The sequence below is a fragment of the Microbacterium sp. genome (genome assembly GCF_031180975.1).
Classification (GTDB): Bacteria; Actinomycetota; Actinomycetes; order Actinomycetales; family Microbacteriaceae; genus Microbacterium.
The window spans coordinates 167,209-223,201 of the sequence record NZ_JAPSLI010000004.1 but is presented as its reverse complement, the minus strand read 5'-3'; the positions used below and the strand labels follow the sequence as shown (position 1 = coordinate 223,201).

At 69.8% G+C, this 55,993-nt stretch carries 51 protein-coding genes and 2 tRNA genes (2 of these 53 running past the window's edge); 38 read left to right on the top strand and 15 right to left on the bottom strand.

Annotation, left to right across the window (positions count from 1 at the left end):
• From rpsK to rplQ, 3 genes are all read left to right on the top strand, one after another.
• Positions 1-118: the 3' portion of a 30S ribosomal protein S11 gene (gene rpsK, locus RIF65_RS07585; protein WP_071644012.1), read on the top strand. Its footprint begins 281 nt before the window's first position; the window shows 118 of its 399 coding nt (coding positions 282-399); the start codon falls outside the window, past its left edge; it ends in the stop codon at positions 116-118.
• A 144-nt stretch (positions 119-262) separates the two neighbouring features.
• Positions 263-1,252: a DNA-directed RNA polymerase subunit alpha gene (locus tag RIF65_RS07580; RefSeq protein ID WP_309065506.1), complete on the top strand. Its 990-nt coding sequence runs from the start codon at positions 263-265 to the stop codon at positions 1,250-1,252.
• A gap of 35 nt (positions 1,253-1,287) precedes the next feature.
• The gene (gene rplQ / locus RIF65_RS07575; protein WP_309065505.1) at positions 1,288-1,905 is read left to right on the top strand and encodes a 50S ribosomal protein L17; all 618 of its coding nucleotides are present in this window, start codon (positions 1,288-1,290) and stop codon (positions 1,903-1,905) included.
• A 125-nt stretch (positions 1,906-2,030) separates the two neighbouring features.
• On the opposite strand, the gene RIF65_RS07570 is transcribed toward rplQ, so the two are convergent.
• Complete coding sequence (locus RIF65_RS07570) at positions 2,031-3,272, bottom strand: PAS domain-containing protein (RefSeq protein ID WP_309065504.1); 1,242 nt, start codon at positions 3,270-3,272, stop codon at positions 2,031-2,033.
• Positions 3,273-3,390: 118 nt separating this feature from the next.
• On the opposite strand from RIF65_RS07570, the gene RIF65_RS07565 reads away from it, so the two are divergent.
• From RIF65_RS07565 to RIF65_RS07550, 4 genes are read left to right on the top strand one after another with little or no spacing between them, the layout of a single operon-like run.
• Positions 3,391-4,416, top strand: a complete 1,026-nt coding sequence (locus tag RIF65_RS07565; protein WP_309065503.1) for a Bug family tripartite tricarboxylate transporter substrate binding protein — start codon at positions 3,391-3,393, stop codon at positions 4,414-4,416.
• A 4-nt stretch (positions 4,417-4,420) separates the two neighbouring features.
• Positions 4,421-4,969, top strand: coding sequence for a tripartite tricarboxylate transporter TctB family protein (locus RIF65_RS07560; RefSeq protein ID WP_309065502.1), 549 nt, complete (start codon positions 4,421-4,423; stop codon positions 4,967-4,969).
• Positions 4,969-6,516, top strand: a complete 1,548-nt coding sequence (locus RIF65_RS07555; RefSeq protein WP_309065501.1) for a tripartite tricarboxylate transporter permease — start codon at positions 4,969-4,971, stop codon at positions 6,514-6,516. The genes RIF65_RS07560 and RIF65_RS07555 overlap by 1 nt, the downstream gene beginning before the upstream one ends.
• A gap of 52 nt (positions 6,517-6,568) precedes the next feature.
• The gene (locus tag RIF65_RS07550) at positions 6,569-7,363 is read left to right on the top strand and encodes a sulfite exporter TauE/SafE family protein (RefSeq protein ID WP_309065500.1); all 795 of its coding nucleotides are present in this window, start codon (positions 6,569-6,571) and stop codon (positions 7,361-7,363) included.
• A 121-nt stretch (positions 7,364-7,484) separates the two neighbouring features.
• Here the strand turns inward: RIF65_RS07550 and RIF65_RS07545 are convergent, their stop codons facing one another.
• Positions 7,485-11,273, bottom strand: a complete 3,789-nt coding sequence (locus tag RIF65_RS07545; RefSeq protein ID WP_309065499.1) for an NPCBM/NEW2 domain-containing protein — start codon at positions 11,271-11,273, stop codon at positions 7,485-7,487.
• Positions 11,274-11,415: 142 nt separating this feature from the next.
• Here RIF65_RS07545 and RIF65_RS07540 point away from each other — a divergent pair, with 142 nt between their 5' ends.
• Genes RIF65_RS07540 through RIF65_RS07530 form a run of 3 tightly spaced genes read left to right on the top strand, consistent with a single transcriptional unit; the run spans position 11,416 to position 13,404 of the window.
• The gene (locus RIF65_RS07540; protein ID WP_309065498.1) at positions 11,416-11,862 is read left to right on the top strand and encodes an FAS1-like dehydratase domain-containing protein; all 447 of its coding nucleotides are present in this window, start codon (positions 11,416-11,418) and stop codon (positions 11,860-11,862) included.
• Positions 11,862-12,266 carry a MaoC/PaaZ C-terminal domain-containing protein gene (locus RIF65_RS07535; RefSeq protein WP_309065497.1) on the top strand — a complete coding sequence of 135 codons (405 nt, stop codon included), beginning with the start codon at positions 11,862-11,864 and terminating at the stop codon, positions 12,264-12,266. Before RIF65_RS07540 ends, RIF65_RS07535 begins: the two co-directional genes overlap by 1 nt.
• Position 12,267: 1 nt before the next feature.
• Complete coding sequence (locus tag RIF65_RS07530) at positions 12,268-13,404, top strand: UDP-N-acetylmuramate dehydrogenase (protein WP_309065496.1); 1,137 nt, start codon at positions 12,268-12,270, stop codon at positions 13,402-13,404.
• A gap of 135 nt (positions 13,405-13,539) precedes the next feature.
• Here RIF65_RS07530 and RIF65_RS07525 read toward each other — a convergent pair whose 3' ends face one another.
• The 5 genes from RIF65_RS07525 to aceA all read right to left on the bottom strand — a co-directional run bounded on the left by RIF65_RS07525 (position 13,540) and on the right by aceA (position 18,957).
• Complete coding sequence (locus tag RIF65_RS07525; RefSeq protein ID WP_309065495.1) at positions 13,540-14,742, bottom strand: pyridoxal phosphate-dependent aminotransferase; 1,203 nt, start codon at positions 14,740-14,742, stop codon at positions 13,540-13,542.
• Positions 14,743-14,846: 104 nt separating this feature from the next.
• Positions 14,847-15,290, bottom strand: a complete 444-nt coding sequence (locus RIF65_RS07520; protein ID WP_309065494.1) for a hypothetical protein — start codon at positions 15,288-15,290, stop codon at positions 14,847-14,849.
• 67 nt (positions 15,291-15,357) lie between these two features.
• Positions 15,358-15,822 (bottom strand): ribonuclease E activity regulator RraA, encoded by a 465-nt coding sequence (gene rraA / locus RIF65_RS07515; RefSeq protein ID WP_309065493.1) that lies wholly within the window; start codon positions 15,820-15,822, stop codon positions 15,358-15,360.
• 46 nt (positions 15,823-15,868) lie between these two features.
• Positions 15,869-17,509: a malate synthase A gene (gene aceB / locus RIF65_RS07510; protein WP_375142137.1), complete on the bottom strand. Its 1,641-nt coding sequence runs from the start codon at positions 17,507-17,509 to the stop codon at positions 15,869-15,871.
• A 134-nt stretch (positions 17,510-17,643) separates the two neighbouring features.
• Complete coding sequence (gene aceA, locus RIF65_RS07505) at positions 17,644-18,957, bottom strand: isocitrate lyase (protein ID WP_309065492.1); 1,314 nt, start codon at positions 18,955-18,957, stop codon at positions 17,644-17,646.
• A 141-nt stretch (positions 18,958-19,098) separates the two neighbouring features.
• Between aceA and RIF65_RS07500 the strand changes: the two genes are divergently transcribed.
• Entirely contained in the window at positions 19,099-20,562 is a 1,464-nt protein-coding gene (locus RIF65_RS07500; protein ID WP_309065491.1) for a helix-turn-helix domain-containing protein, read from the top strand.
• Between the two features lie 120 nt (positions 20,563-20,682).
• Here the strand turns inward: RIF65_RS07500 and RIF65_RS07495 are convergent, their stop codons facing one another.
• A complete protein-coding gene (locus RIF65_RS07495) occupies positions 20,683-22,200 on the bottom strand; it encodes a PucR family transcriptional regulator (protein ID WP_309065490.1) in 1,518 nt (505 codons plus the stop codon).
• A gap of 109 nt (positions 22,201-22,309) precedes the next feature.
• Between RIF65_RS07495 and gabT the strand changes: the two genes are divergently transcribed.
• From gabT to RIF65_RS07465, 6 genes are all read left to right on the top strand, one after another.
• Positions 22,310-23,668, top strand: a complete 1,359-nt coding sequence (gene gabT / locus RIF65_RS07490) for a 4-aminobutyrate--2-oxoglutarate transaminase (protein ID WP_309065489.1) — start codon at positions 22,310-22,312, stop codon at positions 23,666-23,668.
• 86 nt (positions 23,669-23,754) lie between these two features.
• Positions 23,755-25,146, top strand: coding sequence for a flavin monoamine oxidase family protein (locus RIF65_RS07485; protein ID WP_309065488.1), 1,392 nt, complete (start codon positions 23,755-23,757; stop codon positions 25,144-25,146).
• Positions 25,143-26,027: a universal stress protein gene (locus tag RIF65_RS07480; protein WP_309065487.1), complete on the top strand. Its 885-nt coding sequence runs from the start codon at positions 25,143-25,145 to the stop codon at positions 26,025-26,027. Before RIF65_RS07485 ends, RIF65_RS07480 begins: the two co-directional genes overlap by 4 nt.
• 8 nt (positions 26,028-26,035) lie before the next feature.
• Positions 26,036-27,577: an APC family permease gene (locus tag RIF65_RS07475; protein ID WP_309065486.1), complete on the top strand. Its 1,542-nt coding sequence runs from the start codon at positions 26,036-26,038 to the stop codon at positions 27,575-27,577.
• A gap of 28 nt (positions 27,578-27,605) precedes the next feature.
• Positions 27,606-29,078 carry an NAD-dependent succinate-semialdehyde dehydrogenase gene (locus tag RIF65_RS07470; protein ID WP_309065485.1) on the top strand — a complete coding sequence of 491 codons (1,473 nt, stop codon included), beginning with the start codon at positions 27,606-27,608 and terminating at the stop codon, positions 29,076-29,078.
• A gap of 19 nt (positions 29,079-29,097) precedes the next feature.
• Positions 29,098-30,462 (top strand): NAD-dependent succinate-semialdehyde dehydrogenase, encoded by a 1,365-nt coding sequence (locus tag RIF65_RS07465; protein ID WP_309065484.1) that lies wholly within the window; start codon positions 29,098-29,100, stop codon positions 30,460-30,462.
• A gap of 52 nt (positions 30,463-30,514) precedes the next feature.
• On the opposite strand, the gene RIF65_RS07460 is transcribed toward RIF65_RS07465, so the two are convergent.
• Entirely contained in the window at positions 30,515-31,153 is a 639-nt protein-coding gene (locus RIF65_RS07460) for a hypothetical protein (protein WP_309065483.1), read from the bottom strand.
• Between the two features lie 142 nt (positions 31,154-31,295).
• Here RIF65_RS07460 and RIF65_RS07455 point away from each other — a divergent pair.
• The 8 genes from RIF65_RS07455 (at position 31,296) to RIF65_RS07420 (ending at position 36,704) form a co-directional block, all read left to right on the top strand.
• Positions 31,296-31,368 (top strand) — tRNA-Trp (locus tag RIF65_RS07455).
• 40 nt (positions 31,369-31,408) lie between these two features.
• A complete protein-coding gene (secE, locus tag RIF65_RS07450) occupies positions 31,409-31,678 on the top strand; it encodes a preprotein translocase subunit SecE (protein WP_309065482.1) in 270 nt (89 codons plus the stop codon).
• A gap of 42 nt (positions 31,679-31,720) precedes the next feature.
• Positions 31,721-32,740: a transcription termination/antitermination protein NusG gene (nusG, locus tag RIF65_RS07445; protein WP_309065481.1), complete on the top strand. Its 1,020-nt coding sequence runs from the start codon at positions 31,721-31,723 to the stop codon at positions 32,738-32,740.
• Positions 32,741-33,136: 396 nt separating this feature from the next.
• Positions 33,137-33,568: a 50S ribosomal protein L11 gene (gene rplK / locus RIF65_RS07440; RefSeq protein ID WP_309065480.1), complete on the top strand. Its 432-nt coding sequence runs from the start codon at positions 33,137-33,139 to the stop codon at positions 33,566-33,568.
• A 13-nt stretch (positions 33,569-33,581) separates the two neighbouring features.
• The gene (gene rplA / locus RIF65_RS07435; protein WP_309065479.1) at positions 33,582-34,271 is read left to right on the top strand and encodes a 50S ribosomal protein L1; all 690 of its coding nucleotides are present in this window, start codon (positions 33,582-33,584) and stop codon (positions 34,269-34,271) included.
• Positions 34,272-34,453: 182 nt separating this feature from the next.
• Positions 34,454-35,266, top strand: a complete 813-nt coding sequence (locus RIF65_RS07430; RefSeq protein WP_309065478.1) for an amino acid ABC transporter substrate-binding protein — start codon at positions 34,454-34,456, stop codon at positions 35,264-35,266.
• A 3-nt stretch (positions 35,267-35,269) separates the two neighbouring features.
• Positions 35,270-35,932, top strand: a complete 663-nt coding sequence (locus RIF65_RS07425; protein WP_309065477.1) for an amino acid ABC transporter permease — start codon at positions 35,270-35,272, stop codon at positions 35,930-35,932.
• Positions 35,919-36,704 (top strand): amino acid ABC transporter ATP-binding protein, encoded by a 786-nt coding sequence (locus RIF65_RS07420; protein ID WP_309065476.1) that lies wholly within the window; start codon positions 35,919-35,921, stop codon positions 36,702-36,704. Before RIF65_RS07425 ends, RIF65_RS07420 begins: the two co-directional genes overlap by 14 nt.
• Before the next feature lie 33 nt (positions 36,705-36,737).
• Here the strand turns inward: RIF65_RS07420 and RIF65_RS07415 are convergent, their stop codons facing one another.
• The gene (locus RIF65_RS07415) at positions 36,738-37,409 is read right to left on the bottom strand and encodes a LysE/ArgO family amino acid transporter (RefSeq protein ID WP_309065475.1); all 672 of its coding nucleotides are present in this window, start codon (positions 37,407-37,409) and stop codon (positions 36,738-36,740) included.
• Positions 37,410-37,480: 71 nt separating this feature from the next.
• Between RIF65_RS07415 and RIF65_RS07410 the strand changes: the two genes are divergently transcribed.
• On the top strand, positions 37,481-38,401 hold the full coding sequence (locus RIF65_RS07410) for an ArgP/LysG family DNA-binding transcriptional regulator (RefSeq protein WP_309065474.1): 921 nt from the start codon (positions 37,481-37,483) through the stop codon (positions 38,399-38,401).
• Between the two features lie 7 nt (positions 38,402-38,408).
• Here the strand turns inward: RIF65_RS07410 and RIF65_RS07405 are convergent, their stop codons facing one another.
• On the bottom strand, positions 38,409-38,879 hold the full coding sequence (locus RIF65_RS07405) for a MarR family winged helix-turn-helix transcriptional regulator (RefSeq protein WP_309065473.1): 471 nt from the start codon (positions 38,877-38,879) through the stop codon (positions 38,409-38,411).
• Positions 38,872-40,554: an MDR family MFS transporter gene (locus tag RIF65_RS07400; protein ID WP_375142136.1), complete on the bottom strand. Its 1,683-nt coding sequence runs from the start codon at positions 40,552-40,554 to the stop codon at positions 38,872-38,874. The genes RIF65_RS07405 and RIF65_RS07400 overlap by 8 nt, the downstream gene beginning before the upstream one ends.
• Positions 40,555-40,767: 213 nt before the next feature.
• On the opposite strand from RIF65_RS07400, the gene RIF65_RS07395 reads away from it, so the two are divergent.
• The 4 genes from RIF65_RS07395 (at position 40,768) to rplL (ending at position 44,026) form a co-directional block, all read left to right on the top strand.
• The gene (locus tag RIF65_RS07395; RefSeq protein WP_309065471.1) at positions 40,768-41,445 is read left to right on the top strand and encodes a YqaJ viral recombinase family protein; all 678 of its coding nucleotides are present in this window, start codon (positions 40,768-40,770) and stop codon (positions 41,443-41,445) included.
• 254 nt (positions 41,446-41,699) lie between these two features.
• Positions 41,700-42,719 carry a hypothetical protein gene (locus tag RIF65_RS07390; protein WP_309065470.1) on the top strand — a complete coding sequence of 340 codons (1,020 nt, stop codon included), beginning with the start codon at positions 41,700-41,702 and terminating at the stop codon, positions 42,717-42,719.
• Between the two features lie 383 nt (positions 42,720-43,102).
• The gene (gene rplJ / locus RIF65_RS07385) at positions 43,103-43,591 is read left to right on the top strand and encodes a 50S ribosomal protein L10 (RefSeq protein ID WP_309082502.1); all 489 of its coding nucleotides are present in this window, start codon (positions 43,103-43,105) and stop codon (positions 43,589-43,591) included.
• A gap of 51 nt (positions 43,592-43,642) precedes the next feature.
• Positions 43,643-44,026: a 50S ribosomal protein L7/L12 gene (gene rplL, locus RIF65_RS07380; protein ID WP_309082501.1), complete on the top strand. Its 384-nt coding sequence runs from the start codon at positions 43,643-43,645 to the stop codon at positions 44,024-44,026.
• A gap of 176 nt (positions 44,027-44,202) precedes the next feature.
• On the opposite strand, the gene RIF65_RS07375 is transcribed toward rplL, so the two are convergent.
• Positions 44,203-45,261 carry a LacI family DNA-binding transcriptional regulator gene (locus RIF65_RS07375; protein ID WP_309065467.1) on the bottom strand — a complete coding sequence of 353 codons (1,059 nt, stop codon included), beginning with the start codon at positions 45,259-45,261 and terminating at the stop codon, positions 44,203-44,205.
• 255 nt (positions 45,262-45,516) lie between these two features.
• Between RIF65_RS07375 and RIF65_RS07370 the strand changes: the two genes are divergently transcribed.
• The 7 genes from RIF65_RS07370 to RIF65_RS07340 all read left to right on the top strand — a co-directional run bounded on the left by RIF65_RS07370 (position 45,517) and on the right by RIF65_RS07340 (position 54,915).
• A complete protein-coding gene (locus tag RIF65_RS07370) occupies positions 45,517-46,848 on the top strand; it encodes an ABC transporter substrate-binding protein (protein WP_309065466.1) in 1,332 nt (443 codons plus the stop codon).
• Positions 46,849-46,989: 141 nt separating this feature from the next.
• Positions 46,990-48,327 (top strand): sugar ABC transporter permease, encoded by a 1,338-nt coding sequence (locus tag RIF65_RS07365; protein ID WP_309065465.1) that lies wholly within the window; start codon positions 46,990-46,992, stop codon positions 48,325-48,327.
• Positions 48,327-49,295 (top strand): carbohydrate ABC transporter permease, encoded by a 969-nt coding sequence (locus RIF65_RS07360; RefSeq protein WP_309065464.1) that lies wholly within the window; start codon positions 48,327-48,329, stop codon positions 49,293-49,295. Before RIF65_RS07365 ends, RIF65_RS07360 begins: the two co-directional genes overlap by 1 nt.
• 102 nt (positions 49,296-49,397) lie before the next feature.
• Positions 49,398-50,786: a cystathionine beta-synthase gene (locus RIF65_RS07355; RefSeq protein ID WP_309065463.1), complete on the top strand. Its 1,389-nt coding sequence runs from the start codon at positions 49,398-49,400 to the stop codon at positions 50,784-50,786.
• An 89-nt stretch (positions 50,787-50,875) separates the two neighbouring features.
• The gene (locus RIF65_RS07350) at positions 50,876-52,030 is read left to right on the top strand and encodes a cystathionine gamma-synthase (RefSeq protein ID WP_309065462.1); all 1,155 of its coding nucleotides are present in this window, start codon (positions 50,876-50,878) and stop codon (positions 52,028-52,030) included.
• Positions 52,031-52,093: 63 nt separating this feature from the next.
• Positions 52,094-53,536, top strand: a complete 1,443-nt coding sequence (locus tag RIF65_RS07345) for a multidrug effflux MFS transporter (RefSeq protein ID WP_375142135.1) — start codon at positions 52,094-52,096, stop codon at positions 53,534-53,536.
• Positions 53,537-53,592: 56 nt separating this feature from the next.
• A complete protein-coding gene (locus RIF65_RS07340; RefSeq protein ID WP_309065461.1) occupies positions 53,593-54,915 on the top strand; it encodes a GNAT family N-acetyltransferase in 1,323 nt (440 codons plus the stop codon).
• A 90-nt stretch (positions 54,916-55,005) separates the two neighbouring features.
• On the opposite strand, the gene RIF65_RS07335 is transcribed toward RIF65_RS07340, so the two are convergent.
• Positions 55,006-55,093, bottom strand: a tRNA-Ser gene (locus tag RIF65_RS07335).
• Between the two features lie 75 nt (positions 55,094-55,168).
• A complete protein-coding gene (locus RIF65_RS07330; protein ID WP_309065460.1) occupies positions 55,169-55,630 on the bottom strand; it encodes an Lrp/AsnC family transcriptional regulator in 462 nt (153 codons plus the stop codon).
• Positions 55,631-55,857: 227 nt separating this feature from the next.
• On the opposite strand from RIF65_RS07330, the gene RIF65_RS07325 reads away from it, so the two are divergent.
• Positions 55,858-55,993 carry the beginning of a transketolase-like TK C-terminal-containing protein gene (locus RIF65_RS07325; RefSeq protein ID WP_309065459.1) on the top strand. It continues 2,198 nt past the right edge of the window, so 136 of the gene's 2,334 nt are visible here — the first part of the coding sequence; it begins with the start codon at positions 55,858-55,860; its stop codon lies beyond the right edge, outside the window.

Genomic DNA, 55,993 nt, shown 5'->3' with positions numbered 1-55,993 from the left:
GGGCCGCGAGACCGCGATCCGCTCGCTTCAGGCCGCCGGCCTCGAGGTCGGCTCGATCCAGGACGTAACGCCGCAGGCGCACAACGGATGCCGTCCGCCGAAGCGCCGCCGCGTCTGATCGCGTGAGGACGCCGGCGTCCCAGGGCCCTTCGACTCGCTCAGGGACCCAGGACGCCGGCGCCCTCGCCCGCAGATTTTCACAACTCAAGACCTCACCCCACCACATGTCATATAGCGGGCATGTGATCGAAAGGAACACATAGTGCTCATCGCACAGCGTCCCACTCTCACCGAGGAAAAGATCTCCGAGAACCGTAGCCGGTTCGTCATCGAGCCGCTGGAGCCCGGATTCGGATACACGATCGGTAACGCGCTGCGCCGCAGCCTGCTGTCGTCGATCCCCGGCGCCGCGGTCACGACGATCCGCATCGACGGCGTGCTGCACGAGTTCAGCACGATCCCCGGTGTGAAGGAAGACGTCACCGAGATCATCCTCAACATCAAGCAGCTGGTCGTCTCCAGCGAGCGCGACGAGCCCATCACCGCGTACCTTCGCAAGACGGGCGCCGGCGAGGTCACCGCGGCCGACATCTCCGCTCCGGCGGGCGTCGAGGTGCACAACCCCGACCTGGTCATCGCGACGCTCAACGACACCGCTCGTTTCGAGCTCGAGCTGACCATCGAGCGTGGCCGCGGCTACGTGTCCGCCGCTCAGAACCGCAACGAGTACGCCGAGGCGGGTCAGATCCCGATCGACTCGATCTACTCGCCGGTCCTGAAGGTCAGCTACCGCGTCGACGCCACCCGTGCCGGTGAGCGCACCGACTTCGACAAGCTCGTCCTCGACGTCGAGACCAAGTCGGCGATCAGCCCGCGCGACGCCGTCGCGTCGGCCGCCAAGACCCTCACCGAGCTGTTCGGCCTCGCCCGCGAGCTGAACGTCGAGGCCGAGGGCATCGAGATCGGCCCGGCGCCGGTCGAGGCCGCCCTCTCCAGCGAGCTCTCCATGCCGATCGAGGACCTCGATCTGTCGGTCCGCTCGTACAACTGCCTCAAGCGTGAGGGGATCAACACCGTCGCGGAGCTGGTCGCCCTCTCCGAGACGCAGCTGATGAACATCCGCAATTTCGGACAGAAGTCGGTCGACGAGGTGCGCGACAAGCTCGTCTCGCTCGGTCTGTCGCTGAAGGACTCGGTGCCGGGTTTCGACGGCGCCCACTTCTACGGCGGCAGCGAAGACGAATCCTTCTGAAACCCGACCTCTTTCTGACCAGGAGTTAGACGATTATGCCCAAGCCCACCAAGGGACCCCGCCTCGGAGGCGGCCCCGCCCACGAGCGCCTTCTTCTCGCGAACCTCGCAGCGGCGCTGTTCACGCACAAGTCGATCAAGACGACCGAGACCAAGGCCAAGCGCCTGCGTCCGCTCGCCGAGCGTCTCATCACCCTCGCGAAGCGCGGCGACCTGCACGCTCGTCGTCGGGCGCTGACCGTGCTGCGCACCAACAAGGACGCCGCACACGTGCTCTTCAACGAGATCGCGCCGCTGGTCGCCGAGCGTGAGGGCGGGTACACCCGCATCACCAAGGTCGGCAACCGCAAGGGCGACAACGCCCCCATGGCCGTGATCGAGCTCGTCCTCGAGCCCGTCACCCCGAAGAAGCGCCGTACTGAGCGAGCGGAGCGAGACGAAGTGAAGTCGACCAAGTCGACCAAGGCCGAGGCGCCCAAGGGTGAGAAGGCCGAGAAGCCGGTCGAGGCCGAGGAGACCAAGGTCGAGGACACCACTGCTGAGGATGCTCCCGCCGAGGACACGTCGGCCGCCGAGGCCGGCGCCGAGTCGCAGGCCGAGGGCGAGGCCGCTGAGGCCGCCGCCGAGGACGCCGTCGTCGAGAAGTCCGAGTAAGCACTCGCACCACAGCGAAGCCCGCCGCCCCATCAGGGGAGGCGGGCTTCGTCGTACCCGCCCGCACCCGGTGATGCCCGCACCCGGCGTCGACGTTGACCGCCGAACCGAGACGTCCGCCGGCGTCAGCCCACCGGCTCGGCGTCGACGGCCACCGGATCGTTCGCCCGGTACCGGGTGCTCGGCCTTCCCTTCGTGGAATAGTCCAGGCTGCGGATCGCGCGCCCCGTGCTCGCCAGGTGCTCCAGGTACCGTCGGGCGCTGACCCGCGAGATCGACAGGCGCTCCCCGATCTCGGTCGCCGATGCGTCCGGCTGCTGAGCCAGCGCAGCCGCGACCCGTCGCAGGGTCTCCGCGCTCAGCCCCTTGGGAAGCGCCGCGCGGCGCCGGAACGCGATGATCGCGTCGGCCGCCTCCACCCGCCGCACCACGTCGTGCAGCTCGGTGTGATCGCGCAGCAGCAGTGTGGCATCCACCCGCTCGCCGTCGACCTGCGAGCCGGTGCTGCGCGCCACCAGGACGTGCGAGCCGAGGATCACAGGCCTTCCGGCATCCTCTCCGTCCTTCAGCACCGCCAGCAGCTCCTCGTCCAGCACGTCCTCCGCGCGCGCCCCGGTCAGCGCGTCCGCCGAGCTGCCGAGGAAGCCCGCGGCGGCGTCGTTGGCCAGGGTGACCACTCCGTCCGCGTCCACCGTGATCACCCCCTCGCTGAGCCCGTGCAGCGTGGTCTCCTGATTGCGGACCAGCGCGGTGATCTGATGCGGCTCCAGCCGGTGGATCCGGCGGCGGATCACGGCGGTCACCCACGCCGAGCCGAACACGCCGAGCAGCGCGGCGATCATCATCGGCCCGATGATCCACGCCAGGCCGGCGAAGAACTCGTTGCGCCCCTGCGACTCGAGGATGCCGACGGATGCCGTGCCGATGACGTCATCGCCCTGGTAGATCGGCACCTTCACCCGCCAGGTGGTGCCCAGCGTGCCGGTCTGCGTGCCCATGTAGATCTGCCCGGACAGCGGGGCGGAGGGGTCGGTGGACACGCGTTCGCCGATCCGCTCCGGGTTGGGGTGGGAGAAGCGGATGCCGTCGGCGTCGGCCACCACGACGTAGGTGAGGTCCGACGCCTTGCGGATCGTCTCCGCGAGCGGCTGGATGGTGGCGGACGGATCCGCATCGTCGAACGCGTCGAGGATCGCGGGCATCGATGCGATGGACTGCGCGACCGCCAGCATCCGGTCCTCATAGGCGTCGCGGACGGTGCGCTCCTGCACCACGCCCGCGATCGCACCGGCTGCGACGGTCACCAAGCACACGATCAGCGCCTGCAGCAGCAGCAACTGCACACGCAGCGTCATCCCGGTCGCCATTCGGCCATTGTCCCGCGTCCTGACGGCGATCGCGACCAATAGTTTCGAAAGGGAGCGCGGCCGTGGACGCCTTCCTACAGTGACTTCAACGCACCCGATGCGCTCAAGGAGGAGCGAAATGAAGCAATCACGAATGGCCGCACTGACCGCGGTCGTGGCAGCAGCCGCGCTGGCACTCACCGGATGCTCCGGCAGCAGCGCACCCGCAGGCGGCGGCGGTGACGACGACGCGAAGGCCGCCGCCATCGAGGACGTCAAGATCATCGTCCCCGCGGACCCCGGTGGCGGGTGGGACCAGACCGGTCGTGCCATGGCCGAGGTACTCACCGGCGAGAAGATCGTCGGTTCCGCGCCGGTCTCCAACGTCGGCGGCGCCGGCGGCACGGTCGGGCTGGCGCAGCTCGCCAACGAGAAGGATCCCGCCACCCTCATGGTGATGGGGCTGGTGATGGTGGGCGCCGTCGAGACCAACGCATCGCAGGTCCGCATCGAGGACACCACCCCGATCGCCCGCTTGACCGACGAAGCGCTCGTCGTCGTCGTCCCGAAGGACTCCGAGTACAAGACGCTCGAGGACCTCGTGGAGGACATCGTCGACAAGGGACAGAACGTGCGCGTCACCGGCGGCTCCGCGGGCGGTGCCGACCACATCCTCGCCGGCCTCATGCTCGAGGCCGCAGGTCTCGACGGGCAGGAGATCGTCGAGAAGCTCAACTACACCCCGAACGCGGGCGGCGGCGAGGCCGTGTCGCTGATCCTCGGCAACAAGGTCGAGGCCGGCATCTCGGGCATCGGCGAGTTCCAGCAGTACATCGAGTCGGGCGACATGCGCGCCCTCGCCGTCTCCTCCGAGGAGCCGGCCGAGAACCTGCCGGACGTGCCCACGGTCACCGACGAGGGCTACGACGTGGTGCTCACCAACTGGCGCGGAGTCATCGCGCCGAGCGGCATCTCCGACGGCGAGCGGGCCGAGCTCGAGCGCATCGTCACCGAGCTGCACGACAGTGAGGCGTGGACCGAGGTGCTGAAGACCCGCGGCTGGGCGGACGCGTTCCTGGTCGGCGACGAGTTCGAGGAGTTCCTGGAGGGGAACATCGAGGACGTCACCGGCACGCTGAAGAACATCGGTCTGATCGGCGGCTGACATCATGCACGCGCCGCTGACGACGGGCGCGAGCAGGCGGGCCGGGAACACCCGGCCCGCCCGGTCGCTTCCCATCGGCGAACTCGTCTTCGCCCTGATCATGCTCGCCCTCGGCGTGTTCGCGCTGGTGGGCGTCTTCACCATCCACGCCCCGGCCGGCAACCGCGTCGGCCCCACGGTGTTCCCGCTGTTCGTCTCCATCCTGCTGCTCGCCTCCGCGGTCGCCGTGCTCATCGGCATCCTTCGCGGCAAGCGGGCCGAGGTGGAGGACAGCGAGGACATCGACCCGACCCTGCCCACCGACTGGCTGGCGATCGCCAAGCTGGTCGGCGCGGTCGTCGCGCATCTCCTGCTCATCGACCTCATCGGCTGGGCGCCCGCCGCGGCGCTGCTGTTCGGTCTGGTCGCGTGGTCGCTGGGCGCCAGGCGCTGGTGGCTGGCGTTCGTGGTCGGCATCGTCCTGGCGCTGATCGTGCAGGTCGTGTTCGGCGGACTGCTCGGCCTCTCGCTGCCCTGGGGGCCGGCGTTCGGCTGGCTGGGAGGGATGTTCTGATGGACACCTGGACCCTGCTGCTGGAGGGCTTCGCGACCGCACTGCAGCCGCAGTACCTCGTCTTCGCGTTCTTCGGCGTGCTGATCGGCACCGCCGTCGGGGTGCTCCCCGGCATCGGGCCGGCGATGACCGTCGCGCTGCTGCTGCCGCTCACGTACACGCTGGAGCCGACCGCGGCGATCATCACGTTCGCCGGCATCTACTACGGCGGGATGTACGGCGGCTCGACCACCAGCATCCTGTTGAACACCCCCGGCGAGTCGGCGTCGATCGTGACGGCGATCGAGGGCAACAAGATGGCCAAGCTGGGCCGCGGCGCCGCCGCACTCGCAACCGCCGCGCTCGGCTCGTTCGTCGCCGGCACGATCGCCACCGTCGGCCTGACGCTGCTGGGGCCCGTGCTGGCCCGCTTCGCCGTCAACCTCGGCCCGTCCGACTACGTGGCGCTCATCGTCATCGCGTTCATCACGGTCGGCGCGCTGATCGGCAGCTCCGTCCCGCGCGGGCTGCTCTCGCTCGGCGTCGGCCTGTTCCTCGGCCTTGTCGGCACCGACACCCTGTCGGGCCAGCAGCGCTACACGCTCGGTCTGCTGCCGCTCGCCGACGGCATCGACATCGTGCTCGTGGCGGTCGGCCTGTTCGCGGTGGGGGAGACGCTGTACATCGCCTCGCGGCTGCGGCACGGTCCCATCGACGTCGTGCCCGTGCCCCGAGGGTGGCGCAGCTGGATGACCAGGCAGGACTGGAAGCGCTCCTGGAAGCCGTGGCTGCGCGGGACGGCGATCGGGTTCCCGATCGGCACGATCCCCGCCGGCGGTGCGGATGTCGCGACGTTCCTGTCCTACGCCACCGAGCGCAAGCTGTCGCGGCACAAGGAGGAGTTCGGCCGGGGCGCCATCGAAGGCGTCGCCGGTCCGGAGTCGGCCAACAACGCCGCGGCCGCGGGCGTGCTCGTCCCGCTGCTGACGCTCGGCCTGCCCACCACCGCCACCGCCGCGATGATGCTGTACGCGCTGCAGTCGTACGGGCTGCAGCCCGGTCCGCAGCTGTTCCAGAATCAGCCCGGGCTGGTGTGGGCGCTGGTGGCGAGCCTGTACATCGGCAACGTCATCCTGATCATCCTCAACCTGCCGCTGGTGGGCATGTGGGTGAAGCTGCTGCAGATCCCGCGGCCGTACCTGTACGCCGGCATCCTGCTGTTCGCGGCGTTCGGCGCGTACGCGCTGAGCTTCGCGGTCGTCGACGTGCTGATCTTGGCGATCATCGGTGTGCTCGGCTACTTCATGCGGCGGTACGGCTACCCGGTGGCACCCCTGGTGGTGGGCATGATCCTGGGACCGATGGGCGAGGACCAGCTGCGCCGCGCGCTGCAGCTCAGCCAGGGCGACCTGTCCACCCTGATCATGCAGCCGTTCGCCGCGGCCGCGTACATCGCGCTGGCCGTGCTGATCGCCGGCGGCCTCTGGCTGCGTCGCCGTCAGCGGCGTTACGAACAGGCTCTCACCGAGTCGATCGCGGTGCCGATCAAGGCGGACCAGGAGGTCTGAGCGCCGCCCCGCGGCGCGGGGGACGGGAGGCTCCCGGGGATAGGCTGGTCGGATGAACGCGGACCAGGCCATCACCCGGGAGCCTCGCGCGTATCTGAGCTTCGTGCTCATCGGTTTGACCGCTGGTCTGCTCTCCGGACTGTTCGGCGTGGGAGGCGGGACGATCATCGTGCCGCTGCTGGTGCTGCTGCTGCACTTCGACCAGCGCCGCGCCGCGGGAACGTCGCTCGCGGCGATCGTGCCGACCGCGAGCGTCGGCGTGATCTCCTACGCCGTGGCCGGAGCGGTGGCATGGATCCCCGCGCTGATCCTCGCCGCCGGTGCCGTGGTGGGCGCGCAGATCGGCACCCGCCTGCTTCCACGCGTGTCGCAGACCGCGCTGCGCTGGGGCTTCGTCGGCTTTCTCGCCGTGGTGATCGTCAGCCTGTTCCTGATCATCCCGTCCCGGGATGCCGTCCTGGTGCTGGACTGGTGGAGCGGCGCGGGCCTCGCCCTGGTGGGCGTGGCCACCGGCATCCTCGCCGGCCTCATCGGCGTCGGCGGCGGCGTCATCGTCGTGCCGGTGCTGATGCTCGTCTTCGGCACCAGCGACCTCGTCGCCAAGGGCACATCGCTGCTCATGATGATCCCCACCGCCGTGTCGGGGACGATCGGCAACATCCGGCACCGGAACGTCGATCTGGTGGCGGCCGCCATCATCGGCGTCGCCGCATGCACCACGACTGCCCTCGGCGCCTGGCTGGCCACGGTCATCGATCCGTTCGCGGCCAACATCCTCTTCGCGGCCTACCTCGTCGTCATCGCCGTGCAGATGGCGCTCAAAGCCATCCGCGGCCGCCGGCGCTGACCGAGACCCACGCATGGTGGGGCCGTCGGCGCTGATCCGCGGCCGCCGGCGCTGACCGACGCGAAGGGGCGGCGCCCGGTTCCGGACACCGCCCCCGCTCATCCGCCGCAGCGGGTTCGGTTCACTCGCAGGTGAACTTCGCGTCACCCCACACGCCGTGCGCGCCGTTGATGCTTCCCGGTGCCTCGACGATCAGGTCGACGTACTGCGCCCCGGCGAGGTCGACGTTCACCGACTCGGGAGCGAAGCCCGGGGTGAACGTGCGCGACTGGTAGCGATTGACGTCGTCGGCGTTGACCTTGAAGATCACGTTCCCGGCGAAGCCGGCCTCCAGACCCACCTCGGCGGTGAACGCGCTGCACTCGCCTCCCAGATAGTAGGTGATCTTCGACAGCGCGTGCACGCCGAGGCCCTTCTCGTACGTCGGGTTCTCACCCGTGGCCGGATCGACGTAGTTGACCGCCAGCGGCTTGTCCGGCGACGACGCGGAGTCCTTGTTGGCCACGTCGATGCCGATCACGCCCCAGCCGTTGACCGCGCTCACCCAGTCGAGGTCGGACGCGTACGCCGAACCGGTCGGTGCGGGAGGCAGCGGCTGCTCGACCACCTTCCAGTCGAAGATCCGCAACCGGCTCTCGGTGGGGAGCACCACATACGCCAGCTCCTTCGCCGGGTTCAGCCGGATCAGGTTCGAGTACACCTGGTACTTGTAGGTCGGGTACTCGTACACGGCCGGGTTGTTGCCGTTGTTACGGCCCAGCGAGGTGATCGCGACCTTCGCGCCGCCCAGACCGGACGCCTGCGGCAGCCAGTTCGGGATGAACAGGTTCTGCGTGCTGACGGTGCCGTCGGTGTAGTGCAGTTCGAACGCCGGGTTGACCCCGCCGCCGGATGCCGCCGACGCGAGCACGGCGAGGTGCGTCCCCGACCCGGACAGCGAGATGGTCTGCCCGGCAGGCGACACCGAATCCGCCGCGCCGGTCGGAACCGGCCAGGTGTACTCGATCGCCGCCTCACCGCTGCCGACCGTCACCGTCGAGCCCGGGGTGACCCCGGCACGAGCCAGCGCCTCGGCCGAGAACGTCGCGCCCCCGCCGTCGAAGTCGCCGGCCTTCGCCGTCTCGATCGTCGTCACCGAGTCGGCGTTGTACGCGCCGGCCAGCGACCCGTATGCGACGTAGATCTGGTTCGCCCCGGAGACGGACTGTGCCGACTTCTGCGAGGTGTAATCGGCGACCACGGTCACCGTCTGCAGGTCCGCCGCAGCGGCATCGGTCACCTGGAACTCGAACGTCGCGGTGGCGGACGCGCCGGGTTCCACGAGCCCGGGCTTGTCACCCTCCGCCGACAGCAGCGTCCAGCCCTCCGGCGTCTGCGGGGTCAGCACGACGCCTTCCTTCTTCTTCGTCCCGGTGTTGGCGAACGTGGCGGTGACGGTCGTCTTCTCACCCTGGAAGACGCGGTCGGCGAGATCGACCGAGACGGATGCCGCGACGGCATCCGCATCGCGCCCGCCCACCGCGCTCGTGGCGGCGAGCACCACCTCGGTGCTCTGGCCGGATGCCAGCGGCGCCAGCTTCACGGTGATCACGCCACCCGCCCGCTCGGCGTCGAAGAACCAGCCGGACTCCTGCTCGGCGAGGGCCTCCGCGGACGCCGCCTCGGCGAGGCGCTCCCCGCCGACCGTGACGTTCTTCGGGGCCGAGCCGGTGTGCGCCTCGATGACATAGCGGCGGGCGTCAGCCATCCCGTCGTACGACCCGCTGCGCTCGCCGATGCCGATGGTCACCGTGCCCTTCTCGCCGGCGGCGGGGGCGTCGACGGTGAACTTCTGCGTGCTGGCCTCGCCGTCGGCGTAGGCCCGGGTGAGCTTGTCGTCCTCGTACAGCGAGAACGAACTCTTGCCCTGCGGGTACAGCGACAGGGTGATCGGCGCGTCCTCCGGGGTCAGCGCGGCGTTGCGCGCGGCGATGCCCTGCGGCACCAGCGCGCCGGCGCGCACGAAGATCGGCAGCTTGTCGAGCGGCGCTGGGTGCCCGTTGAGCACCTGCCCGCCCTCGTGCACGGTGCCGGTCCAGAAGTCCACCCAGCGCTCGCCGGCCGGCAGGTAGATGCCGTTGCGAACGTCGCTCTTGGTGAACACCGGTGCCACCAGGTAGTCGCTGCCGAGCAGGAACTCGTTGTTGGCCTCGACGCTGTACGAACCCGGATCCTTCGGGTACTCCAGCGCGAGCGAGCGCATCATCGGCAGACCGCTGCGGTGCGACTCCGCCGCCAGCGTGTAGATGTACGGCATGAGGCGCTGACGCAGCTGCAGGTAGGACCGGTTGATCGCGGTGGCCTGCTCGCCGTACAGCCACGGGCGCTTGTCGACCGAAGCCCAGCCGCTCATCGAGTACAGTGCCGGCGCGAACGCCTTCCACTGCAGGTCGCGCACGTAGCTCTCGGCGGAGCCGCCGAAGATGCCGTCCACGTCGCCGGTGGTGAACGGCAGGCCGGAGTTGCCGGCTCCGGTCAGCGCCGACACCTGCCAGCGCACCGCGTCCAGGTTGCCGGAGTGGTCACCTGTCCACTGCATGCCGCAGCGCTGCGCGCCAGCCCAGCCCTCGACCATGAGAGAGGTGCCACGCGCGTCGGAGTGCTTCTCGATGCCGTCGTGCGCGGCCTCGCACCCGGTCAGCGCCAGCCGGTAGCCGCTGCCGACCCAGGCGACGTCGAGCTTGCGGAGGCGGATGCCGGCCTCGCCCACCTCGTACTCCTGCTCGGTGAGGGAACGCTCGGTCCACAGGCCGGTCTTCAGGCCGGTCTGCTCCTCGATCGCGTCCACCGTCTCGGGCAGTTCCTGATACTCGCAGCCGTAGCCGTCGTTGACCAGCATCCAGCCGCCGGGCATGTCGTGCTCGACGAAGTCCTTTGCGATCTCCAGCGCGTCGGGGGTGCGCAGCTTCCCCTCCACGCGGGCGCCCTGGTAGTCGGGGTTCGAGCGGTTGTAGCAGTCCGCGTCACCGTACTCGAGCGCGTACACCGGCGGCATCATCGGTCGACCGGTGAGCTGCGTGTACGACTCCAGCGACTGCGTGTAGTCGCCGACGAAGTAGTACGCGTCGAACCGGCGCTCCTCGTGCGTGGTCGTGCCGTTCTTGAAGTCGTACGTGCCGCGGGCGAACGTGTTGCGCAGCACACCGTAGCCCTGCGACGACATGTAGTACGGCACCGCGTTCGGGTAGCCCTCGTCATCCCAGTCGTAGTTGCGGGCGACGTTGATGACCGACCCGGTGTGGATGCTGCGGCCGTTCTGCATTCCGCCGCCGAGGAACTGCTCTCCCTCGGTCGGCTGGAGGTGCTGCGTGGCCGACCTCGTCCCGAACGACAGCGGGGCGGATTCGGCGAAGATCACCGTGCCGTCGGTGCGGGTGGCGGAGACCGCGGAGGTCGCACGGTCGACCGTGACGATCACCGACTCTGAGGCGATGCGGATCAGGTCGCCTTCCTCGAGGGCCACCTCGGCGCCGTCGAACGTGGCGGCGCCGACGACGATGTTCGCCGTCCGCGCCGGGTCGTTCTGGGGCGTGTTCGCCGGGTCGGTGAACTTTCCGCTCGGGTCGGCCTCGAGGCGGAACGTGCCGTTCTCAAGGAACGTCACGCGCATGGCGCCGCGCTCGGCGGTCAGCGTGACGGTCGACCCGTCGCGCTCGACGCCGGTGATGGCGCCGAGGGTGGCACCGTCCTGGGCGACGGGCACCTCGGGGGTCGCCGGAATGGGGGTGATCGGGGTGGGGGAGGTGGCGGCGGTCGCCGCGGATGCCGCGGGTGCAGCCAACGCGGTCAGGCCGAAGCCCGTGACCGCGAGCGCCGCGGCCGCGCCCAGCGCCGCGGCGCGCAGACGGCGGCGGGGAGGGGAGAAGGTCATCGTTGTCCTCACTCTTGATTGATTCTGCTTGAAGTGGTGCCGAAACAATCACAGTGCATCACGATGGCGCGCCGCGGTCAAGCATCCGCACACAATCGCACGAGACCCGAGGCGTTGTGACGGGCCTGGGTAGGATCGAGGGGTGCCCGTGAACAACGATCTGGTCGGCCGGGAGTTCCCGCCGACGGCCCCCTACCTCGTCGGCCGGGAGAAGGTGCGCGAGTTCGCCCGCGCCGTCTTCGCCGATGCGCCCCTGCACACCGACGTCGACGCGGCGCGCGCACTCGGCTACGCCGACGTCGTCGCCCCGCCGACCTTCGCGATGGTGATCCAGGACCAGACGCTGCAGCAGCTGCTCGCCGAGCCGGACTCGGGCATCGTGCTGGCGCGCACCATCCACGCCGAGCAGCGCTTCCAGTACTCGCGCCCGATCGTGGCGGGCGACGAGCTGACCGGACGGCTGCGCGTCACCGGCATCCGCGCTCTCGGCGGCAACGCGATGATCACCAGCGAGGCGGAGGTCACCGACGCCACCGGCGCGCACGTGGTGACCGCGACCAGCGTCCTGCTGGTCGGAGAGGGGGAGTGATGGCCGCGCGCTTCACGGTCGGCGACGTCATCGCCGAGCGCACCGTGCACCTGACCCGCGAGTCGCTGGTGCGCTACGCCGGCGCCTCGGGTGACTTCAACCCCATCCACTACCGCGACGACGTCGCCGCCGAGGTGGGGCTTCCCGGCGTGCTCGCGCACGGCATGCTCACGATGGGCATCGCTTCGTCCGTGGTGGTCTCGGCGCTCGGCGACGTGAAGGGGATCCTCGACTACGGCGTGCGCTTCACCAAGCCGGTCGTCGTGCACCCGACCGACGGCGCCGATGTGCACGTGCTCGCCAAGGTGGGCGCGGTGGACGAGGAGTCCGCCCGCATCGACTTCATGGTCAAGCACTCCGACACCACGGTGCTCGTGAAGGCGCAGCTGCGGGTCGCCCTCTGACATGCGCGAGGTCAGCCCGCTGCCCCTGCGCTCGCTCACGACCCTGCGCACCGGCGCCGCCCCGCGGCGGATGCTGGAGGCGACGACCACCGCCGAACTGATCGACGCGCTGCAGGACGTCTGGTCCGACGGCGACGACTGGTTCGTGCTGGGCGGCGGCTCCAACCTGTTCGCCGGGGACCAGCCGTTCGACGGCACCGTGATCCGAGTGCTCACCACCGGCATCGAGGAGCTGCCGTCTCCGCACGAGGGACGAGTGCGGCTGCGTGTGCAGGCCGGTCACTCCTGGGACGAGCTCGTCGCGTACGCCGTCGAGCGCGGCTACGCGGGCATCGAGGCGATGAGCGGCATCCCCGGCACCGTCGGTGCCGCGCCGGTGCAGAACGTGGGCGCCTACGGGCAGGAGATCCAGGAGACGCTCGTCGAGGTCGAACTCATCGACGAGCACGCCTCGGAGCCGGTCGTCGTGCCGGCCGCGGAGCTCGGGCTGGGCTTTCGCACCTCGGTGCTCAAGCACCACTACGGCGGGGTGCCGGACCGGCGGGCGGTGATCCTCTCCGTCACCCTCGACCTGGCCGTCACGGGCGAGGGCGGGCGCGTGGTGCGCGGAGAGCAGCTGCGCCGTGCGCTCGGGCTCGAGGGCTTCGACCCGGTGCCGCTGCGGTGGGTGCGCGAGCGCATCCTCGCCACCCGCGCCATGAAGGGGATGCTGCTCGACGACGCCGACCCCGACACCTACAGCGCCGGGTCGTTCTTCCAGAATGCGATCGTCCCAGAGCACGTCGCCCGCACCCTGCCGGCGGAGTGCCCGCGTTGGACGGTCGAGCCCGACCTGGACGCCGTCACCGTCATCCCGCTCGCTTCCTACGGCGGCGTCGTCCCGCACGCCGAGGCGCACGAGGCCAAGGTGAAGGTCAGTGCGGCCTGGCTGATCGAGAACTCCGGCATCCGCAAGGGTTTCAAGCTGCCGCAGTCGCGCGCGTCGGTGTCGACCAAGCATGCGCTCGCCCTGACCAACCGTGGCACGGCGACCGCCGGCGAGATCAGCGAACTCGCCCGGTTCATCCAGAGCCGCGTGCACGCCGAGTACGGGTTGCTGTTGCAACCCGAACCCGTGCTGGTGGGTGTGGAGCTCTAGCCCCGCCCGCTTCGAGTGCACCGGATCCCGCCGAGCGCACGGCTTGCGTGCGCCGGGATGCCGTGCACTCGACGGTAAACCGTGCACTCGCGTGCCACCGGGTGTCGCGAGTCGAGCCTGCAGCCCGCGAAAGCGTCAGGAGGCGAACAGTCGCTGCAGGCGCTGGACGCCCTCGAGCAGGGCGTCGTCGCCGAGCGCGTACGACATCCGGATGTAGCCGGACGGGCCGAACGCCTCACCGGGCACCACCGCGACCTCGGCCTGGTCGAGGATCAGGTCGGCGAGCTCGAGGGACGTGGTCGGCGTGACGCCTCCCCACGTGCGGCCGAGCAGGCCCTGCACGTCGGGGTACACGTAGAAGGCGCCGGTCGGATTGGGTACCCGCATGCCGTCGATCTTCGACAGCTCCGACACGATCAGGCGGCGACGGCGGTCGAACGCCTCGCGCATCTGCTGCGCCTCGGCCTGCGGGCCGTTCAGCGCGGCGATCGCCGCCTTCTGCGCCACGTTGTTCACGTTGCTGGATAGATGCGACTGCAGGTTGCCGGCGATCTTGATGGCATCCGCAGGTCCCACCATCCAGCCCACCCGCCAGCCGGTCATGGCGTACGTCTTCGCGACCCCGTTCACGAGGATGGTCTGGCCGGCGACGTCCGGGACGGCCTCGACGATCGACGTCGCCTTGACACCCTCGTAGGTGAGGTTCTGGTAGATCTCGTCGGAGATGATCCAGATGCCGTACTCGAGCGCCCATTCGGCGATCGCCTTGGTCTCCTCGGCGGTGTATACCGATCCGGTCGGGTTGGACGGCGAGACGAACACGAGCACGGTGGTGCGGTCGGTACGCGCCTCCTCGAGCTGCTCGACGGTCACCTTGTAGTCCTGGTCGGCTCCGGCGAACACCTCGACCGGGATGCCGTCGGCGAGGCGGATCGCCTCGGGGTAGGTCGTCCAGTACGGCGCGGGCAGCAGCACCTCGTCGCCGGGGTTCACCACGGCCTGGAAGGCCTGGTATACGGCCTGCTTGCCGCCGTTGGTGACGATCACCTGGTTCGGCGAGGCCTCCAGGCCGGAGTCGCGCAGCGTCTTGGCGGCGATCGCCTCACGCAGCGCAGGAAGACCGGGTGCGGGGGTGTACCGGTAGCTGGCCGGGTCGGCGAGGGCCTCGGCGGCGGCATCCACGATGAACTGCGGCGTGGCGAAGTCGGGCTCGCCGGCCGCATACGAGATGACGGGCTTGCCCTCGGCCTTGAGGGCCTTGGCCTTGGCGTCCACCTTGAGGGTGGCGGACTCGGCGATGGCGGACAGCTTGCGGGAGAGAGGGGCGCGTTCGGTCACGCTACGAGCGTACCCGGCGGCGTCCCGCGGAGTGAGGCCTTACGGCGTCGACGGCATGCAAGAAGGGCGGATCTTTCCGCGACGGGAAAACTCCGGCTCGTCCGCTACTCGATGTCGCATTGGCAGTAGTCCGCCAGGCGGCGGATCGGGCGGTCCGGGTCGGTGGCGTCGACGATGGCGGATGCCAGCGTGTTCGCCTCCTCGTCGCCGGCCACGACGCAGACGCTGGAGTGCCACAGGCCGCGCGTGCGGTCTGCGAGCAGTGAGCCGTCTCCGGACACGATCGTGACGGCATCCGCCCGTTCGGCGCGCACCGGAGCGGCGACCTCCGCCCGCAGCTCGTGCTCGCCGCGACCGTCCTGCGCGACGGAGGACGTCGCGAGACCCCGCTCGGCCAGCACGGATGCCAGATCGCGGGCGAAGTCGGCCGCGCGGCCGGCATCCGCCCCGGCGACCGCCAGCAGGCGCGCACCGCGGGGGTACTCGTGCAGGAACTCGCCGGCGACCCCCTCCAGGAGGGCGCGCCGCTCGCTGCTGATTTCGGCCATGCCCTCAGAGTACGCCCGGCGCGACGGCACGGGGCCGGTCAGTGCGGGCCGGTCAGCGCGCGGCCGGTCAGCGTTCGACCAGGATGCCGTCCTCGTCGGCGTACAGCCGGGCGCCGGGGCGGAACGTGACGCCGCCGAACTCGACGGTCGCGTCGACCTCGCCCTGCCCGGTCTTGCCGCTCTTGCGCGGGTTGGTGCCCAGCGCCTTCACGCCGAGCGGGAGCGAGCCGATGGCGACGCTGTCGCGGATCGCGCCGTGGATCACGACGCCCGCCCAGCCGTTGTCGACCGCGCTCTGCGCGATCATGTCGCCCATGAGGGCGGTGCCCAGCGAGCCCTCCCCGTCGATGACGAGCACCGCGCCGTCACCCGGAGTGGCCAGCAGGTCCTTGACGAGCTGATTGTCCTGGAAGCAGCGCACCGTGCGGACCGGCCCCTCGAACGCCGCGTGCCCACCGAACGAGCGCAGCTGCAGGGGCAGCGACTGCAGGTTCTCACCGTGCTCGTCGTACAGGTCCGCGGTGCTGGTCATCGGGCTTCCTCTCGTGTCGTCGTATCGGATCCCCGGCGGACAGTCGTCAGTCCTGCTCCACGAGGTGCTTCGAGTATGCCCCGGTGGTGAGGAACTCGGGGAATTCCTCCCGCAGCGACACCTCGCGGAACACCTCGGCCGCGTCGTCGAACCGGTCGCCCTCGAAGCGGGGGACGGATGCCAGCACTTCGGCGATCAGCCCCTCGACGTACTCCACGGTGATCGGGGTGCCGTTCTCGGTGGTGCGGTCCTGGTGGATCCACTGCCACACCTGCGAGCGGCTGATCTCGGCGGTCGCGGCATCCTCCATCAGGTTGTCGATGGCGACCGCGCCCAGGCCCCGCAGCCACGCCTCGATGTAGCGGATGGCCACCGAGACGTTGTCGTGCACGCCCTGCGCGGTGATCGGCCGACCGATGTGCAGGTCGATCAGCTCGGCGGGACGCACCTCGACGTCGTCGCGCCGGCGGTCGAGCTGGTGCGGCCGGTCGCCCAGCACCGCATCGAACTCGGCCTGCGCCGCCGGGATGAGATCGGGGTGGGCGACCCAGGTGCCGTCGAACCCGTCGCCGGCCTCGCGCTTCTTGTCCGCGGCGACCTTGTCCAGCGCCCGCGCCGTGACCTCGGGGTCGCGGCGGTTCGGGATGAAGGCGCTCATGCCGCCGATCGCGTAGGCGCCGCGCTTGTGGCACGTCTTCACCAGCAGCTCGGTGTAGGCCCGCATGAACGGCACGGTCATGGTGACCTCGCTGCGGTCGGGGAGCACGAACCGGGCCCCGCGACCCCGGTAGTTCTTGATGATCGAGAAGATGTAGTCCCAACGGCCGGCGTTCAGCCCCGCGCAGTGGTCACGCAGCTCGAACAGGATCTCCTCCATCTCGAACGCCGCGGGGAGCGTCTCGATCAGGACCGTCGCGCGGATGGTGCCGTGCGGGATGCCGATGTACTCCTCGCTGAACGAGAACACGTCGTCCCACAGTCGGGCCTCCTCGCTGGACTCGAGCTTCGGCAGGTAGAAGTACGGCCCGCGGCCGGCGTCGATGAGCGCCTGCGCACTGTGCACGAAGTACAGCCCGAAATCGACCAGCGAACCGGATGCCGCGGTGGTGCGGCCCGACCGGTCGGTGAACTCCAGGTGCTTCTCCGGGAGGTGCCAGCCGCGCGGACGCATGACGATCGTCGGGGTGCGCTCGGCGGTGACGCGGTACTCCTTGCCCTCGGGGCTCGTGTGACTGAGCTCGCCGCGGATCGCGTCGCGCAGCGACAGCTGGCCGCCGATGACGTTCTGCCAGGTAGGGCTGGTGGCGTCCTCCTGGTCGGCGAGCCACACGCGTGCGCCGGAGTTCAGCGCGTTGATGGTCATCTTCGGATCGGTGGGGCCGGTGATCTCCACCCGGCGGTCCTCGAGCCCCGGTCCGGCGCCGGCGACCCGCCATTCGGCATCCTCGCGGATGTGCGCGGTGTCGTCGCGGAAGTGCGGATCGTGCCCATTGCCGATCTCGAAGCGGCGGCGCATCCGGTCGGCGAGGCGGTCGTGGCGGCGTGAGGCGAACCGGTGGTGCAGCTCGGTGAGGAACGCCAGCGCCTCCGGCGTGAGGATCTCGTCGAACCGGTCGCGCAGCGGCCCGGTGATGGTCAGTGCCGGGCCGAGACGCATGGTCTCGATCGGCGTGGTGGGAGTGCTCATGATCGGAAGTCCTTCGTCGTGAAGTGCGTTGTCCTGTGGGGTTTGGGGCGGATTCTCGCGTTCGGGGCGGGTGTGTGCCGCCCCGAACGCGAGAATCCGCCCCAAACGGGAGATTGACGGGAACAGGGTGGGGGTCAGTGGAACTGAGCCGTCTCGGTGGAGCCGGCCAGGGCGAGCGTGGCGCTGTCGGGGTTGAGCGCGGTGGAGATCACGTCGAAGTAGCCGGTGCCGGCCTCGCGCTGGTGGCGCGTGGCGGTGTAGCCGGATGCCTCGGCGGCGAACTCGGCCTCCTGCAGCTCGACGTACGCGCTCATGGCGCGCTCGGCGTAGCCGCGGGCGAGATCGAACATCGAGTAGTTCAGGGCGTGGAAGCCGGCCAGCGTGATGAACTGGAACTTGTAGCCCAGTTCGGCCAGCTCCTGCTGGAACGTCGCGATCTGCGCGTCGGACAGGTGCCGTTTCCAGTTGAAGCTCGGCGAGCAGTTGTACGCGAGCATCTTGCCGGGGAACCGTTCGTGGATGGCGGCGGCGAAGTCCCTGGCGAGTGCGATGTCGGGCTCGCCGGTCTCGACCCACAGCAGGTCGGCGTAGGGCGCGAAGGCGAGGCCGCGGCTGATGACGGATTCGATGCCGGGCCGGATCCGGTAGAAGCCCTCGCTGGTGCGCTCGCCGGTGGTGAACTCGCGGTCGCGCTCATCCACGTCGCTGGTGAGCAGGTCGGCCGCCAGCGCATCGGTGCGGGCGATGATCACGGTGGGGACGCCGGCGACGTCGGCCGCGAGCCGGGCGGCGTTGAGCGTGCGGATGTGCTGCTGCGTGGGCACGAGCACCTTGCCCCCCAGGTGGCCGCACTTCTTCTCGCTGGCCAGCTGGTCCTCCCAGTGGATGCCGGCGGCGCCGGCCTGGATGAGCGACTGCGCGAGTTCGTACGCGTTCAACGGTCCACCGAAGCCGGCCTCGGCGTCGGCGACGATGGGCGCCAGCCAGTCGCGCGTGACGGTGCCCTCGGCGTGCTCCAGCTGGTCCTGACGCAGCAGCGCGTTGTTGATACGGCGCACCACCGCCGGCACCGAGTTCGCCGGGTACAGCGACTGGTCGGGGTAGGTCTGACCGGCGAGGTTGCCGTCGGCGGCGACCTGCCAGCCGGAGAGGTAGATCGCCTTCAGTCCGGCGCGCACCTGCTGCACCGCCTGGCCGCCGGTGTAGGCGCCGAGGGCGCGGATGCTGTCCTCGGTGTTCAACAGGTTCCACAGGTTCTCGGCGCCGCGGCGCGCGAGGGTGTGCTCCTCGCGTACCGAGCCGCGGATGCGGATGACGTCCTCCGCCGAGTATGTGCGCTCGACGCCGTCCCAGCGGGGGTCGGTGTCCCAGCTCTCCTGCAGCTCGGCTGCCGTCTGGATCTGGTCGCCGGCGCGGAGTCCGGCGGGGCGAGGTGCGGTGTTCGTCATTGATCTCTCCTCTGCGTGGGTCTCGTCCGGGTTCTCCCGAGAGAGGGCGTGCATCCACTTTCCGTGAAGAACTGCGACTCCGATGACCAATCCACGAGAGAAGTTTGACCGAATTTCTGCTGTTGTGAGACACTGGCCGGCATGACCACCCTGGATGCCGTGGAAGAGGCCGACGCCCTCACCATCGGGCGGCGGATCCGCAAGCTCCGCACCGAACGCAGGATGACGCTGGAGGAGCTGGCCGCCGCCATCGGTCGCGCACCCAGCCAGGTGTCGATGTTCGAAACAGGCAAGCGCGAGCCGAAGCTCACGCTGCTGCGGACCATCGCGCGGGTGCTGGGGACGACGCTCGACGGCATCCTCGAGTCAGAACCGCTCGACGAGCGCAGCACGATGGAGATCGCGCTGGAGCGCGCCATGCGCGGGCAGACGTTCCAGGCGCTCGGGCTGTCGCCGTTCCGCATCCCCAAGTCGCTGCCGACCGAGGCGCTCGCCGCGATGCTGGCGTTGCACGGCGAGATCGAACGGCTGCGCGACGAGCGGGCGGCGACGCCGGAGGAGGCGCGGCGCGCCAACGTCGAGCTGCGCCACCTGATGCGCAGACAGGACAACCACTTCCCCGATCTGGAGCGCAAGGCGGCCGAGATCCTCGCCGCTGTCGGGCATCCCGGCGGACCGCTCACCCAGCGCACCGCCTCGGAGATCGCGGCACACCTCGGCTTCACGCTGCACTACGCGCCTGACCTGCCGCAGACCACCCGCAGCGTCGCCGACCTGGCGAACGGGCGGCTGTATCTGTCCAGCCGGATCCCGGCCAAGGGCGACGCGCGCACCGCCGTGCTCCAGGCGCTCTCCAGCCGCATCCTCGGCCACGGCGAACCCCGCAGCTACGCGGAGTTCCTGCGCCAGCGGGTGGAGACCAACTACCTCACCGGTGCGCTGCTCATGCCCGAGGCGCACGTCGTGCCGGTGCTGCGCGATGCCAAGTCCCGCCGTGCGGTCTCCATCGAGGACCTGCGTGACGCCTACTCGGTCTCGTACGAGACCGCCGCGCACCGCTTCACGAACCTGGCCACCCGCCACCTCGACATCCCGGTGCACTTCCTGAAGGTGCACGAGTCAGGCACGATCACCAAGGCGTACGAGAACGACGACGTGAACTTCCCGACCGACCGGCTCGGCGCCATCGAGGGGCAGATGTGCTGCCGGCGGTGGACCAGCCGTGTCGTGTTCGACGTCGAGGACCGGTTCAACCCGTACTACCAGTACACCGACACCGGCAACGGCACCTACTGGTGCACCGCGCGCGTCGAGCCGTCCAGCGAGGGCCTGCACTCGGTGAGCGTCGGCGTCCGCTTCGACGACACGAAGTGGTTCGTCGGGCGGGACACCCCGCACCGCGGTGTCTCCAAGCACTCGGTCGAGACGTGCTGCCGCCGCGCACCCGCCGAGCTCGAGGAGCGCTGGCGTGAGAACTCCTGGCCGAACGTGCGGACGCCCCGCACCCTGCTCGCCACGTTGCCCACCGGCGCCTTCCCTGGCGTCGACACGACCGACGTGTACGAGTTCCTGGAAGCGCACGCGCCCCGGCATCCGCTCGTGTGAAATCCCGGACCAGCCGACCGCGCGGCGGCGTGTCGGGCGGCGACACGCCGGGCCGATGCCGGGTTCGTCCGGGTTCCCGCGCGGATCCCACGACGATCCCACGCAATTGCGGCGTGGGGCTCAGTCCTGTGCGGCCTGCAGCGCCGCCCACAGCTCCGCGCGCGCGGGGAACGCGCCGAGGTCGACGCCCAGCAGCGTGCCGGCCTGCGCCACGCGCGTGCGCAGCGTGTGCCGATGGATGCCGAGAGCGGATGCCGCCTGCTCGAACTGCGCGTCGTGCTCGAGCCACACCCGCAGGCTGCGCTCCAGCTCGCCCCCCTGGGCGTCGTGCGCCCGCAGTGGCGCCAGGCGGGACGCCGCGACCAGCCGAGCCTCGTCGGTGAGCAGCGCCGACAGCACGCTCGCCGTGCCCACCTGGCGGTACAGCGTGACACCGGGTCGGCCCCGGCGCAGCGCCGCGGCGGCCTGCGCGTGCGCGCGGGAGAACGCGGAGTAGTCGGCGGGATCCGACACGCCGATGCGCACCGCGAAGCGCGTCGCGAGGTCCTCCAGCGATCCGGCATCCGTCTCGTGCAGGCAGATGACCACACCGTCCGCGCTCTCGGCGACGAACGGGGGAGGGGCGGCGTCGCTGCGCTGCTGATCGGCCCACTCCGCGAGCGCCCCTGCTCGCTCGCCCTCGGCCAGGGCCACCACCACCGGCGCCGGGGGCAGGGCGCCGAGCACTCGGCGGGCCAGCGACGGGTCGTCCTCGAGCAGCGAGCCCAGCAGCTGCCTGTGCAGTCGCCGGCGGCTGCGCGACAGCTGCTCGCCCTGCTCCAGCGCGAGTCCGGCCATGGCGATCACCGACGTCACCACGGCCCGTGTCTCCGGGTCGTGGGCCGCCGCGGCGATCGCGATCACCCCGCGCAGATGACCGGTGCGACCCAGCGTGAAGAGCGTGTGGGTGGTGCCGCCGTGCTCGAGGGTGCGGCTGGCGGATCCCCCGCGGGCGAGCAGAGCGGATGCCATCGAGGCGATGGCCTCGCGCTGCCGGCCTGGGTCGGCCGTGCTGTCGCCGTGCGGGTGTTCGTGCACCAGGGCTCCGGAGGCGTCGTACATGCCGACCCAGCAGTCCAGCCGCCTGGCCAGTTCGGTGAGCGTCGCCTCCAGGCCGCGCGGACGCAGCGCGGCGATGGCGAGTGCGCGCTGCGTCTCGAGTGCCCAGGTGCGCCGCGCGTACGCCTGTGCGGCGATCGCCTCGGCGTGGGCCCGGGCGATCGCGATGAACGGGATGTCGTAGGGCACCTCGAACAGTGCCAGCCCGCGCGCCGCGCACGCGGCGATGAGCTCGGCGGGCACGCCCACGCGGTGCACTCCGGACCCGAATCCCAGGCCGAGGACGCCACGCTGCGCGAGCCGGGCGACGTAGGCGTCGACGTCGCGGGGACGGGCGCCGTCGAACTGCGTGCCCGTGGTCAGCAGCACCAGATCGTCGGCCAGGAAGGGCGTCGGGTCGGTGAGATCGGAGCTGTGCACCCAGCGCATGGGGCGGTCCAGGGCCTCGACGGCGAGGGACGCCTCGTCGAGCACGAGGCGCAGCCGCAGGTCGCGCCGGCCGAGCAGCGCGCGCAGCGTCGGCGTCGGTGTGCCATCCACGGTTGCGCCTCCCCGTCGCCGCCGTGCTTGTACGCGACGGCGAATCTCCAACCCGAATTATACGCTGCGGTGAATGCAACCCGCGGGTCGGGACACGTAGCCTCGCCGCATGACCCTTATCGACGAGACCACCACCGTGCCCTCCGGCGGACCCGCGCTCCCGCAGGTTCGTCGCGTGCTCACGTCGCTCCCCGGCCCCCGCTCCGCAGAGGTCCTCGCCCGCAAGGCGGATGCCGTGGCATCCGGCGTCGCGCACTCCGTGCCCGTTGCGGTCGTGGCAGCAGGCGGCGGGGTCGTCGTCGACGCCGACGGCAACTCCCTGATCGACCTCGGCAGCGGCATCGCCGTGACCACGGTCGGCAACTCCCACCCCAAGGTCGCCGCGGCGGTCGCCGCGCAGGCCGCGCAGTTCACCCACACCTGCTTCATGATCTCGCCGTACGAGTCGTACGTCGACGTCGCCGAAGCCCTCAACCGGCTCACCCCCGGCGACTTCGCGAAGAAGACGGCACTGTTCAACTCCGGCGCCGAGGCCGTCGAGAACGCCATCAAGATCGCCCGCAAGCACACCGGCCGCCAGGCCGTCGTCGCATTCGACCACGGCTACCACGGTCGCACCAACCTCACCATGGCGCTGACCGCCAAGTCGATGCCGTACAAGAGCGGCTTCGGCCCGTTCGCCCCCGAGGTGTACCGCGTCCCCGGCTCCTACCCGTACCGCGACGGCCTGACCGGCGCCGAGGCCGCCAAGCGCGCCATCACCCTCATCGAGAAGCAGATCGGCGCCGGCAACCTGGCCGCCGTCATCATCGAGCCCATCCAGGGCGAGGGCGGCTTCATCGTCCCCGCCGACGGCTTCCTCGAGGCCGTCGTCGCCTGGTGCCGTGACAACGGCGTCGTGTTCATCGCCGACGAGGTGCAGACCGGCTTCGCCCGCACCGGTGCCATGTTCGCCAGCGAGCTCTTCGGCATCGAGCCCGACCTGATCACCACCGCGAAGGGCATCGCCGGCGGTCTGCCGCTGGCCGGGGTCACCGGTCGCGCCGAGATCATGGACGCCGCGCACGCCGGCGGCCTGGGCGGCACCTACGGCGGCAACCCGATCGCCTGCGCCGCCGCGATCGCCGCGATCGATGCGTTCGAGAACGACGGCCTGATCGAGCGCGCCCAGCAGGTCGGCCGCATCCTGGTCGACCGCCTGAACGGCATCCGCGAGAAGGACGCCCGCATCGGCGATGTCCGCGGCCACGGCGCGATGGTCGCCGCCGAGTTCGTCGACCCCGCCACGGGGGAGCCGGATGCCGCGCTCACCGCCGCCGTCGCCAAGGCGTGCCTGGCAGAGGGCGTCATCGTCCTCACCTGCGGCACCTTCGGCAACGTCATCCGATTCCTGCCGCCGCTCGCGATCGGCGACGACCTGCTCAACGAGGGTCTGGACGTCGTCGCCGCTGCGCTCGCCGCGGCCTGAGACCGCCGGCCGCGATCCGGATCGGGGGATACCGGATCGCGGTCGGTAAAAACGCATCCCCCCAACCTCTTTCAAGGAGTGTGCACATGACCGAGCAGGAACTCAGCCGGGACGTCGTCGTCGTCGGCGCCGGAGCTGCCGGACTCACCGCCGCGAACGAACTGCGCAAGGCCGGCCTGTCGGTGGTCGTGCTCGAGGCGCGTGACCGCGTGGGCGGCAGGCTGTGGACGGACGAGATCGAGGGCGCGATGCTCGAGATCGGCGGCCAGTGGGTCTCTCCCGACCAGGACGCCCTGATCGAGACGCTCGCCGACCTCGGCCTGGAGACCTACTCGCGCTACCGCGAGGGCGACAGCGTCTACATCAACCGTGCGGGTGAGCTGACCCGCTTCACCGGTGACATCTTCCCCGTCGCGCCGGAGACCGAGAAGGAGCTCGTCCGGCTGATCGACAAGCTCGACGCCATGGTGGCGACGGTCGACCCCGACCGCCCGTGGGAGGCCCCCGACGCCGAGGCGCTGGACAGCATCTCGTTCGAGCAGTGGCTCATCAACGAGACCGACGACCAGGAGGCGCGTGACAACATCGCCCTCTTCATCGGCCCCGCCATGCTCACCAAGCCGGCGCACGCGTTCTCCACCCTGCAGGCGCTGCTGATGGCGGCGTCCGCGGGCAGCTTCACCAACCTCGTCGACGCGGACTTCATCCTCGACAAGCGGGTCGTCGGCGGTCTTCAGCAGGTGCCGCTGCGCCTGGCCGAGCGGCTCGGCGACGACGTGCTGCTGAACCAGCCGGTCCGCACCCTGGAATGGGGCGACGACGGTGTCGTGGCGCACACCGACACCCTCACCGTGCGCGCCCGCCACGCGATCCTCGCCCTCGCCCCGGTGCTCTACAACCGGGTGTCGTTCGTGCCGGCGCTGCCGCGTCGTCAGCACCAGCTGCACCAGCACCTGTCGATGGGCTTCGTGATCAAGGTGCACGCCGTGTACGAGCGCCCGTTCTGGCGCGAGCAGGGTCTGTCGGCCACCGCGTTCAGCCCGTACGAGCTGTGCCACGAGGCGTACGACAACACCAACCACGGCGACGACCGCGGCACCCTGGTCGGCTTCGTGTCCGACAAGAACGCCGACGGCGTGTTCGCGCTGTCCGCCGAGGAGCGCAAGGAGCGCATCCTCGAGTCGCTGTCGCACTACTACGGGCCTGAGGCGAAGAACCCGGTCGTCTACTACGAGAGCGACTGGGGCAGCGAGGAGTGGACCCGCGGTGCGTACGCCGCGAGCTTCGACCTGGGCGGGCTGCACCGCTACGGCGCCGACCTGCGCACCCCGGTGGGCCCGATCCACTTCGCCTGCAGCGACATGGCCGGTGCCGGCTACCAGCACGTCGACGGTGCGATCCGGATGGGTCGCCTGGTCGCGTCGCAGATCGCCGAGACGAGCGGCGTCGCCGCAGTCGCCGAGGCGAGCCGCGCATGACGCAGTCCATCGTGGTGGGCTACACCGCGACGGATGCCGGAGCGGACGCCCTCGCCCTGGGCGTCCGCCTGGCACGCGGTCTGAGCCTGCCCGTCGACCTGGTGATCGTCCTGCCGGCGGCCGGCACCCGCAACGCGGCCGTCCCGCCCGAGCGCGCCTACGAGGACTACGTGCGCGGACAGGCGCAGGAGTGGCTCCGCGCGGCATCCGCGCAGGTCCCCGAGGATGTCTCGGTGACCGGCCACGTGCGCTTCGGCGACTCCTTCGCCGAGGGCATCATCGCCGCCGGTGAGGAGTTCGACGCCCGCCTGATCGTCGTCGGCGCCGCGAACGGCGCCTCGTTCGGCCGGCACCGCCTCGGCTCGGTGGCATCCGAGCTGGTGCACTCCTCGACCATCCCGGTGGCGCTCGCCCCCGCGGGCTGGAGCAAGCAGGACGTGTCCGACCCGATCTCGCGCATCACCGCCGCCGTCGGCACGCGTGCCGGCGCCGACGTGCTCATCGAGGAGGCCGTCGCCCTCACGGCGCAGACCGGAGCCTCACTGCGGCTCGTCTCCCTCGTGCCGTTCGACGTGCCGGCCGGTCTCGACACCGGCGCCGTCACGCTGGTGCACAACGCGCACGGCGACGACGTGCTCACCCAGGTGCGCGCCGCCCTGCCCGAGGGCGTGACCGCCGAGGTGGAACGCGCATCCGGCGACAGCGTCGAGGACGCCGTCGCGCACCTGCGCTGGAAGGCCGGCGAGGTCGTGCTGGTGGGATCCAGCCGCCTCGCGCAGCCTCGACGCCTGTTCCTCGGCTCGACCGCGGCGAAGATGCTGCACGAGCTGCCCGTACCCATGATCGTCGTCCCGCGCTCGCGGACGGCCGGAGAGGCTTGAACCTTCCCATGACCCAGTTCACGCACAACGACGTGTCCGACCCCGTCACGACCGGCATCTCCCAGAAGGGCCTTCGTGCGGGGGCGGTCGGCGTGCTCGGAGCCGTCGTCATCGGCGTCTCCACCATCGCGCCCGCCTACACGCTGACCGCATCGCTCGGTCCGACGGTCGCCGAGGTCGGCACCCAGGTCCCGGCGATCATCCTGGTCGGGTTCATCCCGATGCTGCTCACCGCGTTCGGATACCGCGAACTCAACCGTGTCATGCCGGACTCCGGCACCTCGTTCACGTGGGGTGTGCGCGCGTTCGGCCCGTGGATCGGCTGGATGACCGGTTGGGGCCTCGTCGCCGCCACGGTCATCGTGCTCTCCAACCTGGCCGGCATCGCGGTGGAGTTCCTGTTCCTGCTGATCGCCCAGCTCAGCGGCAACGCGGCGATCGCCGATCTCGCGTTCAACCCGTTCATCAACGTCGCCGTCTGCCTGCTGTTCATGCTCGGCGCCACCCTGGTGTCGTACCGCGACATGCAGACCACCCAGAAGGTGCAGTACGTGCTGGTCGGCTTCCAGGTCGTCGTGCTCGTGCTGTTCGCCGTGGTCGCGATCTTCAAGGTCCTGCAGGGTGAGGCCCCGGAACCGACCGCGTTCTCCTGGTCGTGGTTCAATCCGTTCGAGGTGTCGTCGTTCAGCGCCCTCGCCGCCGGCCTCTCGCTGTCGATCTTCATCTTCTGGGGCTGGGACGTCGTCCTCACCATGAACGAGGAGACCAAGAACCCGGAGAAGACCCCGGGCCGCGCCGCGATGCTGACCGTCCTGGTCGTCGTGAGCCTGTACCTGCTGCTCTCGATCGGCCTCGTCATGTTCGCGGGTGTCGGCACGAGCGGACTGGGACTTGCGAACGAGGACATCTCCGCGAACGTGTTCTTCGCCCTGTCCGACCCGGTGCTGGGCCCGCTGGCCTTCCTGGTCTCGCTCGCGGTGCTGTCCAGCTCGGCGGCCTCGCTGCAGTCGACCGCGGTCGGCCCCGCCCGCACGCTCCTCGCCATGGGCTACTACGGCGCCCTGCCGCCGAAGTTCGCGAAGGTGAGCCCGCGGTTCTTCACCCCGGGCTATGCCACCATCGTGTCGGCCGTCGTGGCATCCGTGTTCTACGCGGTGATGCGCCTGCTCAGCGAGAGCGTCCTCACCGACACGATCCTGTCGCTCGGCATGATGATCTGCTTCTACTACGGCCTCACCGCGTTCGCCTGCGTGTGGTACTTCCGCAAGCAGTGGTTCGACTCCGCGCGCAGCTTCTTCTTCACCTTCCTGTTCCCCCTGGTCGGCGGCGGCATCCTCGCCGTGCTGTTCGTGACCACCCTCGTCGACTCCATGGACCCGGCCTACGGCAGCGGGTCGAGCATCGGCGGCGTCGGGCTCGTGTTCGTGCTCGGTGTCGGCATCATCCTCGCCGGAGCGGTGATCATGATCTGGCAGGCGATTCGACGCCCCGCCTTCTTCCGCGGTGAGACCCTGGGTACGGAAGCTCCGCCCAGCCTCGCCCGGCGCTGACCCTCATCCCCACAGAATCGAGACGATTATGAGCACTGCACTCGCATCGACTGAGCAGGACCTCCTGAACCGCGTCCCCACCGGCCTCTTCATCGGCGGCGAGTGGGTGGATGCCGAGGAGGGCCGCACCTTCGACGTGCACGACCCCGCGACCGGCGACGTGATCGCCACGATCGCCGATGCGACGCCGGCTGACGGCATCCGCGCCCTCGACGCCGCCGTGGCCGCACAGGAGGCGTGGGCGGCGACCGCTCCCCGCACCCGCAGCGACATCCTGCGCCGCGCGTTCGACCTCGTGCAGGAGCACAAGGAGGACCTCGCGCTGCTGATGACGCTCGAGATGGGCAAGCCGCTCGCCGAGGCGCGCGGCGAGGTCGTGTACGGCGGCGAGTTCCTGCGCTGGTTCAGCGAGGAGGCCGTCCGCATCGCGGGCCGCTACGGCAGCAACCCCGAGGGCACCGGCCGCATGATCGTGTCGCAGCGACCGGTCGGCCCGTCGTTCTTCATCACGCCGTGGAACTTCCCGTTCGCGATGGCCACCCGCAAGATCGCGCCCGCGCTCGCGGCCGGCTGCACCGTGGTGATCAAGCCCCCCGCACTCACCCCGCTGACGACGATGTTCTTCACCTCGCTCCTGGAGCAGGCCGGCCTGCCGGCCGGTGTCGTGAACGTCGTGCAGACAACGCGCTCCAGCGCACTGTCCGGTCCGATCATCGCCGACCCGCGCCTGCGCAAGCTGTCGTTCACCGGCTCGACCGAGGTCGGGCGCAAGCTGATCTCGCAGGCCGCCGAGGGCGTGCTGCGGGTCTCGATGGAGCTCGGCGGCAACGCGCCGTTCGTGGTCTTCGAGGACGCCGACCTGGACAAGGCCGTCGACGGGGCGATGCTGGCGAAGTTCCGCAACATCGGGCAGGCCTGCACCGCTGCGAACCGCTTCATCGTGCACGAGTCGGTCGCCGACGAGTTCGCGCGCCGCGTGGCGGAGCGCGTCAGCGCCATGAAGATCGGCCGTGGCACCGAAGAGGGCGTCGCGATCGGCCCGCTGATCGACTCAGATGCCGTGGCCAAGGCCGACGAGCTCGTCGGTGACGCGGTCGACCGAGGAGCCCGCGTGCTCGCCGGAGGCAAGGCGCTGGAGGGCGCCGGCACGTTCTACGAGCCCACCGTGCTCACCGACGTGGTACCAGGCAGTGCCATCCTGCGTGAGGAGATCTTCGGACCGGTGCTCGCCATCGCCACGTTCTCCGACGAGGCGGAGGCCGTGCGCCTCGCCAACGACACCGAGTACGGCCTGGTGTCCTACGTGTTCACCGAGGACCTCGCCCGCGGCCACCGCATGATCGACGCGCTGGAGACCGGCATGATGGGCCTCAACGTGGGCGTCGTCTCCAACGCCGCCGCACCGTTCGGCGGCGTCAAGCAGTCGGGCATCGGCCGCGAGGGCGGGCTCGAGGGCATCCACGAGTACCTGTCCACCAAGTACACGCTCATCCCCGCGTGAAGACCCGAAAGGACCAGAAATGACCGACTACGCCGTCGTCAATCCGGCCACCGGCACCACTGAGGCCGCCTACGACACTTTCACCGACGAGCAGATCGAGCAGGCCGTCGCGGCCGCCGACGCCGCGCACCGCGGCTGGTCGCGCTCCTCGACCGTCGCCGAGCGCGCCGCGCTCGTGCGTCGCATGGCGGAGCTGCACCGCGAGCGTCGCGAGACGCTGGCGGACATCTTCGTCCGCGAGATGGGTAAGACCCGTGAGGCGGCGCTCGGAGAGGCCGACTTCGCGGCCGACATCGCCGAGTACTACGCCGACCAGGCCGAGGCGATCATGAAGGATCAGCCGATCGACATCGTCGGCGAGGGCACCGCCGTGATCCGCAAGTCGTCGCTCGGCCCGCTCGTCGGCATCATGCCGTGGAACTTCCCGGCGTACCAGATCGTGCGCTTCGCGGCGCCGAACCTGATCGTCGGCAATACCATCCTGCTGAAGCCGGCACCGCAGTGCCCGGAGTCGTCCACCGCCATCGCGGAGATCTACCGTGACGCCGGGTTCCCCGATGGTGCCTACCAGAACGTGCTGGCCACCAACGAGCAGATCGCTGCGATGATCGCCGACCCGCGGGTCGCCGGTGTCTCGCTAACCGGTTCCGAGCGCGCCGGCGCGGCCGTCGCCGAGGTCGCCGGCCGCAACCTGAAGAAGGTGGCGCTGGAGCTCGGCGGATCCGACCCGTTCATCGTGCTGAGCACGGACGACCTGGACGCCACGGTGCAGGCCGGCGTCGACGCGCGTCTGGACAACAACGGCCAGGCGTGCAACGGCGCGAAGCGCTTCATCATCGTGGACGAGCTGTACGACGCCTTCGTGGAGAAGTTCACCGCCAAGATGGCGGAGGCGCGCCCGAGCGACCCGATGCAGGAGGACACCGTCCTCGGGCCCGTCTCGTCGGAGGCGGCGGCACAGCGCCTGCAGGAGCAGATCGACCAGGCCGTCGGCCAGGGCGCCACGCTGCTCACCGGCGGCAAGCGACAGGGCGCGTTCTTCGAGCCCACCGTCCTCGCCGACGTCACGCGCGACATGAACGTGTACCACGAAGAGCTGTTCGGCCCCGCCGCCGTCGTCTACCGCGTCGCGGACGAGGACGCAGCCGTCGAGCTCGCCAACGACACCACGTTCGGCCTCGGCTCGTACGTGTTCACCACCGACCCCGAGCAGGCGGAGCGTGTGGCGAACCGCCTCGAGGCCGGCATGGTCTACGTCAACTGCGTGCTCGCCGACAGCCCTGAGCTGCCCTTCGGTGGCATCAAGCGCAGCGGCACCGCCCGTGAGCTCGGCCACCTCGCCGCCGACGAGTTCGTCAACAAGAAGCTCATCCGCGTCGCCTGAGCCGCGCCGAGGGAAACGCCGGTCCCCGACACGGGGGCCGGCGTTTCCGTTGTCATCGGGCGTCGTTCCGGTGGGAGTTCAGCGCCGCGCGGGCCTCGGCGATGGCATCCTCCGCCCATTGCACTTGCTGCGGCGTGCCCCAGCGCAGCGCGGCATCGCGGGAGTCCTGGAAGCTGTGCAGCGCGAGGCCCGGTTCGCCGCGATCCAGAAGCGTCCAGCCGAGGTTGTTGTGCAGCGAGACGCGCCAGCGCAGCGTGCGCGGGTCATCGACGCCGTCCAGGAGCGCGAGGGCGGCGCCGGTCCACCGCTCGGCATGGCCGGGATCGACGATGGCGAGCATGTGCAGGGCGTCGACCTGCAGGAACACGAGACCCGCCGCCGCTGATGTCTTCGCGGCGGCCAGGAACAGCTCTTCGGCGGACGACGCGTCGCCGGCCGTGTTCCGGATCCGGCCGCGCTCAAGATCACGCCGTGCGCGCACCTCTGCGGCATCCGCGGTGCGGGAGTCCAGCAGCGCCTCCGCGTCGGCGAAGCGCCGTTGCAGCCCGAGCGCTCGCGCCACCTGGGTGAGCAGCTCCTCGCGTTCGACGTCGTCCTCACGGGACTCCGCGGCGCGGCGCAGCCGCTTCTCGGAGCCCTCCGGATCCGCGAAGTCCCACAGGTCGTCCAGCACCTCGGCAGTGATGGTCATGAGCCGAGGATAGGACAGCGCGGCCCCCGCCGGTTCGGCATGGCTCGCCGGATGCCGTACACTGGACAGGCAGTTGTCTGCATCCTTAGTCGTGCCTGAGACGGTGTGGGTGGGGAGCGGACCCAGGGGCCATCCGGCCTCTAGGGCGGTAGCTCAATTGGCAGAGCAGCGGTCTCCAAAACCGCAGGTTGCAGGTTCGATTCCTGTCCGCCCTGCGCGTCAGCGCCTCGCTGACTCACGAAAGGTACTTGCGGGATGGATCAGGACGAAGTTCGCGGCGATGTCGTCGCAGCAGGCTCTTACGCCCTGCGCGACAAGAAGCTGGGCTTCTTCGGTCGGATCGCCCTGTTCTTCCGTCAGGTGATCAGCGAGCTGCGCAAGGTCGTCACCCCGACCCGCAAGGAACTGGTGAAGTTCACGCTGGTGGTGCTGGTCTTCGTGCTGATCGTGATGGGCCTGGTCTACGGCCTCGACACGGTCTTCGGGTACGGCACGCACTTCGTGTTCGGAGTTCCCGACAGCTGACGCACCTGCGGCGGAACGTCGCAGTGAACGGAAAGAAGCAACGTGTCTGAACGATATTCCGACGACGCCGACTGGGCCACAGCTGCAGAGCAGTCCAGCGAGGAGGACGAGGCCCAGGAGGGCGCCGTCCTCGCCGAGCAGGAGCTGGCCTCCACCTCGGCCGAGCACGTCGCCCTGCACATCGAGGGTGACGGCGACGACGAGGACTACGACGACACGGACGACATCGACATCGACGACCCGGAGGCGGACGCGATCGTGAACGACGCTCTCAACCTGGACGAAGCGGCTGAGACAGAAGCAGCCGCCGAGGTCCTCAACGACGCAGTGGCGGAGGAGACCGCCGAAGCAGAGGCGGCCGCCGCCGACGAGGTGGCCCCCTACGACGGCCCCGACGTGAACGGCGACGACGAGGAGGCCGACGAGGCGGATGCCGAGGAGGACCCGTACGAGGCCTTCAAGGCCGACCTGCGGATGCTGCCGGGCAAGTGGTACGTCATCCACTCCTACGCCGGCTTCGAGCGCAAGGTGAAGGCCAACATCGAGCAGCGCAAGTCGACGCTCGAGGTCGAGGACGAGATCTACCAGGTCGAGGTCCCGATGGAGGACGTCGTCGAGATCAAGAACGGCCAGCGCAAGATGGTCACCCGCGTGCGCATCCCGGGCTACGTGCTCGTGCGCATGGAGCTGAACGAGGACACCTGGTCGGTCGTGCGCCACACGCCCGGTGTCACCGGCTTCGTCGGCAACGCGCACAACCCGACTCCGCTGCGCTTCGAGGAGGCCTTCAACATGCTGAAGTCCCTCGTCGAGGTCAAGGATGTCCCCACGGCCAAGTCGATCGCGGCGAAGGGCGGCGTCGCCGTCGCCCGTCCGATCGCGGCCGAGGTCGACTTCGAGATCGGCGAGACCATCACCATCAAGGAGGGCTCGTTCGCGGGTCTTCCCGGTACGATCAGCGAGATCAAGCCGGAGAGCGGCAAGCTCACCGTGCTGGTGTCGCTCTTCGAGCGCGAGACCCCCGTCGAGCTCAGCTTCGACCAGGTCACCAAGATGTTGTGACGACTCGGGTCGATGCTGCGAAGCAGCGTTGATGCGAGGGCGTCACAAGGTTGAGCCGGCACGCCGCAGTCGTGCGAGTCGAAACCCGAAGCTGACAGAACGGCCGCCCCCAGGGGCGGCCGTTCCCGTACCCCCGGGCATCCCGGCATCCATGCGCCTCGCGCGGAGAAATGCGCTTCCCTCGGACCGGAAAGCGGATGCCGGTCCGCGCGGAGCGCACAAGTCCGCGCGAAGCGCCCGCGGCGCCGGGGTGCGCCGGAGCACCCGCCCGCATCGGGTAGACTGTTGTGGTTTGTGTGCGCGCTCACGCGCGTGTGCAGGCGACCACGCTCCGGATGAGCCGGAGTCGTGGGAGAGAGGATGCAAACCGGCATCCGCTCGACGAAAGGAAAGAGAATGGCACCGAAGAAGAAGGTGACCGGCCTGATCAAGCTTCAGATCAACGCCGGTGCCGCCAACCCGGCGCCGCCGATCGGCCCCGCGCTCGGTCAGCATGGCGTCAACATCATGGAGTTCTGCAAGGCGTACAACGCCGCGACCGAGTCGCAGCGCGGCAACGTCATCCCCGTGGAGATCACCGTCTACGAGGACCGCAGCTTCACCTTCATCCTGAAGACCCCGCCGGCGGCGGAGCTCATCAAGAAGGCCGCCGGTGTGCAGAAGGCCTCGGCCACCCCGCACACCGTCAAGGTCGGCAAGATCACCAAGGACCAGGTCCGTCAGATCGCCGAGACCAAGCAGGCCGACCTGAACGCGAACGACCTCGACGCTGCGTCGAAGATCATCGCAGGCACCGCCCGCTCCATGGGCATCACGGTCGAGGACTGAGGGGGATACGACAATGGCTACCAAGTCCAAGGCTTACCAGGCTGCCGCCGCGAAGATCGAGGCAGACCGTTTCTACACGCCCAGCGAGGCCGTCGCCCTCGCCAAGGAGACCGGCTCCACCAAGTTCGACTCCACCGTCGAGGTTGCGCTGAAGCTCTCGGTCGACCCTCGCAAGGCCGACCAGATGGTGCGCGGCACCGTCATGCTCCCGCACGGCACCGGCAAGACCGCCCGCGTCATCGTGTTCGCGAACGGCCCGGCCGCTGAGGCCGCCGCCGCCGCTGGCGCCGACGAGGTCGGTGGCACCGAGCTGATCGAGAAGGTCGCCGCCGGCTGGACCGACTTCGACGCCGCCGTCGCGACGCCGGAGCTCATGGGCCAGGTCGGCCGTCTGGGTAAGGTGCTCGGCCCCCGTGGCCTGATGCCGAACCCGAAGACCGGCACCGTGACCCCGAACCCGGCCAAGGCCGTCGAGGAGATCAAGGGCGGAAAGATCGAATTCCGCGTCGACAAGCACGCCAACGTGCACTTCATCGTCGGCAAGGCGTCGTTCTCGGCCGAGCAGCTCGACGAGAACATCAAGGCAGCCCTCGAGGAGATCGTCCGGCTCAAGCCGTCGAGCTCCAAGGGCCGCTACATCCAGAAGGGCGCCGTGTCGACCACGTTCGGCCCCGGCATCCCGCTGGACGTCAACGCCATCTGATCGACGGGCCGCTGAGCCCATCGAGCACGGGAGGACCCTCGCCCTCGGGCGGGGGTCTTCTGCTGTCCCCGCGGATGCCGTCACGCGGCGTCACGGGATGGGCCGGCGCCCCTGCGGGAGACGTAGTGTGGAGGACGCGCCCCGACCCGCGGCGCCCGTCACCGTCCCCAGGAGATCCGAACATGGTCCGCCGTCTCACTGCTGTCGCAGCCCTCGCCCTCACCGCCGCCGTCCTCACCGGCTGCAGCACCGCCTCCGCGCCGTCCGGCGGCGAGAGCGCCGGAGGCGGTGACGACCTCGGCCTGGTCACCGCCGGCACGCTCACCGTCGCGACCGAGGGCACCTACCGTCCGTTCAGCTTCCACGAGGGCGGCGGCACCGGCGACCTCGTCGGGTACGACGTCGAGATCATCGAGGCGGTCGCCGAGAAGCTCGACCTGAAGGTCGAGTTCAAGGAGACGCAGTGGGACGCGATCTTCGCCGGCCTGGACGCCGGACGCTTCGACGTCATCGCCAACCAGGTCACCATCAACGACGAGCGCAAGGCGAACTACCTCTTCAGCGAGCCGTACACCGTCTCGCCCGGCGTCATCGTCACCCTGGAGGACGACGACTCGATCTCGTCCTTCGACGACCTGAAGGGCAAGACCACCGCGCAGTCCCTCACCAGCAACTGGTACCAGCTGGCCGTCGACGCCGGCGCGAACGTGGAGGCCGTCGAGGGCTGGGCGCAGGCCGTGGCCCTGCTGCAGCAGGGTCGGGTGGACGCCACGATCAACGACAAGCTCACGTACCTCGACTTCGAGAAGACCGACGGGCCGACCGGCCTGAAGATCGCCGCCGAGACCGACGAGGCCGGTGAGCAGGCCTTCGTCTTCACCAAGGACAAGAAGGAGCTCGTCGAGGCCGTCGACGGTGCGCTGGAGGAGCTGCGCGCCGACGGCACGCTGGCGGAGATCAGCGAGAAGTACTTCGGCGCCGACGTCACCCAGTAGCCGATGGACGGCTGGGAGCTCTTCCTCAGCTCGCTGGGACCGCTCGCCCTGGCGGGAATCACCGCGTCGATGCCCCTGGCGGTGATCTCGTTCGCGCTCGGGCTGGTCATCGCGATCGGCATCGCTCTGATGCGCATCTCGCGCAACAAGGCGCTGTCCACGGTCGCGCGCGGATACATCTCGGTGATCCGCGGCACGCCGCTGCTCGTGCAGCTGTTCGTGATCTTCTACGGGATGCCGTCGATCGGCCTGCTCGTCGACCCTTGGCCGAGCGCGATCGTCGCGTTCTCCCTCAACGTCGGCGGCTACGCCGCCGAGGTGGTGCGCGCCGCCATCCTGTCGGTGCCGAAGGGCCAGTGGGAGGCGGCGTACACCGTCGGCATGGGCCGCGCGCGCACCCTGCGACGCGTGATCCTGCCGCAGGCTGCGCGGGTGTCGGTGCCGCCGCTGTCGAACACGTTCATCTCGCTGGTGAAGGACACCTCCCTGGCATCCCTCATCCTCGTCACCGAGCTGTTCCGGATCGCCGAGCAGATCGCATCCGCCTCGCAGAAGTTCATGATCGTCTACCTGGCCGCCGCGCTGGTGTACTGGGTGATCTGCCTGGTGCTCAGCGGCGGACAGAACCTGCTGGAGAAGAGACTGGACCGCCATGTCGCGCGATAGGAAGTCCGGCGGCGAGCCCCTGCTCACCGCGCACGGCCTGCACAAGAGCTTCGGCGACACGGAGGTGCTGAAGGGCGTCGACCTCACCCTGCACCGCGGCGAAGTGGTCGTGCTGATCGGCCCCAGCGGCTCCGGCAAGACGACCGTGCTGCGGTCGCTGAACGGGCTCGAGGTGCCGGATGCCGGGACGCTGTCGATCGCGGACGTGCGGGTGGATTTCGCCGGGGGCGTCAGCACCGCCGAGCGCTTCGCGCTGCGCGACCGGTCGGCGATGGTGTTCCAGCACCACAACCTGTTCCCGCACATGACCGTGCTGCAGAACGTGATCGAAGGACCCTGGCGGGTGCAGCGTCGTCCGAAGGACGAGGTGGTCGCCGAGGCGCAGCAGCTGCTCGCCCGCGTCGGCCTGGACGGCAAGCAGGACGCCCACCCGCACGAGCTCTCCGGCGGTCAGCAGCAGCGCGTCGGCATCGTGCGCGCACTGGCGCTGCGCCCGGAACTGCTGCTGTTCGACGAGCCGACCAGCGCCCTCGATCCCGAGTTGGTGGGGGAGGTGCTGCTGGTCATCAAGGAGCTCGCCGACGAGGGCTGGTCGATGATCGTGGTCACCCACGAGCTGAGCTTCGCCCGCGAAGCCGCCGACCACGTGCTGTTCCTCGACGGCGGGGTGGTCGTCGAGGAGGGGCATCCCGAAGAACTGTTCACCGCCCCACGGCACGAGCGAACCCGCCGGTTCCTCACCCGCATCCTCCGGCCGCTCGACGAGGCCTGACCCCCCCCGCCGAGACCGCGGGCGCCGAGCCGGTCAGCCGCCGACGATCGGGAGCACCAGGCCGACGGCGAGCACGATCATGACCACGGCGATCAGTGCGTCGAGCACCCGCCACGCGCGAGGGGTGCGCAGCCAGCGGCCGAGGTAGCGGGCGCCGAATCCCAGGCCGGCGAACCACAGGCAGCTGGCCACGACCGCCCCGGCGGCGAACACCCAGCGCTCCGCCCCGTGCGTGGCCGCCACCGAGCCGAGCATCAGCACCGTGTCCAGATACACGTGCGGGTTCAGCCAGGTCAGCGCCAGCGCCGTGGCGACGACCGCGGCGAGGCGGGTGGCGGGGCGTGTGGCGGTCAGCACCCCACCGGATGCCGGCACCGCGGCATCCGTGGCGCCGCCGCCCTGGCCTGCGTCGAGACCCTGATCCTCACCGCGCCACGCGCGGCGGGCGGCCATCAGGCCGTAGACGAGCAGGAAGACCGCACCGGCCCACCGGGCCACGACGAGGAGCCAGGGCGCCCGTTCGACGAGGAATCCAAGGCCGGCGACGCCCGCGACGATCAGTACCGCGTCGGAGAGTGCGCAGATCAGGACGATCGGCAGGACGTGCTCGCGCCGCAGGCCCTGGCGCAGCACGAAGACGTTCTGTGCGCCGATCGCGACGATGAGGGAGAGCCCGAGCCCGAGGCCGGCGAGGAAGGTGAGCATGCCTCCAGCGTAAGGAACCCCAGTGCAACAGCTCCAGCGAGGAAACCTGTACCAGCATTAGCATCACTTATGTGAGGATCGACGCGCAACTGGCCGCCACGGTCGCCGCCGCGGTGGACGAGGGCAGCTTCGACGCGGCCGCGCGCCGCTTGCGCATCACCCCGTCGGCGGTGAGTCAGCGGATCAAAGCGGTCGAGCAGCAGCTGGGGCGGGTGGTCGTCGTCCGGTCGCGGCCGGTGCGCGCCACGGAGGCGGGCGAAGCCCTGATCCGTCTCGCTCGGCAGGTCGAGCTGCTCGAGCACGACACCCTCGCGGCCTTCGGGCTCGCGGCCACAGAGGGCGCCGCCCCTCGGATCCGGGTGCCGCTCGCGGTGAACGCCGACTCCATGGCGACCTGGTTCCTCGCGCCGCTCGCGCGGCTGGCGCGACGGCATCCGATCGATGTCGACCTGCACCGCGATGATCAGAACTACACCGCGCGGCTGCTGGAGTCCGGTCAGGTGATGGCGGCGGTGACCAGCGAGTCGCAGCCGGTGGGCGGCAGTCTCGTCAGCGCCCTCGGGATGCTGGAGTACCGGCCGATGGCGACCGCGGAGTACATCCAGCGCTGGCTGCCCGAGGGACCCACGCTGGAGAGCCTGCGGATGGCGCCGTTCGTCGACTTCGACCGGCGCGACACGCTGCAGCACGACTGGCTGCGCGCGCGGGGAGTGGACCCGTGGGCGGTGCCGCGGCACTATGTCCCGGCATCCCACGACTTCGCGGCGGCGGTGCGCCTCGGACTCGGCTGGGGGCTGATTCCACGACCGCAGGCGACGGACGGCCTCATCGATCTCGGCGGGCCGCCGACGCAGGTGCCGCTGTACTGGCAGCAGTGGAACCTGCGCTCGCCGCTGCTGGACGCCATCGCGGCGGAGGTCGCCGAGGAGGCACGCCGGGTGCTGTCGCCCCTGCCCGTCACGCGGCCGCGGCGGCGGCGTGCGGGCGGGTGACGGCGCCCTAGGGCCGGTGGCCGGCGCTCAACGCGTGCAGCATCCGGGCCAGGCTGCGGATGTCGTCGACCTCCCACTCCTCTAGGGTGCGGCGCAGCCGCCGGTCGTCGTCGGCGCGCACCTCGGCGAGCCGGCGTCGGCCGTCCTCGGTCGCGGCGACCAGGCTGGAGCGACGGTCATCGGGATCCGGCATCCGCTCGATCAGACCGTTCGACTCCAGCTCGCGCAGCATCCGACTGACCTGGGATTTGTCGGCCGGCATCCGCTCGGACAGCGCCGACGGGCGGATGCGGTCGGAGGCGGCGATGAGGCTGAACACCTTGTAGGCGCCGGGGGAGAGGCCGGGCGCCAGGCGTGCCGCGTACTCCAGGTACATCCGCCGCACCCTGGAGAACAGGGCGGCGAACTCGTTCTCGAGCTCCTGCAGCGCGGCATCCCGCTCGCCGGCGGGTTCTGAGGCGGGGCGGTTCTCAGCCATCGCGGCGGCTCCTGCGAGTGGCGGGCTGCGTCGGAACAGGACCCGTGGCAGCGACCGACGCCATGCCGCCCTCGGCCGCGATGGTCGCGAAGTCCGCCTCGCTGGCCTGCAGCCGCTCGCGGGTGGTCATCCGGGTGAGTGGGAGGTTGGGCAGGAACAGCACGGCGATCAGGCTGACGACGGCGAACGGCACGGCGATCAGGAACGACGCGGCGATGCCCTGGGCGTAGATGTCCTCCACGATCACGCGCACCGCCTCGGGCAGGCGGCGCACCTCGGGGAGGGTGCCGGAGGCGAGTTGCCTGCCGAGCTCAACGCCCTTCTCACCGAGGGTGGCGAGGGCGCCCGCGAGGTCGGCCTTGCGGTCGTCGAAGAGGTCTGTCACACGGGTGCCGAGGGCGGCGCCCATCACCGAGACGCCCGCTGTGCCGCCGAGGCTGCGGAAGAACGTCACGCCCGAGCTGGCCGCGCCGAGATCCTCCGGGCGGGCGGTGTTCTGCACGATCAGCACGAGGTTCTGCATGGTCATGCCGACGCCGGCGCCGAGCAGCAGCATGTACAGCGAGACCAGCACGAAGTCCGTGTCGTAGTGCAGCGTGGACAGCAGCGCCGAACCGGCGATGGTCAGGACGGCACCGGCGATGACGAAGCCCTTCCAGCGACCGTGCCGGGTGATGAGGCTGCCGACCACCATCGACGCGACCAGCAGTCCGCCGATCATCGGAAGGGTCATCAGGCCCGCTTGCGTCGGGGTCGCGCCGCGCGCCATCTGCATGTACTGGCTGAGGAACACCGACGTGCCGAACATCGCGATGCCGATCGCGATCGATGCGAGCACCGACAGCGTGAACGTGCGGTCACGGAACAGCGTGAGCGGGATCAGCGGCTCGGCCGAGCGCAGTTCGACGACGACGAACAGGATGCCGGCGACGAGCGATCCGCCGAGCATGAGGGCGGTCTCGACGCTCAGCCAGTCGAAGTTCGTCCCAGCGCTGGTCACCCAGATCAGCAGCAGCGACGCGGAGGTCGCCAGCAGCACGATGCCGAGGTAATCGATGCGCACGGTGTCGCGCGTGCGGATCGCCGGCTTCAGGGTGATCTGCAGGATGATCAGCGCGACCACGGCGAACGGGATGGCCACGTAGAAGTTCCAGCGCCAGTCCGCGGCATCCGTGAGGAACCCGCCGAGCAGCGGGCCGCCGACGGTGGCCAACGCCATCACGGCGCCGAACAGACCCATGTAGCGGCCGCGCTCGCGCGGGCTGATGATGTCGGCCATGATCACCTGGCTGAGGGCGGCGAGGCCTCCGGCGCCGATGCCCTGCACGGCGCGGAAGGCGATCAGCATCCCGGCATCCTGCGAGAATCCGGCGGCCGCCGTCGCGCCGACGAAGATGATCAGCGCGAGCTGGATGAGCAGCTTGCGGTTGAACAGGTCGGCGAGCTTGCCCCAGATGGGGGTGGCGATCGCGGTGGTGAGCAGGGTCGAGGTGACCACCCAGGTGAACGCCGCCTGATCGCCGCCGAGATCGTGCACGATCACCGGCAGGGAGGTCGACACCACCGTGCCGGAGAGCATCGACACGAACATGCCCAGCAGCAGGCCGGACAGGGCTTCGAGCACCTGGCGGTGCGACATGGACGGGGCGGCGGGCGCGGTCATCGATCTCCTCATTGGTGGACGATTGTCAACTATACGGAGTTTGTGGACGTTCGTCAACCATTCCCTTCTTCTGTCGCCGAGTGCACGCGCTATCGCCGAGTGCACGGCTTCCCTGCGCGGCGTTGCCGTGCAGTCGACGGCATCCGGTGCACTCGGCGACGCGGAACGCGCGGCACGCGGCGTGCGCGGTGGGGGTTCGTCGGCGGACGGGCGTAATCTCTAGGGGTGACTCCGGAACTTCAGGCGCGAATCGTCGCGGACTCCCGCGATCGAGTCGCCTGGCTCCGGGCGCGAGCCAGGGGGATCACGGCCACCGACGTCGCCGGGCTGTCCAGCGAGGCGTCGATCGCGCGCGCCGCGGATGCCAAGCTCGGCGCCGGCCCGCGGTTCGGCGGCAACGCGTACACCGATCACGGCCGGCGGCGCGAGCCGGAGATCGCGGCGTGGGTCGCCGCGACGCACGGCATCCTGCCCTCTTCGGCGCTGTTCCACGCCGAACTCGAGAAGCGCCACCTCGCCACCCCCGACGGCATCGGCGTCGACGGCGGCAGTCGCGTGCTGCTCGCGGAGATCAAGACCACGAACAAGTCGTGGCGCAGCATCCCGCGCACCTACCTGCGCCAGGTGTGGTGGCAGCAGCACGTGCTGGGCGCCGAGCGCACGCTGTTCGTGTGGGAGGAGCACGACGACTTCAACCCGGTGCACGACGAGCCCAAGTGCGTGTGGATCGACCGTGACGAGAAGGAGATCGGGCGCCTGGTGGCACTGGCCACCCGACTGATCGACGAGCTGTATCACCGCACCACCGGGCAGCAGCCTCCCGCGCGCACCCCTCACGTGCCGAGCCGTCGCGACTCGCTGCGCGAGCGCGACATGTTCCGCGCCCTGGCCCTCGCCGACTGACGCGCGGGGCTCGCGGCTCGCTCGTCCGCCGAGTGCACCGGATGCCGTCGAATGCACGGCCACGCTGCGCGGCGATCCCGTGCACTCGACGGGATGCCGTGCAGTCGACGACTCTCGCGCCGGCGGGCATTCGCTCTGCACACGGGTGTGGATTCGTGGAGTTGTGCACCGTGCCCGGGAATTGCGCGACGGCAGGGCACGCGGACCAAGGACCATGGGGTCATGCGTACCGCTACACAGTCGAGGACCTCACGGTGACATCGGCGGCTTCACTGCTGGCACTGCCCGCGGCGGCATGGGCCGAGCCCGGCTCGCAGCCCCGCCTCGAACAGCTCGTCCGCTCCCGTGCCGACCTGCTGCTCTCCGGATGGACCGAGCGCGCGCTCGCCGCAGCCGTGCGCGACGGAGTGCTTCGTCACATCCGGCGCGGGTGGTACATGGCGGCCGAGGACTGGAACGCCCTTCACCCGGAGCAGCGACACAGGGCGCACACCATCGCGGTGATGCGGGACGCCCACGGCGGCACGGCATCGCACACCTCGGCGGGGGTGCTGTGGCGCCTGCCGTTCTACCGCATACAGTTCACCAGGGTGCACCTCACGACCGACGCCCCGCATCGCATCTCCAGCGCCCCCGACGTCATGCGGCACGTGGCGCCGCTTCCCGCCGACGATGTGGTCGTCATCGACGGCATCCGCTGCACGAGCCTCTCGCGGACGGTGTTCGACCTGTGCCGCACCCTGCCGCTCGAAGCGGCGGTGGCGGTGGCGGATGCCGCGGAGCGCATGATGGCGCTGCGGATTCGCGAGTGGGATCTGGACGCCGTCCTCTCCTGGCGTCGAGCCCTCGCGGAGCGCCTCGGAGCGGCCGACGGAGCGCGCGGCATCCGGCAGGCGCGCTGGGTCGCGGACTTCGCGGACGGCCGTGCGCAGTTGCCGGGCGAGAGCGTCAGCAGGCTGCAGCTGCATCGGCTCGGCTTCGCCCCGCCCGACCTGCAGGTGCCCGTGGAAGGTCCCTCGGGAAAGCTCTACTTCATCGACTTCGGCCTCGACGACGTGAACAGCTTCGGCGAATTCGACGGCAAGCGGAAGTACCTGGAAGAGGCACTGAGATCCGGCAGGACGGTCGAGGAGGTGCTGCTGGCCGAGAAGGAGCGCGAGGACTGGATCCGCGGGCGCACACAGCGCCGCTTCGGACGTTGGGGCTGGGAGCACATCCACACACCGCACGCGCTGGGCCGCCGCCTCGCCGCCTTCCACATCACGCCTCCCTGACTCCCGGCGTGCCCCCGCGCCCTCGTCGACCGTCGAGTGCACGGGAACTCGCCGAGCGCACGGGAAACCCGCGCCGGCAGGCCGTGCGCTCGACGGGATGCCGTGCACTCGGCGATTTGGAGGGTCGCCGGAGGGATTTGGGGGAGAAGCGGGGGGTGGGGTAGAGTGAGAGGAGCCGAAGACCGCCGGTCATCGTCGTGTGCGAACACGAGGATCGAAGCACTGCGAGAGCAGGGGCCCGCGCAGGTGACACGATCGTTCTCCAGTTCGCTGGATTCCCACGCTCCGTCGCTTGCGCCGGAGCGTTTCTGTTTCCCCGATGCGGGTGGTCGAGGCCGGTGCCTCACCACCGTGAGGCGCCTCGTACCCATCAAGGAGTGACCATGGCGCAGAAGGATGCATCGGTCGCCGAGCTCACGAAGTCATTCGAGAACTCGAACGCCGTCCTGCTGACCGAGTACCGCGGTCTGACGGTTGCCCAGCTCAAGCAGCTGCGCAACAGCATCCGTCAGGACGCGGAGTACGCCGTGGTGAAGAACACGCTGACCAAGATCGCCGCGAACAACGCGGGGATCACTGCGCTGGACGACGACCTCAAGGGTCCGTCGGCCGTCGCGTTCGTGCACGGCGACTTCGTCGCCACCGCCAAGGCTCTGCGTGACTTCGCCAAGGCCAACCCGCTTCTCGTGATCAAGGGCGGCGTCTTCGAGGGCAACGCTCTCACCGCCGACGAGGTCAACAAGTACGCCTCGCTCGAGAGCCGTGAGGTTCTGCTTGCGAAGGCCGCGGGCATGATGAAGGCGACGATGGGCAAGGCTGCCGCCACCATCGACGCGCTTCGCGAAAAGCTGGAGACCGCCGAGGCTGCGTGAGCCGCCGGCGTTCTTCCCCACTCAAACCCCCATCTATCTAGGAGATACATCATGGCTAAGCTCACCACTGAGGAGCTGCTCGAGCAGTTCGCCGGCCTGACCCTCGTCGAGCTCAGCGACTTCGTCAAGGCGTTCGAGGAGAAGTTCGACGTCACCGCTGCCGCCCCTGTCGCCGTTGCCGGCGCTGCCGGTGGCGCAGGCGAGGCCGCTGCCGAGGAGGAGAAGGACTCGTTCGACGTCATCCTCGAGGCTGCCGGCGACAAGAAGATCCAGGTCATCAAGACCGTCCGCGAGCTCACCTCGCTGGGCCTCGGCGAGGCCAAGGCCGTCGTCGACGGTGCTCCGAAGGCCGTCCTCGAGGGCGCCAACAAGGAGACCGCCGAGAAGGCCAAGGCCGCTCTGGAAGAGGCCGGCGCCACCGTCACCCTCAAGTGAGTCGGGCCGGGTCAATGCTGCGAAGCAGCGTTGACGCGGCAGCGACTGAGGTTGAGCGAGGAAGCCGGTAGGCGACCGAGTCGAAACCGGCTACGGGCCGGGTCAATGCTGCGAAGCAGTGTTGACCCGGCAGCTCCTCGAGCGGGCCGCTTCATGTCGGCCACGACGAGATCGCATCACGAAGGCCCCGGGCCGCTGACCCGTTCAGCGCCCCGGGGCCTTCGTGCGTCCTGGCGCGGAGTCGCCGTCGACGAGCGCACCACCAACTCGGACGGCATCACCGCGTGCTCCGGTGCGGCGGACGGGTCCTCCATCCGCACACGCAGCAGCTCCACGGCCCTCATCCCCTGCATCCGCGGCTGTTGCCGCACCGTCGTCAGCGCGAACATCTCGGCGTGCTCGTGGTCGTCGATGCCGACCAGGCTCAGCTCGGTCGGCACCGAGATGCCCAGCCGCCGCGCCGCGATGACGCCACCGATGGCAGCCTCATCGCACACGGCCACGAACGCCGTCGGTCTGCTCTTGCGGTCCCCGAGCATGCGCACGGCGGCGTCGTACCCGCCGGTCATACTCGGCTCGCCGGCGGCATGACGGATGCCGGACTCGAGCGCCGCCGCTGACATGGCGGCGCGATACCCGTCGAGGCGTCGATCGTCCCCGACGGCGTGCATGGCGGCATCCGCTCGCCCACCGAGGAAGACGATGTCGGTGTGCCCGAGGTCGATGAGATGCTCGGTGGCGATGCGCGCGGCTGCCGCGTCGTCGATCGAGACCGTGCTGGACTCCTCGCCGCCCGCGCCGATGGTCACGACGGGCGAGTCCACGAGGCGCAATCGCTCGTGCTCGTCGGCGCTGGGCTGCATGCCGGCGGCGATGATGCCGTCGAACCGGCGCCGGGGGAGGACCTCGCCGAACAGCCGCTCCCGTTCGGTCGAGCCCTCCTGCAGGCCGTACAGCACCATGTCGTAGCCGGCCGAGAACAGCCCCTCCTGGATGCCGGCGAGCAGCTCGGAGAAGAACCAACGACCCAGAGCGGGGACGATCACCCCGACCGAGAAGGTACGGCCCGTGGCGAGGCTGGTGGCCGACGAGTGCGCGACGTACGCCAACTCGCGCGCGGCCGCCAGCACGCGTTCCCGCGTGCCGGCGGACACGTACCCGCCGCCGCTGAGGGCCCGGCTCGCGGTCGCCTTGGACACGCCGGCGCGAGCGGCGACGTCGGCGATCGTGCTCATGGGGCTCCTCCGGGACACAGGGCTGGGCACAGCGTAGCGGGAATCGTCGCGATAGGGAACCGGTTCCAGATCAGGCCGCTTGGGAGCGCTCCCACGGGTAGGATCACGTCTGGGCAACAGTTGCGCGGATGTCGTCGCTCAGCCATTGTGCGGCGGCCGCTTCGCCCAGTAGGTTGTCCTGGAATCGGTTCCCCAATGGCTGCGGAGTTCACGGCCTCACGGGGACAGATGACCCACCCGAAGAGGAGAAAACACATGGCTCTGTCACAGCGATACCGCCTGCTGGCTCCGCTCGCACTGGTCGGAGCGGCGACGCTCGCCCTGTCCGGTTGCGCGGAGTCCACCGACGGCGGCGAAGGAGGCGGCGGCTCCGAGGGGGCGACGGTCCGGATCTCCGGCGGCATCACCGGCACGGAGGCCGATGACCTCAACGCCTCGTTCGAGGCGTTCGAGAAGGAGACCGGCATCAACGTCGAGTACACCGGCGACAAGAGCTTCGAGGGCAACATCGTCACGAAGGTGACCGGTGGCGACGCTCCCGACATCGCGATCGTCCCGCAGCCGGGCCTGCTGCAGACCCTCGTCGAGACCGGAAAGGTCATGCCGGCGCCCGAGGGCGTGGAGAAGGCTGTCGACGAGAACTGGTCCGAGGACTGGAAGAAGTACGGCACGTTCGACGACACGTTCTACGCCGCGCCGATGCTCGCCAACCTCAAGGGGTACATCTGGTACTCGCCCGCGAAGTTCGAGGAGTGGGGTGTCGAGATCCCCAAGACGTGGGATGAGCTGATGACTCTCACCGAGACGATCAAGGAGAAGTCCGGGCAGGCACCGTGGTGCGCCGGCTTCGCGTCCGGCGACGCGTCCGGCTGGCCCGGCACGGACTGGATCGAGGACCTGGTGCTGCGCCAGTCCGGCCCCGAGGTCTACGACCAGTGGGTCGCCGGCGACGTGAAGTTCACCGACCCGGAGATCAAGGAGGCGTTCGACGCCGTCGGCGAGATCCTGCTGAACCCGGAGTACGTCAACGCCGGCTTCGGCGACGTGAAGAGCATCAACTCCACCGCGTTCGCCGATGTGGCGGCCAAGGTCGCCGACGGTTCCTGCGCGCTGACCCACCAGGCTTCGTTCCTGTCGGCCAACTTCCTCGACGTCGAGACCGCCGAAGGCGGGACCCCCGAGGTCGCACCAGACGGTGACGTCTACGCGTTCATCACCCCGGGTGAGACCGAAGGCGAGCTGCAGGTCTCCGGTGGCGGCGAGTTCGTCGCCGCGTTCAACGACGACGAAGCCACCGTGCAGGTGCTCGAGTTCATGGCATCCCCCGAGTTCGCCGACGCGCGCGTCGAGCTGGGAGGCGTCATCTCCGCCAACAAGAACGCCGACCCGAGCCTGGCCTCGAGCGAGTTCCTGCAGGAGGCCATGACGATCATGCAGGACGAGTCGACCACCTTCCGTTTCGACGCGTCCGACCTGATGCCGTCCACCGTCGGATCGGGCTCCTTCTGGAAGGGCATGGTCGACTGGATCGACGGCAAGCCCACCGACCAGGTGCTGTCGGACATCCAGGCGGGCTACGAGAACTAGTGCGCAGCGCTGTTCTGAGCGCTCCCCGCTGACGGGTGCGGGGTCGGGCACAGCGCCCGGCCCCGCTCCCGCATCCACCTCGCGGGCCACGTCCGAACGACGCAGTCCGGAGCCGTAGTCAGAAACTCGGAAGGGGTTTCCATGTCGCAAGTGGCTGTCGAGGAGCCGGTGAAGACCGAGCTTCCACAGACGACGCACGGCGTCGATGCGAAGGGGCGGGCGATCACGCGCATCGTCGTCGTCGCCGGCTTCGTGCTCATCGCCGCCCTGATCTTCCTGCTCATCTTCTCCGCCCCGGTCGAGGACCCGGTGCGCACCACCATCGGCTTCTCGCTGAACAGCTTCTTCCTGTGGCTCGGCAACCTGCATCCGCTGCTGCAGATCCCCGCCGTGCTCGTCGCGTTCGGCGTGGCCGTGGCGATCCTGCTGGTGCTGATCGAGTACGCACCCCGCCCCGGGCGCGGCTACTTCATCATGCGGCTGGTGGCCTGCCTCGCCATTCCCGTGCTCGCGTTCATGCTGCTGCGGCCGTACCAGAACGCCGTGCTGTACGTGGTCGCGATCGCGCTGCTCGCCGGTGGTCTGCTGTTCTTCGCCGACTACCGGTCCCGCCAGGGCGCCGGCTACCTGTTCCAGCTCATCCTGTTCATGGCACCGGCGGCGATCATGCTGCTGCTCGGCCTGATCTACCCCGCCATCTCCACCTTCGTGAAGTCGTTCTACGACAAGACCGGAACCGACTTCGTCGGACTCGAGAACTACGTCTGGGTGTTCACGAACCCCGTCGGTGCGGCATCCGTGATCAACACGCTGATCTGGGCGATCCTCGCTCCGGTGATCTCGGTGGTGATCGGTCTCGCGTACGCGGTGTTCATCGACCGCGCGCACGGCGAGAAGATCCTCAAGGTGCTGGTGTTCATGCCCGTCGCGATCTCGTTCGTGGGCGCCGGCATCATCTGGAAGTTCATGTACGACTACCGGCAGGGCGACCAGCTCGGTCTGCTGAACGCGATCGTGACGACTTTCGGCGGTGACCCGGTGAACTGGCTCGCGGTCCAGCCGCTGGTGAACACGCTGATGCTGCTCGTGGTGTTCATCTGGACCCAGACCGGGTTCGCGATGGTGATCCTCTCGGCCGCCATCAAGGCGGTGCCGGCCGAGCAGAACGAGGCGGCCGAACTCGACGGGGCGAACGCGTGGGAGCGGTTCGTGAACGTCACCGTCCCCGGCATCCGCTCGTCGTTGATCGTGGTGCTGACCACGATCACGATCGCGTCGCTGAAGGTGTACGACATCGTCGCGGTGATGACCGGCGGTCGTGACGACACCACAGTCCTCGGCTTCGAGATGGTCAACCAGCAGCAGCGCTTCCAGAGCTACGGACACTCCTCGGCGCTGGCCGTGGTGCTGTTCCTGTTCGTGCTGCCGTTGATCATCTACAACGCCCGATCGCTGCGCAAGCAGAGGGAGATCCGCTGATGAGTGCCACCGAAGCCATCGTCATGGACAACCGCTCCAAGCGGCAGGTCGCCCGAGACACGCGTCGCAACGAGGCGATCGCGCAGAAGCAGCTGAGGTCGAAGGGCGCCACGATCGCGGCGGTCATCATCGCCATCTTCTGGACGATCCCGACGTTCGGTCTGTTCGTCACCTCGTTCCGTCCCGGCGCCGACACCCAGTCGACCGGTTGGTGGACCGTGTTCACCGACCCTGACTTCACGCTGCAGAACTACGCGGAGGCGCTCACCTCCGGCGGCACGTCGACCACGCTCGCCTCGGCGTTCGTGAACTCGCTGGCGATCACGATCCCCGCGACGGTCTTCCCGATCGTGATCGCGTCGCTCGCCGCGTACGCGTTCGCGTGGATCGACTTCAAGGGCCGGAACATGCTGTTCATCTTCGTGTTCGCCCTGCAGATCGTGCCGTTGCAGATGGCCCTGGTGCCGCTGCTCAGCCTGTTCTCCGACGGGCTGGCCGTCGGGGACGTGCAGATCTTCCCCGGGTTCGGCCTGAACGACGTCAACTACAGCTTCGCGCGGGTGTGGATCGCACACGCGATCTTCGCGCTGCCGTTGGCCACGTTCATGCTGCACAACTTCATCGCGGAGATCCCCAGCGACATCGTCGAGGCCGCGCGTGTGGACGGCGCGGGCCACGGGCAGGTGTTCTTCCGGGTCATCCTGCCGCTGGCCATGCCGGCGATCGCGTCGTTCGCGATCTTCCAGTTCCTCTGGGTGTGGAACGACCTGCTGGTGGCGACGATCTTCGCCGCGCCGGGGGCGCTGCCGATCACGCAGGCGCTCAACTCGCTGTCCGGCACCTGGGGCAACCGCTGGTTCCTGCAGTCGGCGGGTACCTTCATCTCGATCATCGTGCCGCTGATCGTGTTCTTCGCCCTGCAGCGCTTCTTCGTGCGCGGCCTCCTGGCCGGCGCGACGAAGGGCTGACGAGGCGGGCGGCGGTCGCCGAGCCGATACCGACCCTGACGAGCGGATGCCGGATGCTGAAACACCCTCAGCATCCGGCGTCCGTGCGTCTACCCTGAACCCATGCGCTACGCCGAATCCGTCGCCGACCTCGTCGGCGACACGCCCCTGGTCAGGCTCAACCGGGTGACCGACGGTGTGGCCTGCACGGTGCTCGTCAAGCTCGAGTACCTCAACCCCGGCGGGTCGAGCAAGGATCGCATCGCGCGGCGCATCATCGACGCGGCGGAGGCGTCCGGCGAGCTCGGACCCGGCGGGACCATCGTCGAGCCGACCAGCGGCAACACCGGCGTCGGACTCGCCCTGCTCGCCCAGCAGCGCGGCTACCGCTGCGTGTTCGTGGTGCCCGACAAGGTGGGTCGGGACAAGATCGACGTGCTGCGGGCGTACGGTGCGGAGGTGGTCGTCACGCCGACCTCGGTGCCCGCAGACAGCCCCGAGTCGTACTACAGCGTCAGCGACCGTCTGGCGCGTGAGATCCCGGGCGCGTTCAAGCCGAACCAGTACGAGAACCCGAACGGGCCGCGCAGCCACTACGAGACCACCGGCCCGGAGATCTGGCGCGACACCGACGGCCGCGTCACGCACTTCGTCGCGGGCATCGGCACCGGCGGCACCATCAGCGGTACCGGCCGGTTCCTGCGCGAGGTGTCGGATGATCGGGTGCGCATCGTCGGGGTGGATCCGGTCGGCAGCGTGTACAGCGGCGGCACCGGCCGGCCCTACCTGGTCGAAGGCGTGGGCGAGGACATCTGGCCCGGGGCGTACGACCGCACCGTGCCGCACGAGATCGTCGCCGTCGACGACGCCGAGTCGTTCGCCATGACCAGGCGGCTGGCCCGCGAGGAGGGCCTCCTCGTCGGCGGGTCGAGCGGCATGGCGGTCGCCGGGGCGCTGCGCGTCGCCCGCGACCTCCCCGCGGAGGCCGTGATGGTGGTGCTCCTCCCCGACGGCGGGCGCGGCTACCTCGGCAAGATCTTCAACGACGCCTGGATGCGCTCGTACGGCTTCAGCGAGGTCGAGGAGGGAGAGACCGTCGCCGACGTGCTCGCCGCGCGCGACAGGCGGCAGGCACAGCGCCCGGGTGCGCGCATGCCCGACCTGGTGCACGTGCACCCGAACGAGACCGTCCTCGAGGCCATTTCGATCATGACGGAATACGCCGTCTCGCAGCTGGTCGTGCTCGGCGCCGAGCCGCCGGTGATGATGGGGGAGGTCGTGGGCGCCGTGGACGAGAAGCGCCTGCTCGACCTGCTGTTCCGCGGCGAGGCGAAGCCCACCGACCCGGTCGGTGCGCACGTCGGGGAGGCGCTGCCGCTGATCGGCATCCACACCCCCGTCGCTCAGGCGCGGACGGCGCTCGCCGGTGCCGACGCGCTGCTGGTGACCGAGGACGGACGCCCGCACACCGTGCTCACCCGGCAGGACCTGCTGGCCTATCTGGCGCACTGAGCGGGCGCGCGTCGCGTGGCGTAACAGGATTCCGGATGCCGCGCGGGCCGGGCGTAGCGTTGGGGGCACGCCGTCATCCAAGGAGTGCCATGACCGATCGCGCCTTCGCCACCCGAGCCATCCACGCGGGCCAAGCGCCCGACCCCACCACGGGGGCGATCATTCCGCCGATCTACCAGTCGTCCACACATGTGCAGGACGGCATCGGCGGCTTCCGCGGCGGCTACGAGTACAACCGTGCCGGCAACCCGACCCGCTCGTCGCTGGAGACCCAGCTCGCGGCGCTCGAGGGCGGCGTCTCGGCGCTGTCGTTCGCGTCGGGTCTCGCCGCCGAGGACGCGCTGCTGCGCGGCATCCTGCGCCCCGGCGACCACGTCGTGCTCGGCAACGACGTCTACGGCGGCACCTACCGCCTGCTCACCAAGGTGCTCGCCCCGTGGGGCGTCGAGACGACCACGGTCGAGCTGCAGGACGTCGACGCGATCCGCGCCGCGCTCCGCCCGACCACGAAGATCGTCTGGCTGGAGACCCCGAGCAACCCGCTGCTGAAGATCGTCGACATCGCGGCCGTCGCGGAGGTCGCGCACGCCGCCGGTGCGGTGCTCGTCGTGGACAACACCTTCGCCTCGCCCGCGTTGCAGCAGCCGCTGTCGCTGGGCGCAGACGTCGTCGTGCATTCGACGACGAAGTACCTCGGCGGGCACTCGGACGTGCTGGGCGGGGCGATCGTGTTCGGAGACGAGCGGTTCACCGAGCAGGTCGGTTTCCAGCAGTTCGCCGTCGGGGCGGTGTCGGCGCCGCTGGACGCGTGGCTCACCACCCGCGGCATCAAGACCCTCGCCGTCCGGGTGCGTCAGCACAGCGAGAACGCGCAGGCGATCGCCGAGTGGGCGGCAGCGCGCCCCGAGTTCGAGACGGTGTTCTACCCCGGACTCGACACCCACCCGGGGCACGAGATCGCCGCGCGGCAGATGAGCGGGTTCGGCGGGATGCTGTCGCTCGCGCTCACCGCCGGCCCGGAGGCCGCCCGCGCCTTCGCGGAGGCCACGACGCTGTTCCAGCTCGCAGAGTCGCTCGGCGGCGTGGAGTCGCTGATCGGGTACCCGCCGGAGATGACGCACGCGTCGGTGCGGGGCACCGCGCTGGCGGTGCCGGAGAACGTGGTCCGCCTGTCCGTGGGCATCGAGGACGTGAACGACCTCATCGCCGACCTCGAGGAGGGCCTCGCCCGCATCGCGGGCTGAAGCCGCGCGGCCGGCATCCGGGGTGCGCGGCGCGCGCCGGCGCGGCCCGTTGGGGGACGGCGGATGCCGGCGAGTAGCATGGACGTTCCCGCGTCGAAACGATTCGGCGCAGCATCCGCTCTCTCGCGAAAGTCCTCCGTGCCCGACGAACGCACCCCCACCGGCAGCATCCGCACCTCGACCGGCAGCATCCGCGCCATCACCGGCGCCATCCGCACCTCCTCGCCGACCGGCGCCATTCGCACCCTCGGTCCGAACCCGGCCACCGCCCCGATCGTGCTGCACCCGGGGGATGCCATCTCCGCAGGGCGCCGCACGGTGTACATCCTGCTGCTCGGGGCGCTCACCGCGCTCGGGCCGTTCACGATCGACCTGTACCTGCCCGCGTTCCCGCAACTGGAGGCGGACTTCGCGACGTCGGCAGCGATGATCCAGCTGACGCTGACCGGCACCATGCTGGGCTTCGCCATCGGGCAGCTGGTCGTCGGACCGCTCAGCGACAAGGTGGGCCGGCGCGTGCCGCTGATCACCGTCACGGCCCTGCACGTGATCGCGAGCGTCGCGGCCGCATTCGCGCCCGACCTGCTGCTGCTCGGCGCGGCGCGCGTGCTGATGGGCATCGGCGCGGCGGCAGGAGGCGTCGTGGCGATGGCGATCGTGCGCGACCTGTTCGGCGGGCGACGGCTCGTGGTGATGCTGTCGCGACTGGCGCTCGTCTCGGGCGCCGCCCCGGTGATCGCGCCGCTGATCGGCTCGGCCCTGCTGGCGGTGACGTCATGGCGCGGCATCTTCGGCGTGCTCGCCGGCTACGGGGCGGTGATGCTGATCGCCGGCCTGGTGCTGATCCCGGAGACCCTGCCGAAGGCGCGCCGCCACGAGCACGGTGCCAGCACGGTGCTGCAGCGGTACCGCAGCGTGTTCGGCGACCGGGTGTTCGTCGGCGTGCTCGTCATCGGCGGCATGACCTTCTCGGGACTGTTCTCGTACCTGTCGGCGTCGCCGTTCCTGTTCCAGCAGACGCACGGGCTCGACCCTCAGGCGTACGGGCTGCTGTTCGCCGCCAACTCGCTCGGTCTCGTCGTGGGCGTGCAGGTGGCCTCTCGCCTGGCGGCGCGGTTCGGGCCGCAGTGGGTGCTCGCGTTCTCGACCGTCGTGCTGCTCGTGTCGGGCTGCGCGATCATCGTCTGCGACCTCCTGGGTCTCGGCTTCTGGGGCACGGCGGTGCCGCTGTGGGTGTTCATGACCGCGTGCGGTTTCACGATGCCATGCGTGCAGGTGCTCGCCCTCGACCGGCACGGGAAGGCGGCGGGCACCGCGGCATCCATCCTCGGGGCGAGCAACAACGGCGTGGCGGCGATCGTCTCGCCGGTGGTCGGCCTGATCTCGGCGGGGTCCGGGATCACCGCCACGACGATGGCATCGGTGATGGTGGGATGCGCTGTGCTGGCGATCCTCGCGCTGTGGCTGATCGTGCGCCCGCGGACGGTGGGGATGCTGGAACCCTGAGCCGCCTCGCCGCTGTCAGCGCCCGAGCCCGCCGAACGAACAGGCAGAATGGGATGATGCAGCGACGATGGCTGGTGGCGACGGGTGGTTCTCTGATCACGGTCGCCTGCCTGCTCGGGATTCTCGTGGTGCTGCTCCCGCAGGGCGCCACGAACGGGTTCGACGCGGCGTGGAACACGGCGATGGCCGAGATCCGCCAGCCGTGGATGCTGGCTGCGGCGCACGCCCTGAACCGCATCGGGGGCGGATGGGTCGCCACCGTCCTGGTGCCCGTGCTCATCGGTGTGCTCATGATCGTGCTGCGGCGCTGGCGGGCCGCGGTGTATGCAGCGATCGCGTTCGTCGCCAGCGCCGCGCTCGTGCAGCTTCTGAAGGAGATCTACGCTCGGGCCCGCCCCGACGACATGCTGGTCAGCTCGGACTTCGGTTCATTCCCTTCCGGGCATGCGGCCAACGCCGCGACGATCGCGACCGTGCTGTGGATCGTGTTCCCCCGGGTGTGGGTCGCCGTGGCCGGGATCCTGTGGACCGTGGCGATGGCGCTGTCGCGGACGCTGCTGAGCGTGCACTGGATCACCGACACCATCGGCGGTGCGATGGTGGGCGCCGGTGCGGCGCTCGTGGTCGCCGCCGCGGTGCTGGCGTGGGCGTCGCTGGGCTGGCAGCGTCCCGAATCGACCGGCGGGCCGCTGGCGGCCGAAGGGAAGGCTCCCGTGTCGTTGATCCGTCCGTATCGCCCGTCGGACCGGGAGTCGCTGTACGACGTGTGCGTCAAGACCGCGGATGCCGGGGGAGACGCCACCGGCCTGTTCACCGACGATCGTCTGTGGGGCGACGTGTTCGCCGTGCCGTACGCCGAACGGCACCCCGATCTGTGCTGGGTGGTCGAATCGGCGGACGGCCGCACGGTCGGGTACGTCGTCGCGACCGACGACACGGATGCCTTCGAGCGGTGGTTCCGCGACGAATGGTGGCCGACCAGAGCCGAGAACTACCCGCTGTCGGGGGAGGACCCGCCCACCCGCCAGGACGGCATCATCCTGTACGCCTCACGGCGGGGCCCGGCGCGGGAAACGCACGCGCGGGACTACCCGGCGCATCTGCATATCGACCTGCTGCCGGAGACCCAGGGCCAGGGGCTGGGTCGCCGGCTGGTAGAGACCCTCTTCGAAGAACTGCGTCGCCGCGGCGTCGCGGGTCTGCACCTCGGCATGAACCCCGAGAACAACGGCGCGGGCGCGTTCTACGAACGGCTCGGCATGCACCGGCTGGATTCGGATCCCGACACGGTGATGTACGGCGTGCGCTTCGATGGCGCGCCCTTCGCCGTGCCGAATGCACGGCCTCCCGTCGACCGCACGGCCTGCCGACGCCGGTAACCCGTGCGCTCGGCGGGAGGCGGTGCGCTCGGCGGCGGGGCTTCGCGAACAATCGAGGGCCCCCGCTACGCGCGGAGGCCCTCAAGAATCTGGCGGTGACGGAGGGATTCGAACCCTCGGTTGCTTGCACAACACACGCTTTCCAAGCGTGCTCCTTCGGCCGCTCGGACACGTCACCAGGGAACAACCTGACCATCCTATCCGATCCGGCGGGCGGCTCAGACCCAGGATGGCCGTGGCATCCCGGGCGCCGTCAGAGCAACTGCTCCACGCGGTACGGCACCATCTCGCGCATCACGAGGCCCGTCGTGGTGCGTTTGACGCCGTCGACGTCGAGGATCCGCCCGGCGACCCGGTACAGGTCGTCCGCGTCGCGGGCGACGACGCGAATGAGCAGATCGGTGATGCCGGATAGGCCGAGCACCTCCACGACCTCCGGAATCGCCGAGAGCGACCTGCCGACCTCGTCCAGCATGCTCTGCTTCACCTTGGTCACGACGTACGCGCTCAACGGGTAGCCCAGGAAGGCGGGGTCGATACGGCGCTGGAAGGAGCGCAGCGCGCCGTCCGCCTCGTAGCGAGCCAGGCGTGCGCGCACGGTGTTGCGAGCCAGACCGGTCGCCTCGGCCAGCGCGACGATCGTCGCACCCGGTTCGCGAATGAGGTGCCGCAGCAGCGAGGCGTCTGTGCGGTCGGCCAGCCGGGAACGCGCCATGGTGATCAGCCCTTCTGGATTCCTGCGAGCGGAACTTGACCCTTCTGATCAATCTAGCGGGCGCATCTTGCGCGGTCCATGCGTCGGTTGATCCAATGAGCGCACCATCTGCTTGATCTGCCCGCCTGGCCGAAATCCCTGGTCTGTGTGAGGCACCGGCCCAGAAGGCCCGGCACCCACCTGATGCGGGCGACGACGCCCGGCATCCGCACCGAGGAATCCGTCCCATGAACGTTCTCGAGACCGTCCCCGTCACCGGTACTGCGCAGGAGCAGAGTCTGCACGCACTCGCCGCGGTGGAGCAGCGGGTGCTGTGGCTGGCGACGTCGATGATCCATCACGCGAACCGGGTGCGCCCGAACC

Bases quoted from the DNA above. Each gene is read 5' to 3' on its own strand.
- rplQ (WP_309065505.1), top strand. From the start codon at position 1,288: ATGCCCAAGCCCACCAAGGGACCCCGCCTCGGAGGCGGCCCCGCCCAC.
- RIF65_RS07570 (WP_309065504.1), bottom strand. From the start codon at position 3,272: ATGGCGACCGGGATGACGCTGCGTGTGCAGTTGCTGCTGCTGCAGGCG.
- RIF65_RS07565 (WP_309065503.1), top strand. From the start codon at position 3,391: ATGAAGCAATCACGAATGGCCGCACTGACCGCGGTCGTGGCAGCAGCC.
- RIF65_RS07560 (WP_309065502.1), top strand. From the start codon at position 4,421: ATGCACGCGCCGCTGACGACGGGCGCGAGCAGGCGGGCCGGGAACACC.
- RIF65_RS07555 (WP_309065501.1), top strand. From the start codon at position 4,969: ATGGACACCTGGACCCTGCTGCTGGAGGGCTTCGCGACCGCACTGCAG.
- RIF65_RS07550 (WP_309065500.1), top strand. From the start codon at position 6,569: ATGAACGCGGACCAGGCCATCACCCGGGAGCCTCGCGCGTATCTGAGC.
- RIF65_RS07545 (WP_309065499.1), bottom strand. From the start codon at position 11,273: ATGACCTTCTCCCCTCCCCGCCGCCGTCTGCGCGCCGCGGCGCTGGGC.
- RIF65_RS07535 (WP_309065497.1), top strand. From the start codon at position 11,862: ATGGCCGCGCGCTTCACGGTCGGCGACGTCATCGCCGAGCGCACCGTG.
- RIF65_RS07530 (WP_309065496.1), top strand. From the start codon at position 12,268: ATGCGCGAGGTCAGCCCGCTGCCCCTGCGCTCGCTCACGACCCTGCGC.
- RIF65_RS07520 (WP_309065494.1), bottom strand. From the start codon at position 15,290: ATGGCCGAAATCAGCAGCGAGCGGCGCGCCCTCCTGGAGGGGGTCGCC.
- rraA (WP_309065493.1), bottom strand. From the start codon at position 15,822: ATGACCAGCACCGCGGACCTGTACGACGAGCACGGTGAGAACCTGCAG.
- aceB (WP_375142137.1), bottom strand. From the start codon at position 17,509: ATGAGCACTCCCACCACGCCGATCGAGACCATGCGTCTCGGCCCGGCA.
- aceA (WP_309065492.1), bottom strand. From the start codon at position 18,957: ATGACGAACACCGCACCTCGCCCCGCCGGACTCCGCGCCGGCGACCAG.
- RIF65_RS07500 (WP_309065491.1), top strand. From the start codon at position 19,099: ATGACCACCCTGGATGCCGTGGAAGAGGCCGACGCCCTCACCATCGGG.
- gabT (WP_309065489.1), top strand. From the start codon at position 22,310: ATGACCCTTATCGACGAGACCACCACCGTGCCCTCCGGCGGACCCGCG.
- RIF65_RS07485 (WP_309065488.1), top strand. From the start codon at position 23,755: ATGACCGAGCAGGAACTCAGCCGGGACGTCGTCGTCGTCGGCGCCGGA.
- RIF65_RS07480 (WP_309065487.1), top strand. From the start codon at position 25,143: ATGACGCAGTCCATCGTGGTGGGCTACACCGCGACGGATGCCGGAGCG.
- RIF65_RS07475 (WP_309065486.1), top strand. From the start codon at position 26,036: ATGACCCAGTTCACGCACAACGACGTGTCCGACCCCGTCACGACCGGC.
- RIF65_RS07470 (WP_309065485.1), top strand. From the start codon at position 27,606: ATGAGCACTGCACTCGCATCGACTGAGCAGGACCTCCTGAACCGCGTC.
- RIF65_RS07465 (WP_309065484.1), top strand. From the start codon at position 29,098: ATGACCGACTACGCCGTCGTCAATCCGGCCACCGGCACCACTGAGGCC.
- RIF65_RS07460 (WP_309065483.1), bottom strand. From the start codon at position 31,153: ATGACCATCACTGCCGAGGTGCTGGACGACCTGTGGGACTTCGCGGAT.
- secE (WP_309065482.1), top strand. From the start codon at position 31,409: ATGGATCAGGACGAAGTTCGCGGCGATGTCGTCGCAGCAGGCTCTTAC.
- rplK (WP_309065480.1), top strand. From the start codon at position 33,137: ATGGCACCGAAGAAGAAGGTGACCGGCCTGATCAAGCTTCAGATCAAC.
- rplA (WP_309065479.1), top strand. From the start codon at position 33,582: ATGGCTACCAAGTCCAAGGCTTACCAGGCTGCCGCCGCGAAGATCGAG.
- RIF65_RS07430 (WP_309065478.1), top strand. From the start codon at position 34,454: ATGGTCCGCCGTCTCACTGCTGTCGCAGCCCTCGCCCTCACCGCCGCC.
- RIF65_RS07425 (WP_309065477.1), top strand. From the start codon at position 35,270: ATGGACGGCTGGGAGCTCTTCCTCAGCTCGCTGGGACCGCTCGCCCTG.
- RIF65_RS07420 (WP_309065476.1), top strand. From the start codon at position 35,919: ATGTCGCGCGATAGGAAGTCCGGCGGCGAGCCCCTGCTCACCGCGCAC.
- RIF65_RS07415 (WP_309065475.1), bottom strand. From the start codon at position 37,409: ATGCTCACCTTCCTCGCCGGCCTCGGGCTCGGGCTCTCCCTCATCGTC.
- RIF65_RS07405 (WP_309065473.1), bottom strand. From the start codon at position 38,879: ATGGCTGAGAACCGCCCCGCCTCAGAACCCGCCGGCGAGCGGGATGCC.
- RIF65_RS07400 (WP_375142136.1), bottom strand. From the start codon at position 40,554: ATGAGGAGATCGATGACCGCGCCCGCCGCCCCGTCCATGTCGCACCGC.
- rplJ (WP_309082502.1), top strand. From the start codon at position 43,103: ATGGCGCAGAAGGATGCATCGGTCGCCGAGCTCACGAAGTCATTCGAG.
- rplL (WP_309082501.1), top strand. From the start codon at position 43,643: ATGGCTAAGCTCACCACTGAGGAGCTGCTCGAGCAGTTCGCCGGCCTG.
- RIF65_RS07375 (WP_309065467.1), bottom strand. From the start codon at position 45,261: ATGAGCACGATCGCCGACGTCGCCGCTCGCGCCGGCGTGTCCAAGGCG.
- RIF65_RS07370 (WP_309065466.1), top strand. From the start codon at position 45,517: ATGGCTCTGTCACAGCGATACCGCCTGCTGGCTCCGCTCGCACTGGTC.
- RIF65_RS07365 (WP_309065465.1), top strand. From the start codon at position 46,990: ATGTCGCAAGTGGCTGTCGAGGAGCCGGTGAAGACCGAGCTTCCACAG.
- RIF65_RS07360 (WP_309065464.1), top strand. From the start codon at position 48,327: ATGAGTGCCACCGAAGCCATCGTCATGGACAACCGCTCCAAGCGGCAG.
- RIF65_RS07355 (WP_309065463.1), top strand. From the start codon at position 49,398: ATGCGCTACGCCGAATCCGTCGCCGACCTCGTCGGCGACACGCCCCTG.
- RIF65_RS07350 (WP_309065462.1), top strand. From the start codon at position 50,876: ATGACCGATCGCGCCTTCGCCACCCGAGCCATCCACGCGGGCCAAGCG.
- RIF65_RS07345 (WP_375142135.1), top strand. From the start codon at position 52,094: ATGCCGGCGAGTAGCATGGACGTTCCCGCGTCGAAACGATTCGGCGCA.
- RIF65_RS07340 (WP_309065461.1), top strand. From the start codon at position 53,593: ATGCAGCGACGATGGCTGGTGGCGACGGGTGGTTCTCTGATCACGGTC.
- RIF65_RS07330 (WP_309065460.1), bottom strand. From the start codon at position 55,630: ATGGCGCGTTCCCGGCTGGCCGACCGCACAGACGCCTCGCTGCTGCGG.